Below are 56,669 nucleotides of genomic sequence, written 5' to 3'. Positions count from 1 at the left end.
CGCCCCCGGTGTCCCTTCATAGGTTTTCGCCACCTGTCGTGATAAATATCAGCACCCCAGGTATTCGCTACGAGTGCAGCAGCGTCGAAGATGCAGCCGATCAGCTGCTCCAGTGGACTAAGCACGGTCCCAGATGGAACGAGGCCGTACGCGTCTGTTTGTCCGCCTTGGCCGGAGAACTGACGCCTGACGATGCCCGCATCGCCTTCAAGGCAGCCGCCAGAGAGGAAGGCCTGCTTGTCTAGCAATCTCTATCATGGATCGAGCGGAGGCCCGGAGAGCGCCCGAGAAATTCGAGGCCGGCGCCGGTCCGATCTGAAACCGTTCTCGGCAAAGGGAAGGTCGGCACGCGCCATGACGGCACGTCATTACCCGTAACCCATTCGATCACTGGCACGTCCGCGCGAAGCCGATCTGCAGCGGCCGAGCCGGCACGCCGCACCAGATTGGTGCAGTGCACATACCACTGTCACACATCAGCCCCAATGTGCTGTCGCGGGCGGGAAACCATCTTCAAGCGGAGGTTCAAGAAATGTCCAAACCCACTGACAAGTCCAGCGCAACCGAAGCCACCGAATTTGCGGCATTCAATCCCGACAAGGCTACCGATCAACTTCGCGCCGTCGCTGACAAGGGCATGGAGCAAACGAACGAGGTGCTTCAAAAATTCAAATCAGGCGCTGAAGAGACCCAGAAGGCGCTCGAGTCGAGCGCCGAAACCGTGAAGTCGGCCGGCAACGAGTTATCGCTGAAGATGATCGCGGCATTGCGCGCGAACGCCGAAGCTGACTTCTCGCACCTTGAGGCTCTGGTCCGTGTGAAGTCGCTGTCCGAAGTTTTTGAGTTGCAAAGGATCTTTCTGCGCAAGCGCGTTGAAATGGGTGTCGAGCAAGTCAAGGACATCCAGGCGCTCACCGCCAGGGCGGCGGCCGACGTTTCCAAGCCGGTCAAGGACGCCTTCGCGAAGGCCCTGAAGGGCCTCGAGGCCGCCTAGTTTTCTAGATGATCCAATCAATGCGGGAGCACTCCTCGATTTCAGGCTACCCGTCATTTGCCGGTCAGGGGCCTGTCGTGCAACGCGGGTTTCTGGCCGGAGCCCGATTTGGAATGGTGGTCCATCATGGTCGACCACTCCCCCCGCAACCGGGACTTGCCAAACAGTCGCTCGCCTGGACCGGCAACGTCCAGCGCCGGAACTCGACGGCGCGATGTGCTCATCTGCCGGCGGGACACCGAAACAGTCGCGACGGTCATCAAGCGCCCGAGGTCCGCTCGTGGCCGGATCGGGTGGCAAGGCCGCGGCCTCGTCGACCGTGACCCACATCGACGACCTGGTCGGCACACCAGCTCCTTGTCGAGGCGGCGCCGAACGGCCGTCCCAGAGCGTAGACCAGGGACAAGGTGGATCTTGTCTGTGCCCAAGAGAGTCCGAACCCTGTTTCTTCTTCGGCCAAGTGGTCAAAGGCCTTGCGATTTGGCGATCTTGCTGCGTTATCTCCTGGCGCAATGTAAACCGGCCTGGCTTTTGGCCAGGCCATTCTGCAGTTGTTATGAAGGAATAAGAAGATGGCGACTGGAACCGTGAAGTGGTTCAACAGCACCAAGGGCTTCGGCTTCATCCAGCCCGATGGCGGCGGTCAGGACGTGTTCGTCCACATTTCGGCTGTCGAGCGTGCCGGTCTTTCGACCCTCGTCGATGGTCAGAAGATCAAATATGAAATCGAGAAGGACCGCCGCACCGGCAAGTCTTCAGCTGGCAGTCTGAGCAAGGCAGGCTGACTGTCTTGCGCGCCGCGCAAACGTGACGGAGCCAAAAGGCCAGGGCAGCTTTTTCTCAGCCTTCACGAATTACAGGCCAAGCCAGACAATTTGCAAGGAAAGGCGGGGTGTTTCCCGCCTTTCTCAAAATACCGGCCGGAAGGTGCGTCTGAAGGCGCCGTTCGCCACCTGCCTCATCCAAAGCCTGGTGGTTTATCCCACACACCGACAAGCTGATGCCCCTGGTGAGAATACCGGCGAAAAGTTCGGAGAGGCGGCCCGCAGCTATCTGGCCCCGCGCCACCGAGACTCGCACAGCGCCTACAGGCTGACACTCACACCGTCGGCCGTCGCCAGCAGTCTGCTGCCGACGGCTCCTTGTCATTGATTCCACATAGGCGCGCAGCAGCACGTTTGGGTCAGCGGCCCCCGGCCGCAGCGCTATCCTCGATGGCGGCTGGCACCTTTTGTGGCGCCGCTCCAGCCGGCGGATCGTCCTCGGTCCTCAAGTCCAACTGCCCCCAGATCGACGTCTTCCGTGGGCCGGATTTCGGCTTCCGTGAGGGTTTGACCTCGATGATGAACGGTTTTGTCTGCTTGCGCATTGATCCTCCAGCCGATTCGCGGCGCAACGATACTTCGCTTATCGGCAAAGGCAACTGTGCCGGGCATTGGGAAGTGCTCAGGAGACATACCCAGCAAGGTCCGGTGGCTCAGGTGCCGCGACCCTATTGCCCGGTGTGTATATCCGCGAGTGCGGAGCGCCCGGCGAGAGCCGCCAATCACATTGCCATTCCTTTTGGAGGACATTGACTTTTTTATTCACAAGGCCGCTTCGTGGTAAAAAAGATCTCCCTCGATATAAACAACGCGCTCTGCCGTCACTTTGCGGCGCGGCGCCAATGCCAACGACATGCCTATGTGATTTTCGTCCCGCCAATCCCTGTGAATGTCATTCGGGCTTGGCGACGCAAGGATCCGGGCGGTGTTGTCAATCGGATGGCACCAAGTTTTCGCGAGCGCCGGCTGCGCAAGCAGTAGCGACAACGCCGCAAGCACAAGTTGGCGATGGAGCCTGAGCATCGTGCCGGGCCATCGCCCGATATTGAAAGGCGACAGTTGCCTTCTTCTAAGCTCGTGCCTTTCGCTTGTCAGGCGCCTTCGCAGCAACCTTGCGGCCGAGACCGCTCGCTTTCGCCAATTGCGATCGCGAGGCCGAAGAGTTCGGGGCGACCATCGGATAGTCGGCGGGCAGGCCCCATTTGGATCGGTATTCGTCCGGTGTCAGCCCATAATGGACGTTTAGATGGCGCTTCAGCGATTTGAACTTCTTCCCGTCCTCCAGGCAAATGATGTGGTCCGGGAACACCGACCGCTTCGGGTTGACTGCGGGAGCCTGCGCCGGCTTCTCGGGTTCGGCGGGCTGTCCGAGTTTCGACAGCGATTGATTCACGCTGTGAATAAGATCCGGCAGAGAGGAAATCGGCGGCGCGTTCTTGCTGACGTAAGCGGAAACAATGTCAGTTGTTTCAGCCCGAGCATGTTAGTCATGTCCTCAGCCAAAGCAGGTTCTCCTTTCGAAACATTCATCTTTCTAACTTCCAAACACAATCAACGGGAAAATAGCATGTTCATCCGTAACTCAACGCGTCAGCGGTGACTGCAGGATTCCACATAGTGGATTTGCCGACGGGACTTTCGGAACACCGGCAAGCGTCGCTGCATTTCCCCAGGGTAATCTACCAATCAGGTGATTCGCGCGGCTCGCCGTTCGGCCAATACGGTCCGAAACGTCTCCGGATCCAACGGAAGCAACATCTCCACTTCACTAGTACCTCTGCACAGAGGTTATGACTCTTTGGAAGTCGGCTTGGGATAGGCTTTGGCCATCTTAAGGCGTGCGTTTTCGGTAGAGAACATCCAGTTGATGCGAGCGCCACTGGTGTTTGGCAGGTGCTCCCAGGCAGCGGTCTCCGCGACGAGGCGATCATAGCTATTGATGCGACGATCGAGGCACTGGCCGCGCAGGACGCCGATTTCGATCTCGACCATGTTGAGCCAGCTGGCGTGTTTGGGCGTGTAGTGGAATTCCAGCCGTCGAAGGACGCGTCGCGCCTCTGAAGCAGGCAGAGCCTGGTAGAGCGCGGCGGCCGAGTGGGTTGACAGATTGTCGAGCACCACCCTGACGCGTTCGGCCTGCGGGTAATGGATATCGACGAGGTCGCGCATGCAATGGGCAAAGTCTTCCGCGGCGCGCCGCTCGGTGACCTTGACTTTGCGCCAGGAGCGGTGTGCGTCGAGGAAGACGAACAGGTTGGCGGTGCCGTTGCGCTTGTACTCGCAGTCATACCGCTCAAGCCGGCCCGGTTCGGCCGGGATCGGCTGTCGCACCTCGCCGATGAGTTGGGTCGGGCTTTCGTCGAAGCACACCACCGGTCGCTTCGGGTCCGGTGCCTCGGCATAGAGGTCGAGCACGTCCTCCATGCGCGCGACATACTCGGCGTCGACCTTGGGGATGCACCACATGTCCTTGCGCCAGGGCTTGAGATCGTTGTCTGCCAAGCGTCGGCGCACCGTCTCGCGCGACAGTTCCTGGTGATCGGTCAGCTTGACGAACTCACCGGCCAGCAGTTCCAGGGTCCAGCGGGCGCGGCCCGGCGGCGGACTGGAACAGGCGGTGGCCACCAGCAGGGCTTCTTCCTTGCCCGTCAGCTTGCGTTGCGCGCCTGCGCGTGGCTCTTCGCTGAGCGCCGCCTCCAGACCCATCTCCACGAAGCGGCGCTTGGTGCGATAGACAGTGGAGCCGCCGACCACCACCGTCGCGGCAATGGTCTCGTCACCCAAGCCCGCGTCGACGGCGAGCAGGATCTGCGCCCGCTTGAGCTTGCGAGCCGGCTGCTTGCCGCCTGCCAGCATCGCTGTGAGTTCATCGCGTTCGGGTTGGTCGAGATCGACACGATAGCGTAGATTCATCCAGAAAGCCTCCTCGGTTGCCAAGGGTTCCGGATGAATCGAAAATTGAATCAATTACTTGACGGGCAAACGCCTGCGGGTCCCAGCTTCACCGAAAAACAGGGCCAGTACCTCGCCTTCATCTGGGCTTATATGCAGATCAACCGCCAGCCGCCGGCCAAACGCGACATGCAACGCTATTTCGGCGTCACCCCGCCGTCCGTCCACCAGATGGTGCTAACCCTCGAACGCTCCGGCCTCATCCGCAGGCAACCAGGTGTCGCGCGCAGCATCCAACTGCTCGTCGACCACGACATCCTACCCAAACTTCAGCCGGTTCAACCCGTCATAACCTCTGTGCAGAGCTACTAGAGTAATATCAGCGCCAGCGGTTAGCTACACGCGACAGCGAAGCTGGTGTTCCATCGTGCGGACCAGCATTACAATTGGCGCCCATCAAGACGGGGCCTGTCTGATGGCGTCCCGCCATGTCGGCGCTACCCAGCCGCTCGCCGATTGCGGGGACTGCTACGGCCGAGCCGGTCCCTGAATATGATTGATCGACGCGGTTGGCGGCGAACCCATCGGGCCGCACCCGCTGTCGCGGTTCGGATCGCGGCGGCAATAGCTTACATGAAACAAAAGGGCCGCCCGAAGGCGGCAAAATCGGGAGTGCCCGAATCTGCAATGGGATTGACGATCCAGGACGGGCCAAGCTTACCCCACGTCAGCGCAATTGCAATCGGTGCGTCGCCAGCCTTCCTGTTTACGGAATATTAGGCCTGTTTTCGCATCATCGATCCGGGCGGCTGAGTAGTGCGTTCCGCCCGCACCCCATTTCAGTCATGGGGCTGCCAAGCCGCCGGGGCGGTTTACTGCTTCGCAGAAGCGCCGTTTTTCGACCGATCTGTGACGCCAAGACCTTTCAGTGATCTCAGTGATCTCGGTCTCGAGCTGACCGGCAGCTACGGGCTCGCCGAACGATGGCCACTGCTGGGCGCTGCGGTCGCCTCGGCGGCAATAGGACAGCCGGCCAAATCATCATACCGGCTGTCTGCAATCGCCTCACGAGCGTCTTGACTCTCCTATGCCAGGAGCCTATCCCCCGCGGTGTTAGCACTCGCCATTGATGAGTGCTAACTAATGTCCGGAACCGCCGGGCGTACTGGTTTGTCCGGCTTCGCCGGATAGAGGGACAGTTCTCACCGTTCTCATCGAGGAAGAAAAAATGGCAAAGTCGAAGTTCCGCCCGCTTCATGACCGCGTGGTCGTTCGCCGGGTCGAATCCGAATCCAAGACCGCCGGCGGGATCATCATCCCCGACACGGCAAAGGAAAAGCCGCAGGAAGGCGAGATCATCGCTGTCGGCTCCGGCGCTCGTGACGAAGCCGGCAAGCTCGTTCCGCTGGACGTCAAGGCCGGCGACCGCATCCTGTTCGGCAAGTGGTCGGGCACTGAAGTCAAGCTCAATGGCGAAGACCTTCTGATCATGAAGGAATCCGACATCATGGGCATCATCGGCTGAATATCGGCCTCTCTTTCACCTGAATCTTCATCTTCGGGCTCTCTGCGAGCCCCTGCCAGGAGCTAAACATGGCTGCCAAGGACGTAAAATTCTCCCGTGATGCCCGCGAGCGCATGCTGCGCGGCGTCAACATCCTCGCCGACGCGGTGAAGGTCACGCTCGGCCCCAAGGGCCGCAACGTCGTCATCGACAAGTCGTTCGGCGCCCCGCGCATCACCAAGGACGGCGTCACCGTCGCCAAGGAAATCGAGCTCGAGGACAAGTTCGAAAACATGGGCGCGCAGATGGTCCGCGAAGTTGCTTCGAAGACCAATGACATCGCCGGCGACGGCACCACGACCGCGACCGTTCTGGCGCAGTCGATCGTCCAGGAAGGCCACAAGGCGGTTGCCGCCGGCATGAACCCGATGGACCTGAAGCGCGGCATCGATCTCGCCGTCACCGAAGTCGTCGCCCACCTCACCAAGAACGCCAAGAAGATCAAGAGCTCCGAGGAAGTCGCCCAGGTCGGCACCATCGCCGGCAATGGCGACGAGTCGGTCGGCAAGATGATCGCCGAAGCGATGAAGAAGGTCGGCAACGAGGGCGTCATCACCGTCGAGGAAGCCAAGACCGCCGAGACCGAACTCGAAGTCGTCGAAGGCATGCAGTTCGACCGCGGCTATCTCTCGCCCTACTTCGTCACCAACGCCGAAAAGATGGTTGCGGATCTGGAAGACGCCTACATCCTGCTGCACGAGAAGAAGCTGTCCAACCTTCAGGCCATGCTGCCGGTTCTCGAAGCCGTCGTGCAGACCTCGAAGCCGCTGGTCATCATTTCGGAAGACGTCGAAGGCGAGGCCCTGGCCACGCTGGTCGTCAACAAGCTGCGTGGCGGCCTGAAGATCGCCGCCGTCAAGGCGCCGGGCTTCGGTGATCGCCGCAAGGCCATGCTGGAAGACATCGCCATCCTCACCGGTGGCCAGGTCATCTCGGAAGACCTCGGCATCAAGCTCGAGAACGTCGGCCTCAACATGCTCGGCCGCGCCAAGAAGGTGTCGATCTCCAAGGAGAACACCACCATCGTCGACGGTGCCGGCAAGAAGGCCGAGATCCAGGGCCGCGTCGCCCAGATCAAGCAGCAGATCGAGGAGACCACCTCGGACTACGACAAGGAGAAGCTGCAGGAACGTCTCGCGAAGCTCGCGGGCGGCGTTGCGGTGATCCGCGTCGGCGGTGCGACGGAAGTCGAAGTCAAGGAAAAGAAGGACCGCGTCGATGACGCCCTCAACGCGACCCGCGCGGCCGTGGAAGAAGGCATCGTTGCTGGCGGCGGCGTCGCCCTGCTGCGCGCTTCGCTGAGCATCAAGGCGGTCGGCGCCAACTCCGACCAGACCGCTGGCATCGCCATCGTGCGCCGTGCGCTGCAGGCTCCGGCCCGCCAGATCGCGGCCAACGCCGGAGCTGAAGCCTCGATCGTTGCCGGCAAGATCCTCGAGAACAAGGACGCGACCTTCGGCTACAACGCCCAGACCGGCGAATACGGCGACATGATCGCCATGGGCATCGTCGATCCGATGAAGGTCGTGCGCACCGCTCTCCAGGACGCGGCCTCGGTCGCCGGCCTGCTCGTCACCACCGAAGCCATGATCGCGGAGGCTCCGAAGAAGGAGTCGGCTGGCGGCGGCATGCCTGGCGGCATGGGCGGCGGCGGCATGGGTGGCATGGGTGGCATGGACTTCTAATTGACGAATGATCCCGAAAAGTTGCAGACTTTTCGGATAAGATCATTCGCAATGAGAACTCCATAAAGCACGCCATCAACTGACAATGCTCAACCCGCAAGCGGGTTTGAGGGGCAGCCTGGATTTCTAATCGAACCCATTCAGCCTTCAGATACGAAAAAGGGCGGCAGCGATGCCGCCCTTTTTCGTTCTGCAAGGCCCATGCCGCGCGATGCTTGCGTCGAGCGCCCCTGTCAGCCAGCGCCAGCTGGCACCGAAGCGTGACGAAATGCGCCGAACACGCCGTGAATGACGAAACCGAGAGCGGATTTCCTTCATGCAGGATTTCTGCCCACGCGACCGCGCTCCAAGGCGCCTCAACTGATCGAACCAGGCCTTGTCCGTAACACCGACGAAGAGACGGGCCATGGCCTAACCTCTCAGCTCCGCCCTGTTCTGAAGCGCCGACCCCTGGCACTCCACATGGCCAGCTCCGCAGTCTGCGAACCAACCACTGCGGAGCACAATTCCATGTCGTCGCCCTCGCCCCGCTCCGTTCACTTCGACGTCCCTACGCATCCCACTTCTGTCATTTCGCGAGCGCCCGCTCGAGATCTGATAGCAGCTTTTCGCGCCGGCCCTTGGAAAGTTTGGCCAAGTTGTCGACCTTCCAGCGCACTGCCGGCAGTTCCGCGGCTCCGGGCACACCAAACAAGCTCCAGTCAGGTTCGCCGGCCTTGAAGGATAGGAGAAGACGCCGGTGCTCGGCAGGCATCTTGCCAACGACCTCGGCGATTAGAGCTTCACGAGCATCGTACAACGCTTCCAGGGTCACGGGCTCTTCCGTCATGCCAGCAAATCCAGCGTCAAACTCCCGGCGCAGGTCTTTGCGCGTCGGCGCCAAAACCTCCGCCAGCGGCCTGTTGTGGCTCAGCATGTACACAATGAAGGCGCGCCGCAGCTCATCGGACACGCCCTCATTCGCGAGCAGATCCCTGACGTCAAACAGATCTCGCGGATGCTGCCGATCCAAGGCCGCGACTATCTTGCCGGCATAGAGGTCCGGGAAGGACACAACAGGCACCTCGGCATAGCCGAAGAGCTCTTCAACTCGGTCGCAAACCGCCCGCGTTTCGGGCGCGTAAACGCAGCCACGAATGACAGGCGTCACCTCGATCTTGATCTGTACACTGTCGGAGGCAATCAGCACCTTTGTGGCAGCGCCATCACTGTGCAGCGGCACTACCTGGGTGCGGCTACGCGGCACATTCTTCCCTATTCGAGCAGCAATGCGTCGTATCGCAGCGTCGATATTGGCGAGGGAAGTCGCGCGATCCTCGACCGGCAGATAGGCCAGATCGATATCGACCGACAGGCGCGGAAGGTTTCTGACGAAGAGATTAATGGCCGTGCCACCCTTCAATGCAAAGACAGCCTCCTCAGCAACGAGTGGCAGGACCCGAACGAGGAGGCTGACTTGCGCGCGGTAAGCCTCAGACGCCGGCATCGAGTGTCTCCGGCACAGTGATCTGATACTTGCTGTCCAGCCGACCCCCGACCACGATCTGGCGCTTGCCACGACCAAGGTCGATACGTTTGAGATCGAGCCGGCCGAACCACGGATGGGCGTGCCGCTCGGCGAACCAGAGAAACAGTCTCTTCACCTTCACGGAGCCGCATGCTTCCAGCACTGCCTGAACCCGCTTCGGGCTCAGAGTGCGAACCGACTCCATTAGAACGTCAGCTTGATGGAAGGTCTCCCGGAATGGGAGAAGGTCAAGAAGCTCGCAAAGTGCTCGCTCCGGCGCGGAGACATCGAGCTCCCATCCCCAATGTCCCCATACAATGCGCGTCCTTCCAGGTGCGTCGGCATCGAAGAGCTTGTCTGCCTTGTGTTCGACGAACTGAGCGTCGGTCTGTATCCGCTGGACCCAGCCAGGCAGGCTGCCATAGGCATAGAGGTGGATTTTAGGCTTGCCCGAAAAGCGGTGGTAGTGGGTCAGGCCCTGCAGTTCGAGGGCGCTGCGGCCGCCGACATGCACGGCTTTGTCGAGAAGTCGCTGGAGCGAGATCATCACGCGCTGCCAGGCCATGGTCTGCTCGACGTTGCCGATCGGTCGCTGATAGACGCCGCGGACGACACCTTCGAGCCAACCCTGCGCCACGTATTTTTCACGCCACTGCCGACGGTAGCCGTATTCATCCAGCCAAGCAGTATCGACCACTAGCCCCTCGGGGAGCAGGCGATGAAGCTGGTTTATTTTTTCGTTTTTTCGACCTATCATTGGTAGGGGAAAATAACACGAGTCCAAACCGCCAGGCAAGTTCGGAGGTTCGTATTTTCGACCCATCAACGGTAGGCATAAAGGCGCAATATTCAAACCACCAGGGCAAAACGCATCTGGAGGAGGAAATGCCGACCTTTGAACATGATGCGATCCAGCAAAGACGGAGACGACCTATTGACGCGACCGGCCTGTCGTTCCACCGCCTTAAAGCTCATCGGCGGCCAGGTCGCTGATTGGAGGGGAGCCCAGCCACTGAAACGTCTGCCACACACCCGGATCCTGCAGGCCGACAAGCGTTATGATTCGGACGCGACCCGCCGCCTGATCGAAGCCCCGCGGCCATCGCGCCAAAGGCGGCCGGCGCTTGGAAGAACTGCCTCTCGCCTGTCCTCTACCACGACCGAAACGCCGTCGAACGCATGTTCTGCCGGCTCATTGCGATACGATGCGAGCCTCTTGCCGTCAAATTACCCAGCGGCGGTCTGCACCGCTGCGATCGTCGGCCTTGGTTATGAGTCCGGGCCCTGGATCTAGGCCCTGAAACCCGTCTGAACCTATCAGGGGAGTGAATGACGACCATAATTACAATCAATTTTACCTCTGTCGCGCTATGGCGAAGCTTGCTCGGCGATCCCAACGTTCCGAGGAACGGCAGGCGCGGCCAGCGGCGGAATGGTGTTGATCTGTTTGGCGTACGCTATGGCGATCCGTCGCATCATGTTGGAATTCAGTGCAAGCTCAGGGCGATGGACAAGTTCTCACGGAGGATGAGGTCCGCGACGGCATTCGCAAGCCACGTGGGGGTTGTCGGGACACCCTTTCTGCCCCTTTCGCACGTTTTGCATCTTGAATGTCAGAAAAAGATAGCCTATTTTCTGACGCATGAAAACGGCCATGACATCAGTTCCCGATCGGGTCATGCGCCGCGCCCGCGCCGGCGGGCGTGGCGGTGTTTTCACGCCCAGCGACTTCCTCGACGTCGCGGGGCGCGCTGCTCTCGATCAGGCCCTCTCCCGCTTGGTCAAGAGTGGAAAGCTGCGCCGCCTGGCGCGTGGCCTCTATGACTATCCGAAGGTCCATCCGAAGCTGGGCCAGCTTTCACCGGCTCCCGACGATGTCGCGCGTGCGCTCGCGCGGGAGACTGGTTCAAAGGCGCAGATCGCCGGCGCGCACGCCGCCAATGCGCTCGGCCTCTCGACGCAGGTTCCCGCAAAGAGCCTTTATTTGACGGACGGGCCCTCGCGCCGGATCGTGCTGGGTAAGCGCGTGGTCGATTTGCGTCACGCTTCGCCCAAGCATCTGATCGCACCGGGCAGTCCTGCCGGAACAGTCGTCCAAGCACTTCGCCACGTCGGGCCGGTGCGGGCCGCCGATGTGGCTCAGCTCGCCGCGCGCCGGCTGTCGGCCAGCGACAAGAGGCTACTCGCGTCCAACGCAGTTCAGGCTCCCGCCTGGATGCGTCCGACACTGATCTCGATCGGCAACACAGCGTCGAACGCAGCGAATGGATAAGGTCGCCCTTCTACCGCCGAGTGATCGGGCAGCGCTTTTTGGCGAAACTGGTGCCGGGCGCGGCGTCGCCAACACGATCATCGAGAAGGACTTCTGGGTCTGCTGGACCTTGAAACGATTGTTCGGTCTTCCGGAGGACGCCGCAGCCAGCCTAGTCTTCAAAGGCGGAACGTCCCTGTCCAAGGCCTTTGGCATCATCCGCCGTTTCTCCGAGGACATCGATTTGTCCTTCGACCGGGCCGATCCCGGCTACACAGGTGATCGCGATCCAGAAAAGGAGGGCATCAGCCGGAAGAAATCAGGTCAACTCATCGACGACCTGGTGGGAGATGTTGAGAAGCATATAGCCGACAAGCTGCTTCTTGCCCTTCGTTCCGCGATCGTCCAAGAACTCGGCGAACCGCAGCACGACGAGTGGTCGTTAGCGATCGATGAAGCCGACGCGCAGACACTGAACTTCCACTACCCAGTAGTGCTTCCGACGGCCGAGTATCAAGGCATGGCGTACATCACGCCACGGGTTAAGCTTGAGCTCGGCGCCCGCGGCGATCCATGGCCCGCCGAGAAGAAGGTCATTCGCCCCTACGCGGCCGACGATTTTCCCGATTTCTTCGAACATCCGGATACGACCGTCACGGTCCTGTCTGCATGGCGCACCTTCTGGGAAAAAGCCACTGCCTTGCACGCGGAAGCCCATCGTCCGGCAGAGTGGGCGACCCCGCAATATTTCTCGCGCCACTACTATGACCTCGCCATGATGCTCGACTCCGACGAGGGCAAGGCTGCCGCCGCTGATCTCGAGCTGCTGGCAACCGTGGCAAAGCACAAGGCGACATTCTTTCGCTCGGGCTGGGCCAATTACGATACGGCGCGCCCAGGCACTTTGCGGCTGATGCCAAGCGAAGCCCGGATCAACCGTCTCAGAGCGGATTATCGGGCAATGGCGCCGATGATGTTCGATGACACCTCGCCGTCATTCGACGACATTCTTTCCAGAATTGAGAAATTCCAGGGGACCATCAACAGGTAGGCGCACGATTTGCCGAGAACTCCAAACTGACTGCGCGCGAGAAACCATTCAGCCGACACGATCATCGCTGCCAACGAGCTCATCAGGCCTGGAGCGTCGCCTGTTAGCCGCAATATGGAAAACCGAAGACGAAGATCCTGCTAGCGTGGAATCTGCGCTCGCGGCCTTCCTCACGATGTATGGGCTTCTGCCCTGACTCGAAGACATCACCTGGAAAGCAAGCTATGTACAATCTTTTTGTCTCGGGATGGTCAGACCAGTGGAAAGGCGATCCCTGTGTGCTTGATGCCAGCCGCTGCGTCCGCCACCATGAATATACGGACGAGCAGATCGCCGATCAGTATGGCTCGCTCGACCAAGTGGCGCTGAAGGAGCTGAAGCGCCTGCCCTCTATCTTCGCCTACGAGGCTGGCTGTAAGCTCGACCCGAAATTTGGCCTCATTCGCGAGGTCACCGTGCGCCGCGGCCAGGTGCGGATCGAATACGAGATCATCCCGGTCGATCCGTTCCTCGCGGCGGCCGATTTCGATTCCCTTAGTTTTGAGCTGGACATCGGCAACTGGGAAATGACCCGCACCCATTGGGCAGTCAAGGACGTGAACCTGCCCAAGGAACTGCACGCCGCACGCGGGATCATGCTGCCGTCATGGACCCGGCAGGCAGGGCGGGACGTGGACATTACCCGGCACAATTTCGATGTCGGCCTCTCCTTCCCCGGTGAGGCGCGTCGGCTGGTCGAAGAGGTCGCCCGCGAGCTTGAGGCGCGCATCGGCCCCAACGCCTATTTCTACGACAACAATTACGTGTCCCAGCTCGCGCGGCCCTCGCTCGACACCCTGCTCCAGGACATCTACCGCAACCGGTCCAAACTGATCGTCGTCTTCCTCGGTGAGGACTATCAGCGCAAGGATTGGTGCGGCGTCGAGTTCAGGGCCATCCGCGAGATCATCATGGCGCGCGAGGATCAGCGCGTCATGTTCGTGCGCGTCGACGACGGCGCCGTCGACGGCGTGTTCCGCACCGACGGCTATGTCGATGCGCGCCGCTTTTCGCCCGCCCAGATCGCCCAGTTCATCGCCGAACGCGCGGCCCTCATTGCCTAGCCGTCCAGCGCGGTCGGCGGCAGCGCGACGCAGCAGCGGTCAACCAGGACATGGCGGCGCTTGGGCGCGCCGGGATCGGTGAGCCGCGGCGTCGCCGAGATAATGGCCACCTTCCAGCCCGACAGTCCCGGCTGCGGCGCCTGCATGACGACCGACAATACGGTGAGCCCGCGACGCTCGAGCTCGGCCACGCACTTCAGAATGTCGTTGTAGAGATCGCGCCGCCCGCGATCCGATCGAGCGCCTCGTCGCTGACCTTGTCACCGCGTTCGACACGTTCGAATGTGGACAGGGACACGCGCGCGAAGTCGGCCAGCGTCGTGGCCTTCCACTGCTTGAGATGCCGACCCCAGCGCATCATCATCGCGACGAGTTCGATGGCCGGGGCCGTGGGAACAGAGCTGGCTCCGCAAAATCGGACAGTGGCATAAGTGGATTTTCTGCCTGAGATTGGCGAGGATTCTCGCCGGGAATCAGGAGTTGAGGTGACGAAGAGAAGCCGCCGGACGCATTCACCCGCATTCAAGGCGAAGGTGGCGTTGGGCGCGGTAAAGGGGGAGAAGACGCTTTCGGAGCTGGCGCAGCAGTTCGACGTCGAACCAGGTTACGACCTGGAAGAACCAATTGCTCGAAGGCGCCGCGGGCGTGTTCGGGCAGGACAAGGCGGCTTCGAGCGAGGCGCCGGTCGATTTGAAGGCGTTGCACGCCAAGATCGGTGAGCTGGCGCTGGAGAACGTTTTTTTGTCCGGCGCGCTCGGCAACGCCGGCCTGCTGAGCGCAAAGCGATGATCGACCGCGACCCCACTCTGCCTGTGGTGCGTCAGGCGAAGGTGCTGAAGCTGGCCTGCAGCACGGTCCACTACAAGCCTCGGCCGGTTTCGGCCGAGGACCTGGCGCGGATGCGTCGGCTCGACGAACTGCATCTCGATTACCCGTTCGCGGGAGCGCGGATGCTTCGATCGCTGCTACGGCGCGAAGGCGTTTCGGTCGGCCGCCGCCATGTGACGACGCTGATGAAACGCATGGGGATTTCGGCGATCTATCGTCGCCCGAACACGAGCAAGCCCGCGCCGGGTCACAAGGTCTATCCGTATCTGTTGCGGAGGCTGAAGATCGAGCGGCCGAACCATGTCTGGGCCATGGACATCAGCTACGTTCCGATGCGACGGGGCTTCGTCTATCTGGCGGCGGTCGTCGACGTCTTCAGCCGGCGCGTGCTCGCCCATCGCGTCTCGATCACGATGGAGGCGGCCTTTTGCGTCGACGCGCTCGAGGCGGCTCTGGCGAGATACGGCAGGCCACAGATCTTCAACACGGATCAGGGCAGCCAATTCACCAGCCTCGACTTCACGGGTGTGCTGCTGGACGCGAAGATCGCCATCAGCATGGACGGCAAAGGCGCCTGGCGCGACAATGTCTTTGTCGAGCGGCTCTGGCGGACGGTCAAGTACGAGGAGGTCTATCTGCGCGCCTACGACGGCGTGTCAGAAGCGCGTGCGTCGATCTCCAGATACTTGACCTTCTACAATGGAGGACGCCCACATTCGAGCCTTGACGGGCACACGCCCGACGAGGCTTCCTTCGGCGGGCACGCGATGGCGACGGTCGCATGATCGTCGCCGCGCGATTTTGCTGCAGCTCTGGTCGGGCTTCGCCCTTCCGACGCCGCAGCAAAATCGCAAAGCGCTGCGTTCACGTAACCCGGCAGGAAACCACTTAAATTCCGCAGGGCGCTGTCCAAACAAACGAAGCCAGCTCTGTATTATGCAGTGATCCCGCACACTGATTTGGTTTGGCGATGCATCGATCTCTAGGTTGTCGTTTGGTGCGACTGCTATGCGGAACTGGAGATCTGCACGGCCCCGACGGCCATGAAGCGGTTTGTTGGAAACCCAATCAAGGGCAGATAGGCATTGCCTGAAAAGCCCAGCACGTTCGAGCGCAGGCCAAGCCACTCCGCTACGAAACTTAGGGTCGCGCTAACAACACCGGCATCGCGCCAAGCCAAGCTTTCTCCATTCACATAGGCTGCATCGATTTTGGAAAGGTCTGCTATCAACCGAAGTGTGCAGCCTGATGCGATCCCCAATACCGCTTTCACCTGCTCTCTGTTGAGCTCGGCTGCCTGGGATGAGACGCAGAGTAAAGCCGCAGCGTGTCTCGTGGGCAGGTAAGCGCGTGCCGCACGATCGCTGTTCGACATCTGACAGATGATCTGGATGGCGTGCAATCCACCTGCGGAGGGTGAAATACGGTGTTCTAAAGGCACGCCGGCACGCCCGATCCCGCGAAATTCGCGAGTCCTGCACGCGTACCAAAGCAATGCTTCAATCTCTTGCCAGCTTACCGGCCCCCCAGTGGCAGACCGCCGCGACTCCATTACGTCTATAAATGACCGATCGCGCTGCTCTTCCGGCTTGGGAAGCTCACGTATCAACGCGCCTGCCGGCAACCAGGCAGACCAGTCACCTGGCTGCTCCCGGGGAGCAGCTTCTTCAGTGAGGCGTCCAGCCAAGAGCCGACCACGTGTTGTAATGCTTAACGCAACCCCTGCATTTGCCGCAGGCGTAATTCCCGACGTGACACGAGTGCGCCCAGGCGAGGGTCGCTTGGTCGATCTCGGATGTTCGCACCAGTTCGACCGCATCCAGCTCGATCGCCGGAGCTTCTACAGTGATGCCGCCTTCCTGGAGCGCCAGCAGCTTCGAGATATGCTCGACAAAATCGGGACGCCCGTCGGCGTGGACGCCGTCGGTGGCGAGGGCGCCGATAAGGAGGCGTTTAATCCCACTCTTCACCGCGGCCATGCCGGCGAGCGTAATCAGCAGCTGATTGCGGAATGGCCACCATTCCGACACTGGCGCGACCTCAGACGGCGCACGGCCCGCCATGTCCCCAGATCCTAGAGCCGAGCAATCGACGCGAATGACTTCGTGGGGGGTATTGAGGAGTCGCGCGACTTGGCCGGCGGCGACGATTTCAGCCTCAGCCGGCTTCTGCCCATAGTCGATGGTGATGGCAACGTCCGGGCGCTTCCACCAAGCGATGCTGACCGAGTCCATGCCTCCAGAGAGAAGCAATGCCGTCCTCATTTAGGCAGGCTCCATATCGCCTTGTAGATCGCGGTCACGAAGTCCTGAGCCACGATCGTCCCCGAGCCCACGAACATCTTTAGGTCTTCCTCCTTCTCGTTCTCCGCCAATGCCACGATCGGGATGCCTTTTTTTCTCGCGTACCCGACTTCGAATACGGTTCCGGGGTCCATGCCATTAAGTATTGCGAAGATGACGTCGCAGCCGTCCAAACCGATCAGATCCGCAGGAGCGACGACGTCGGCCTTGCCGGGTCCGATTTCATGTACGGGCGAGAAAACGTCTGCGCCGGCATCAATGAGTGCGAGCCTCGCCTCTTCGACCAGCCAGCGTTGTCCAAGGTCAAAGAAAGGTGCGGCAAGGTATATGCGTCCGGAGCCAGGCTTGATCGGTGTTGCCCTGGCGGACATCAAACCATCTGGAGTGGGAGGCGGAAGGGTTCGCGAGTTGCAGTACCAAGCGGTTGCGCGCGACGCCAAATCCGCGGCTTCGACCGGGTCCCTCCCCTCTATCGCCCACAAACCGGCAAACGTTGAGGAAAACACGTCGCCTGACCCGAGCTTCCAGACTGAATCCGATTCGTAGAGCGGAATCTGTTGTTGGTGGTCAGGCGTGAGGACCAATGCTCCCAGTGCGCCCATCTTCAAGACAACGACTTCGGCGCCGTCATTGTGAAACAGCCAATTGGCGCCGTCGCGCGGATTGTCGGTGCCGGTGATGGACCGCATCTCCAACCGGTTGAGAACCACACCGAGCCTAGCTGCCGACGAACCGTTTCGTCTGAACGGTTGGGCGTCGAACGCGGATTGAGGGTCGTATACTGCGATGTTCGCGGACACGACGACGTCTGATTCGATCATCCCGTAGCGGATGACGATACTGTTCTCGACCTTGATGTCTGGTAGTCTCTTCAGCAATGCCGGTGGCGGCGAGATAAGCGGTATCGAGAGCGTATGGACATAATCGAAAGTGACTGCCTGCTCGGTCCCCAGAAGATCCAGTTGCACGTCAGCGAGTTCTGCCTCAACAGCAATCCGATCGCTGAGCCGGCTGTTGGCGTAACCTCGTAATTGCACGCGGCCACTTGCAAGCTGCGCGATCGAAAACGCGGCGCGTCCTGCCGACCCGAAGATATGATCCCATTCGGGTTGCAGGCAACGCTCATGGTAGACACCGCCTGCAACGGTTACGTCGCGGCTCACACCGGGTAGACCCTGACCGTATAGACGCCGCCGGAGATCGACAGAATCTCAGCTTTATAGGGCACCGCCTGCTGGACGATGCAGTTGATCACCTGCAGATAGCCAACGAACGTGAGCGACCCGCCGAGGTTTCCGCGGGCATCCCGTACGACAAGCGTTGAAGAACTGCCTATGGCGACAACATCGACATCCAGAACGTCGCCGACGTTAAGCGGCCCAAGAACCGAAGGCTTCGGACTGTTCACGGGGGTCTGGTATTCGCGGCTGCATTGATCAAATCCGCCTCCGACAGCGGGACCGAGATCATTCCGTCCACTGCCTCCGCCGCCACCGCTCATGTCCAGTCCTCCTCGCTTAGTGCGGGAGGACTAGAGCCTGATTCGATACATTCATCAACGTTTGTAGGAGGCGCGGATGCACGCTTCGCATGATTTTCCACATTACGGCGTCAAGCATCGATGCTCGGACTCCAATTGCAGAGCTGAAATCCAGATATTTCTTCTCCAGTCCGAAATAATCGGTAGCTGGATTAGCATTTGCCGGGAAAACGCCTATTTGGCGGCAGGCGCGGATGATATGAACGTCGAGTATAGCAACGTCGTCGCTGCGTCGACGATTGCGAACTACCCATGATGCGGTCTTCGGACCGATCCCAGGCAGGGAACAAAGACTATCGCGCAGCTCTCTGTCATTCAACTGGGCCTCGTCAATCATCGGAACGCCTTCAAGGCATCCGTGCAGATAGCCGGCACGTTGCTTTGCGAAGCGGTATCGCACGGATCGTCCGAGGACTGATAGCGGTTCTGATAGCAATGCTTCCGCCTGGGCTAGAGACAGGCGAGGGCCGTTCGCGCGCATATAGGAGCGGACGCGATCATAGGCAGCAAGGCCAACCTCAGCAGGGGCGCCGTGCCCGCCAAGAAGGCACGCGACCACTTCCTCCGCGAGCGTTTCGCCAAGTCCGCTCTCGTCGGGCACGTCAAGCGCGTCCATCCAAACTTGAGTTGCCCAGAAAGCCGGGGTGAACACTGCTGTGAAATTCCCCCAGGGGACCGACGGCATGACCTCAGCATCGGCATCCGGCAGGTGCAGGAAGATCGGCTGCCCTTCCTTCAGCGAGATAACCTGTTGCATCTCTCGATTCCAATCTCTATTCATATAATTCATAGACAATTTTGATCAAAATGACAACGGAAAACACCACGCTGCTGAACGAGGTACGAGAGGCTATGGACCGGCTCGGTATAGGCCAGGTGCAGCTGGCATTGTCTTGTGGTTACACGCAATCGTACATCAGTAAAGTTTTGAATTTTCGTGTTAAAATGACCGTTAAGCTGGAGCGGAGGCTGACATCCTGGCTTTCAGTCCATTCCATGAAGGAAGCGGTTTCGAGTTCGGAGATCGATGCAATCGTTCGACGCCTCGCTGAGACAAGGCCGGAAAGAAGAATACATATAATGAATATTCTTCGCGGTCTGGCCGACATGTCGTGAGGGGCGTGGAGTCTATAGTCGCCGCCGTCGCATTGTGGCAACTTAGCCCCCAGCGACGTCAAGAAGCACTCTTTCCACACGATAGAGCCGTCGCTGCTGGTCCAGTTCGTACAAAAGGCGCTAAGGTGGCGGCCTCACATCTTCTCGTCGTGTCCATTTCCGAGCCAGCACAATGAACCGACTGCCATGCCTGATCGATCGAGCTACATGAGCGACCGCCCCTCTGCCTTCCGCAAGGATGCTGTGCTGGCGCGACTGGCTGAACAATTCAATGTCGCGCAATTCGTGAGTTTCGCACCGAAAGCCGGGGCTCCGATACAGCAGTTTGCCCGGCTCGCTGGGCTGCCGGCCGATCAGCACTTCGATACGCCGGCGGAGGCGATCGGGGCTCTCTATTTGAGGAGCGTCGAAGGCACACTCAACGTCCGGAGCTTCAACGAACACCGGCCTCAGAGTGCCGAGTTTCTTTACGGACTTTCCTCGCCACTTGATGTCGTGGCTGCGGTTGAGCGTCTCTCTGCCGCAGGCTGGTTCACGATTGTCAACGAGACTATTGATGTCAGCGATGGCGGAGTTTCGGGGGTGATCCTTGATGACATCGTTGAATTTGGTCCCGATGTTACGCCACGCGGGGTCGAGAAAGCGGGTTTCGCGACGCTACGCTCTGACTGGGCGCGCCGGCTGTTCGACATAGTCTACGGATTTGGTCCCGACTTCGCGTCAGCAAAATCTGCGCGCCTTGAGTTCAGCCTTCACCCCAAGCCGCGCGGCTATCGTCAATCCCATGTCATATATTGGGAATTCGGTGAGAACGAAGCCATGCATGCCGCTGACGTGGAGCCGAGATGGCCAAATGGCTTCTCCCGCCTGCTTGGAGACAAGGCGTACGGGTTGCTGATCGGTCATCTTGCCGGCGTGCCCGTGCCGCGGACGACAGTTATTTCTCGCCGGGTCGCTCCATTCTCGTTCGGCGAGAGCACGGGAACCCGCGAAATTTGGACACGGACATGTCCGACCGAACAGGTGCCGGGCCATTTCACGACTGTTCGAGGTTGGACTGACCCGTTCAAGCTCCTGAATGCGGAAGACCCTGATCATCGCGCAATTGCGTCAGTCATTGCGCAGGAAGGCGTCCCCGCGACCTGGTCGGGTGCTGCGATTTGCGACGCTGAGGGAAACCTCCACGTCGAGGGAGTTCTTGGCGCCGGCGACGCCTTCATGCTCGGCAAGAAGGCGCCTCAAGAACTTCCACCTGAAGTTCTGAGTGCAGTTGAAACTCTCTATCAACGAACTTCCGCTCAACTTGGTGCAGTGAGATTCGAATGGGCATATGACGGTCGCACCGCGTGGCTGCTGCAACTGCATAAGGGGCGCAGCGTTTCATCCGGTGCAACAATTGTCCCGGGAGAGGCTGCGGAATGGAAAAGTTTCGATGTTCGAGATGGCCTGGAAGCGCTACGAGTAGCTCTCACAATGATTCCGTTCGGCCATGGCCTGATACTGGAGGGGGAGGTCGGCCTGACAAGTCACATCGCGGATGTCGTCCGACAGGCCAGTGTGCCGACACGAATGCGTCTGGTTGCTGACCAAGACTCTAATTGACGCTTGCGTGAAATCGGAACATAATGAGAACACAATAAAAATATAAAGTATCCACAATGGTAAACAAAGGGAAACGAAGATGCTTTTGACCGCTATCGCAAACGCTCGTAAAGATGCTGAGTCGCAGCTCGGAACCTTGGATAGGGCTCTTCGCATGCGCTTCGAACGCCGCATGAGGGAAGAGACAGAGAACGATGGCAAAACCGCCAAAGAGCCCGTCAAAAACAGCGCCGAAAAGCAAGATTAAGCTCTACACGAGCAACGATGAAACCAGGGAAGTGGTCCGCGGCGGCGCGGACCCCCAAAATAAGGACTACCGGCACAATTACTCCCGAGATCACGGTCGGATCATTCACAGCGCCAGCTTCCGCCGTCAGCAGGGAAAGACACAGGTATTCCCCAGCCGCGAGTCCGATTTTTTCAGGAGCCGTCTGACACATTCGCTTGAAGTGGCCCAGATAGCCCAGGGAATAGCCGAGTTCATCAACTACACATACAAGACTACTTTGCCTGAACCGATTGACGTCAGGTTGTGTTTCGCCGCTGGTCTGGTTCACGACATTGGCCATCCGCCATTCGGTCACAACGGTGAAGGGGCGCTCGACAATGCGATGCTTGAATATGGCGGGTTTGAGGGCAATGCCCAAACCTTGCGAATTCTGACCAGGCTGGAGAAGAAGGTCAAATACGCCAAACCTCTCGATGGCGATGGAGATATAAGGGCCGGTCTAAATCTCTGCCATCGGACGCTGGCTTCTATCCTGAAGTACGACAACATGATCAAAGCCGTGCGCCCTGAAGGCTCAAAGGTCGAGAAGGGCTACTACGCTACGGAAAAAACGATCGTCGAGAACATCAAAAGCTCGGTAGTGGGCGACTTCAAACTGAAGCGCGGAAAAGAGTTCAAGTCGCTCGAATGCTCGATAATGGATCTGGCAGACGACATTGCATATTCCGTCTACGATCTTGAAGACTGCCTGAAGGTGGGGTTCCTCAGCCCTGCGAAGATCCTAGCGACCAAGGATGCGCTGTTGGACAAGGTGGCAGCGAGCGTATCGAAGCAGATCAAGGAGGACGTCAGCAAGGAAGATGTGCTCGACGTATTCTTCGATATCTTTGCCGGACTGTTCCAGGGCGAGCCCGATAACGATGAAAGTGGCGCGGGGGTAGATGTGACTGGGAGTCCGGATGGCGCTGGAATGCGCGACCACGAGGATCGCGACAGTCTGCAGCCAGCCGAGGCGGCCAGAAGACAGAAGCTGGAGGCCGAGCGGGAAGGATTCAAGCGATTTACCGCTGTTTATAAGACGTCCAGACTGATCAGTGATGACGGATACAACCGCACAGAGTTGTCGTCGCAGCTGGTGCACGAATTCATCTCGTCAGTGGAGCTGGATTACAACGAGCAATGTCCGCCTCTGAGCCAAGTGAAGCTGTCCAAAGGGCGATTGCGCCGGAAGGAAGTCTTGAAACAGTACACCTATGAGGCCGCTATCTATGCCCCGCGCGTGAAGCTGGGCGAATATCGAGGTTACGATGTTGTGACCGATCTTTTCGAAGCGCTGATGGCTGACAAGGGCGATATTCTGATGCCAGAGGACGTCAGAGAGCGTTTCAACAAGGCAGACAACATCACTGGTCGGGCCCGCGAAGTGTGCGATTTCGTGGCGGGGATGACGGATCGGTATGCCATTGAGTTCTGGGCGCGTTTGAAATCCGACTCAGCGGAAAGCATGTTCAAGCCGATCTGACAGAGACCGGCGAATTTCAGGACGAGCGGCTTTGACTTGCGCCGCCGAATAGGATTGACCGGCGTGCTTGGCGCTGGCCAACTTCATGGCCCACGTTCCGGCATCGAACTGGCTGATCGCTCACGTAGCAAACGACCTGGTACCGGACGGCCCCTGCCTCGTTCCGGTCTGGCCTGGGATTCTGGCGCCGTCTGAAGTTTTGATGGCCGGCGTTGCGTTGGTGCTTCTCGATCTTTTCATTAGCAGGTCGGATGGATGTTGATGGCTTTTCAAAAGCGCGTCTAAACGACGACAAGCGTTTGGTGCTTGTGGACGGAACAAAAAGGCGGCCTTTGCAGGCCGCCGAGTGTGGAGGATGTGTGCTTTAGAGCGAGGACGGGGCTTTTTCGATATCGCTGTGATCGGTCGGTGTTCGTTGCTGCTCCTGGATAAGTTCCTGGAGTTGGACGCCGTAGTGAGACCAGATGCTATCGGCGAGATCGTTGAGGAGCTCGAAGACAGCGAGCGCCTGTTCGGGTGTCCATTCGGGATTGATGAGGAAGTGGATACCACGACTGAGGCCGGACGGTTGAGGATCTGGTTTCATGCTGCGGGCACCTTTTCGCCGGAGGAGCGGCTGGTGCGTTTTTCGCGCTGTGCCTTTGATCGCTCGGCCGCTTCCTTGAAGCGGTAGGAATCGCCTTCGATGGAGATCACCTCGGATCGGTGCATGAGGCGGTCGACGAGGCTGACGACGCAGGCGGCATTGGGAAAGACCTCCGACCAATCAGCGAAGGGTCTGTTGGTGGTGATGATGGTTGAGCGTTTTTCGTAGCGCCGGCTGATGAGTTCGAACAGCAGGTCCGCATGACGGTTCGAGTAGGACAGATACCCGACCTCGTCGATCGCAAGAACGTCGGCGGCGGCGTAGTGGTGAAGGCGTCGGCGCAAGGCTGCGTCGCTGTCGAGGGCGGCGAGTTCGCCGAGCATCTCGCTGGCGGTTCGGAAGACGACGGTGTGACCGCAGATGAGCGCCTGGTGAGCGACATTGCGAGCAAGTGTCGATTTCCCGACGCCGTTGGGGCCGATAAAGACGATGTTGGCGGCATCGTTCATGAAGGACAGGGTCATCAGATCCTCGACGGCGGCGCGGTCGATGCGGCGAGGCCAGTGCCAGTCATAATCGGACAGTTGCTTGAAGTGGCCGAGCCTGGCGGCACGCGTGCGTCGCCGCATCGAACGGTCGGAGCGCTCCTCTTCTTCCCATTGAAGCACGGCGGCCAGCCAGTCCGCGTCAGCGATTTCGTCCCAATGGGTGATCAGGCCATTGAGGCGCAACGCCTTGGCCCGGTTGAGCAGGATGTCGGGATTATTCATCATCTTTGCCTCCAAGGGTCAGTTGGTCGTAGCTGTCGAGGCGATGCGGCCGTACCGTCGTATCCTTGCGCCGCACGTGTTCGGGCAGGCTCGTTTCGACCGGCGGCGGAGCACCGCGGGCGACCCGGCGGCGTTCCAGTACGTCGCGAACCGACCTCGAATGGGAGGCGCCGGCATGCAAAGCTTCCTCGACGGCGGCCTGCAGTTCCTGCGCGCCGTACAGGTCAAGCAGTTTCAGCAACGCGTTTGTGATCGCACCGATATTGGAGCCACGCTCGGCGGCCCGGATCATCAGGGTCTGGCAGGCCGGCACGGCGCGGGTCAGGCTGTTGAGGCCGCGATGCTGGCGCGCCTCGCGCTTGATTGCGACGAGTGCCTTGAGGTGCTGAGGGTCCTCGATCTGCTGGTCGCGATCATAGCTGCGACGGTGACTGGCGATCATCTTTGCGCCGTCGAAGACGCGGACCAGGCCGAGATCGGCGCGCACGCTGAGCGTGCGCCGGACATGAGCATGCGGTACCGAGTAATCGTTGAGGTCGAAGCGCACATAGGGCGTTTTGCCAACCTTGGCGGCGACCTGCTCCTCGACGGGGTATGGGTTGGCGGGCAGCGGCAGAAGCAGTGGCTGCTCTTGCGCAAACGCCTGGCGGACCGTCATCGTCCGGTCCTCGGGGCATGGCCGGTCGGCTGCCTGGTTGCGGCACCACTGTTCGGCCTGGGCGTTCAGATCGTCGAGATCGGTGAACTTGCGGGCGATGAAGAATGCTTCCCTTATATGCCGTATGGCGCGCTCGACGCGGCCTTTTTCGTTGCCCCGGGCAACCGCGACAGGACGTGGCTCGAACCGATAGAAGCCGGCGAAGGCAAGCAGCGTCGGATGGAAGCGGATCGCATCGCCCTGGCGCTCGAGCACCGCACTCTTGAGATTGTCGTAGAGCAGGACCCTGGGCAGCCCGCACCATGTGTTGAACGCGCCGACGTGACCGCGCAGGAAGTTTTCCATGCGCGCGTCGAGGAAGAAGCGCAGGTAGATGTCGCGTGAGTAAGAAAGCACCATCACGAACGCCATGAGCGGCCGGCGGGCGTTGCCGATCTCGATGTGACCGAAGTGGGCCCAGTCGACCTGTCCCTGCTCGCCCGGCAATGTGCGCAGCCGCAGGAACGCCTCGGCCGGCTTGCGGGGACGGTGCAGGGCGACCAGGTGCCGAAAGTGCGTCGGCAAGCCCCGGTAGCCGCGCTCGCGCACCATCGCATAAAGGCGGCTGGCGGTCAGCGAGGGGAACTTTTCCAGCGTCTGCTCAATGAATGGAAGATACGGGTCAATGATTGAGGCTCTCTGCAGCGGCTTGTGCCGGGGCAATCCCGCCTGGGCCAGAACGCGATGCACCGTCGTGTGATGGACATGCAATTGCCTGGCGATGGTGCCGCAGCGCCACTTCTCGGCGTGATACAGGCGCAGGATCTGCGCTTCCAGTTCGGGGCTGATGGTCATGATACGGGCTCTCCGTCTGCGTAGTCAGCTTCACGGGCATAACGAGGCCCCCGGCGACGCACGAAGCCGGTGCGAACGAACGGCGACAGTCGACAGTCGCAGCGCCGACAGCACGGCGTGGGCATGACCGATGTCGTCGCCCGCCCGGCGACGTCAGCAAAAGCAGCGACGACATCGTTCGAGGGACTGACCAGTAGTGAACCGGCAGGAGATGCAGGTGGAGAATGATGCGTCACTTTATTGTGCCGAGCCCGATATCGTCGGGCCCGGACCGCATGAGCCAGGCGTCCCCGGCGGCTGCGCTGATAACGTCGCCCCGCCTCGCGCACACTCTCGCGGCGGGCAGCACGGGCGCAGTCCTGGCCGCAGTAGCGCTGTCCCCGGTCGCAGCTGCGGCAGATCGTTACCTGCGAACGGCAGCGGCCGCACAGAAAGAAGCGGCCCGTGAGCATCCGCGACGATCCTTTCGGAGCGCCGCTGGGAGTTCGGGGAAAAGGTCGACGGAATGCGCTGACAATGCGATAATGCAGTCGCGCACCGTCAGTGGAGCGTGACACCGAGCCCGGACTTGCCAGTTGAGATCGGTGTTACGCCGGATTGTTTCTGCGGCGCTGATTACCCGCAGATCTACCACAAGGCACGCGCATGGCGGGGTACGTCGAAAGCCGCCTCAGGGCGGCTGGAGACGTGCCCCGCGTCTATCCCTTCAACCTCCCATGATCAGCACCGCGCCGCAAAGGCGGCCGCCCGCTACAGCGCTAGTTGAAGAGCGCGCGGGCGGCCGCCTTTGCTCTTCCAGCGCTTCAGATCTTGTCGTCGTTTATCAGCGGGTTTCGACCGTCTTCGACAGATGGATCTGGGCGCTCCCCGCGCGATCGTCGTCGGAGCGGATGGCGGAGAAAAAACGGCCGGCTTTGCTTCCTTAGGACACCTGCAGCGATAAGCGCTACGATTTTAGCGACCGCCCCGGTTTGATTGAGTAGTTCCATTCAGGATGGAACTGATCGCTTGTGATGTCGAGGCGCTTCATCTCGGCATTGCTGACCTTGATACCCTTCTGGTAGCTGCGCGTGTCGAGTGCGCTCTCGACTTTGAGACCGGCCTTTGTCGAGGTGGCGCCGATCAGTTCGACCACTGCTATGCGATCCGTGAGTGGCCGGCCGCGCCAGTTCTGCGTGATGTGGCAGAACAGCGAACAGCCGATGCTCAACCTTGTTCCACTTCGATGTGACCGGCGGATAGTGGTGGACGCGGATCACCAGCACCGTCTCGTCGGCAAGCCTTTGCAGCTCGACCTTCCAGAGCCGCACGCGCGCACCGTTCGAGCCAGCAACGGATCGATTGCACGGCGAACTCGGCCATATCGCTCGTGATCCCGATGCTGACGAAGCCGGCGTTGGCGCTCACGTCGTCCTTGCCGAGCTTCTTGTCCTCGAAGTCGTGCACGTTCACGCGGTGCGGGTCGCCTTTCGGGCGATAATCGGTTCCGCCATTCTTGAAGTTGCCGACGAGCTCATTCTTCTTGGTTTCGACCGAGATGACGGGCTGGCCCGCCGCTTGCGCCGCGATGACCTTGGCGTTGATGTGCTCGAACTGGGCGTTGCAGTGGGGATGCTTGGAGCCTTCTTCCGCCTTGCGGTTGGACTGGCGCGAGAAACCGAGCTCGGTGAGCAGTTTGCGCACGCTGTTGGGGCTGATCGCGTGGCCCATGTCAACGAGCGCCGACGCCAGCTTGTCGCGGCTCTTCGACACCCACAGCAGCGGACGCTCCGGATCGCCCTGCGTCGCGGGGCTCGACGAGGCGCGCGAGGTCGGCGAGCAACGTCACATCACGCTCGCTCAGCGGCCGCGGGCCGCCGCCTTGCCGATCGACAAACCTATCCCCTTGGCCCAGCCAGAAGTACTCGTGTGGAAAGGCGATTACCGGTTTCGTTCAAAACAGAAGACCCCAGCTGCTGCCGGCAATGGCTCAACTCACGTCGTCAGCGCGGACCGCGGCATCCATTGTTTCGCCTTGAGCGGAGGAACGCTCCCTTCTAATCGCGTCACAGGATTCGGTGAAGGCGACGTCCAGTAGAAAACTGAGTGTTTCCAGCCCGTGGGAGGCCGCCATCTGGCGCAGTTCGTCGAGCCGGCATATGATAGAGCCAAGTACGTCCACGCAGTCTTTTGTTTGCTCCTGGCCCGTCACTCCCGCCTCGCCGGTTGAACTGTGTGGTCGTGCAGCTAGCAGGCTTGCGTCGACGGTCGGTGGAACTGGGGACGTGCTGGCGCAAGTTAGTCTGCGGCCAAAGGAGTTCCTGCGGTTCCGGTTCATGTCCTCTCCCTCAGTTCAGATGCCTGCTACAATTCCGGTTGGCTGGCATGTCCAGGCCAATGTCGAGGATGGGAGCGCTGTGGGTAAGCCAGCCGACCGAGATAAGGTCGACGCCGGTCGCCGCAATTGCCGAAGCCGTTTTCGGTGTCACCCGACCCGACGCCTCGGTGATAGCCCGGCCGCCGACCATCGCCACGGCCTGGCCAAGATCCTCGAGGGACATGTTATCGAGCAGTACGGCGTCGACGCTCGCCTGAAGCGCCATCTCGAGTTGGTCAAGCGTGTCGACCTCGACCTCGATCTTCACCATGTGGCCAATCGCGCCGCGCGCGCGCTCGATTGCGGTGCGGATGTCGCCGGCAACGGCGATGTGGTTGTCCTTGATGAGCACGGCGTCGTCGAGTGCGAAGCGGTGATTGGCGCCGCCGCCAGCGCGCACCGCATATTTTTCCAGAGCACGTAGGCCGGGTGTCGTCTTTCGTGTGCACACGATCTTTGCGTTATGACCGCGTACCGCATCCACCAGCGCGGCGGTAGCCGTCGCAATGCCGCTCAGCCTGGAGAGGAAATTGAGCGCCGTCCGCTCGGCCGTTAGCAGGCTGCGCGCCGGCCCGTTTACCATCGCGATGGTTTCTCCGGCCGACACTTTGCCACCCTCGGGACACCGCAACTGTATGCTGATCCCAGGATCGACCAGCAGGAAGGCAAACATGACCAGATCGAGCCCGGCAACAACGCCAGCCTGCCTGGCATTCAACGCAAACGTCGCCTTGCAATCGGCTGGGATGATTGCGTCGCTCGTAATGTCGCCAGCTCTGCCCAGATCTTCCAGGAGGGCACTGCGCACGATGGGTTCCATGATGATCTGGGGAAGCGGTGCAAGTGAAGTCATATCAACAGCTCCGTTCGGATGCTTGCCAGCTGAGCGCGACGGCATTCTCAAAGGCTGTGCAGAGCGTCAGTCGCGAGGGGAGGGCGGCAGCACCGCGCCCGGGGAAATCGGATCGGTGGTGCGAGCCGCGGCTCTCCTCACGTCGAAGCGCCGCAATCGAGATCAACATCGCCACCAGTCCCGGGTCGGCCGCCGCCGTCTCGCCAACGGCGATCGGCAGCAGAGCCGCCACGGCCTGGCGTAGCCCCTTGCCATTGCGGATGATACCAAGCGCATTCGAGACGACTTGGCGTAGGGGTGAAGGGTCAGGTCGCAAGGGACCGGCTGAAGGAAGCCTGGGCCACTGCCAGCCGGCGCAAGTGCCACCGACGCTTGCCGCTACCCACGCGGCTGTTGCGACCGCCTCGGCAAGCGAGTTGCTGGCCAGCCGGTTGGCGCCGTGCAGCCCGGTGCATGTAACTTCGCCGCATGCCCACAGGCCGGAGACGGAACTGCGCCCTTCAGCGTCAACGGCCACGCCACCCATGTGATAGTGCGCGGCCGGGCGTACCGGGATCGGCTCGATGGCGGGATCGATGCCGGCCTGCCGGCAAGCCGCGTCGATCGCCGGAAAGCGTCTGGCGAATTTCTGGCCGAGGCATTGCCGGGCGTCGAGATAGACACGACGTCCCACGGTGAGCTGACAGGAGATGGCCCGCGCGACCACGTCACGCGAGGCGAGCTCGGCGCCGGGCGTATTGGCAAGGAAGCGCTGACCGTGTTCGTCGACGAGCACTGCACCTTCGCCGCGTACGGCTTCGCTTACAAGCGGCATTGGTCGGCGGGGGCTGTCGAGGGCGGTCGGATGGAACTGCACGAATTCAAGATCGGCAAGCTCGGCGCCTGCGCAGGCAGCCAGCGCCAGACCATGCCCGAATGAGCCAAGTGGGTTCGTTGTATCGTTGAATAGGCCGCCGATGCCGCCGGTCGCAAGCACCACGCGTCGCGTCGGCAGTGCGAAGGTACCGCTATGTCGGGCCGCCAACACGCCCACAATGCCGCCCTCCGCAACCACGAGGCGAAGGGCTGTCACGCCTTCCAGGATCGTGATCGAACGTGTCCGCCGGATCGCGGCGAGGAGCGTGCGGAACAACTCGCGGCCGGTGGCGTCGCCGGCGGCGTGCACGATCCGGCGGCGCGAATGCGCCGCCTCGAGGCCGAGCCGCAGTTTCCCATCCAACGCACGGTCGAAAGGAGCACCCAGACGAATGAGATGGTCGATTGCGTTAGGTAGGGCCTCGACCACCCGCCTGGCCATCGTTTCGTCGCAAAGCCCATCGCCGGCGGCAAGCGTATCGGTGAGGTGCAGTTCGGGGCTGTCGTCTTCGCCGACGCTCGCCGCGAGCCCGCCCTGGGCCAGCGTGCTGGAGGCGTCCGTTCCAAGCGGGGTCGTGGAGAGAAGGACGACTGGTTGCGGCGCCAGATGAAGCGCCGTCACCAGGCCGGCAACGCCCGCGCCGATGATTACTGGCGCCCCGCCAATGTCACGCATCTCTTGCGTCATACGAAGAGCATGCGCTCCACAGCCCAACGGGCCCGCTCAGCAACATGGGGATCGATCGTGACGACGTGACGGTTTTCTTCGAGCGCGCTGCGGATGTTGGCGAGCGTGATGCGCTTCATGTGCGGGCACAGGTTGCAGGGGCGTACAAACTCGATTTCCGGATGTTCGACGGCAATGTTGTCACTCATCGAGCACTCCGTCATGAGCATCACACGCGCTGGCTTGTGCTGTCCGACGTAGTCCGACATCGCCGCCGTCGAGCCAGCGAAGTCTGCCTCCGCCACGACCTCCGGTGGACATTCAGGGTGAGCAAGCACCGTTACGCCGGGATAGGCCTCGCGCAGCTCTTGAATGTCGGACGCTGCGAAGCGCTCATGCACCTCGCACCGTCCCTTCCAGGCAATGATCTCGACTTTTGTCTGCGCGGCGATGTTTCTCGCCAGATATTCGTCGGGCAACATGATCACGCGAGGCGCGCCGAGCGACTTCACCACCGCCAGCGCATTCCCCGAGGTGCAGCAAATGTCGGACTCAGCCTTCACGGCGGCGGACGTATTTACATAGGTGACAACCGGAACTCCCGGATAACGCTCACGCATCAACCGCACGTCCCATGCCGTGATCGAGTCGGCCAGCGAGCAGCCGGCGCCGAGATCCGGGATGAGTACTGTCTTGTCGGGATTGAGCAGCTTGGCCGTCTCAGCCATGAAATGCACGCCTGCGAGCACGATGACTTGCGCCTCGACCGTCATTGCCTTGCGGGCGAGAGCCAGGCTGTCGCCGACGATGTCGGCCACGCAATGAAAGATCTCCGGCGTCTGATAGTTGTGGGCCAGGATGACGGCGTTGCGTTGGCGCTTCAGCCCCAGGATTGCGTCGATGTCGTCGCTGAAGGCCGACCATTCGATTGACGGAATCACGCGGCTGACGCGATCGTATAGGGAGGTGGCCGTAGGTAACGCCCGCGTCATCGGCGCCTCCAATTATAGTCAATCTGGTTATAAGGGGGATATTTCTACACCGACTATAAGGATGTCAAGACCGCGCCAGCGGCAATTTTGTCCCAGCTATGACCGTCTCGTCGAGAATGGCATGACGGAAGCGATAAAGCTTGGCGGGCCGCCCGCCGGTTTCCGTGGTGGTCTCGCCTGTTTCCTCGACTAGCTCCTGCTGCTCGATCAGGCGGCGGAAATTCGGCTTGTTAACGAGCCTGCCGGCGAGCGCCTCCACGGTTCGCTGCAGCTGTAGAAGCGTGAAAACCGGCGCCATCAGCTCGAACACGACGGGCCTGTATTTGATTTTGGAGCGCAACCGCGCAATACCTGTTGCCAGGATGCGGCGATGATCGGCGACCATCGATCTGCCCGGCATCGGGGCGAGGGCACCCGCATGCTGCCCGCCGCGAGCCGCCTCTTCAATCAACGCAGCCTCATAGAGCAGCTCATAGCGTTGAAGAACGAGCTCCTCGTTCCAGCCCAGATCGTCGAAGCCGAAAGCGACTGCTGCCCGCCGCTGGCGCTCGCGACGCGCCTCGACCTCTGGCGCGCCTTGCGCCCATTCGATCAGACGGGGGCGCAGAACATCCAGCACCACCGGCGGCGTGCCGGAGCGATGGTCCTCCCACGGGAAGTAATCGTACCAGCTCCCCCAGCAGGGCTTGGCCGAGTCTCTGGCATATTCTTGCCGGGTGAGTGCGAGATAGCTGATCGAAATCACACGTTGCGGGTTTTCGGCGCCGATCCTGTCGCGGTCGGCGAATGTGTAGAGCTGCTCGATGTAACCAAGCGGCTGACCGGTTTGCTGTTCGACCCATGCCCGAAGGCCCGATTGTAGCGAGCGGTGATCGAACTCGAACGGGTCCGACGGAAGTGCATTGGCCTGCCCGATGGTGAGAACGCAAGGGTGCCCATCGGTGACCGCGACCACGACAGCGATCAGATCCGCCTTGACGTCGTTGGCCTTGCGTCCGGCGCGGGCTTTTCTGGTGTCTTTTGCGTCCATGTTCCCCAAAATGGTCGCAACCCCGCCGCGAAGGAACTCAATCGATTTAATCAATCTTTATCATGCCTGCCGGAGCGTCAACACCACCAATTGCGTGATTTTAGCTCTTCCCAGCTGCACCAATGGGCTTCAAACGCGACACCGGCCGGCGGTAACGTGAGGGAAGGCACCTTCGAGCGCGGTCGGGACGCAATGCCATCACGCCTCCGGATATTCGTTCCCGCAGGCGCGGAACGCCACTGGTTGGCCTGCGGGCAGGGCGAGCGCGAAGCTGGTTGATTGCGCGCCGCGAGACATCGTTCTTGTCGGTGACAGCGTCGGCATCGTGCTGCTTGGCCCGCCAGCCACCCTCGGCGTTACGCCGTAACATGATGATCATGCATGCTTGGCGCCGGGAGCAGGCTAAAAACGAGCACTGACGGCAGTCGACTTGCCTTTCGACCCCCAGCACGAGGTGCCAAGCATGCTTTCCATAATGCTGCCCGGCTGATGGCGGGGACCGGCTGCGCGGCCGTCCAGCTCGAGCGCTGGCGAGCCGATGGCCCATCCGCTTGCTCGGTGCGCGGAAAACTGCACGGCGATGCCGGCTTGACGTTGGTCAACGCGCTCTGGTCGCTTTCCGCGCGCCGACCCGGACGGTTCGCTTCGCCTCAACCACCAGCTCCCGAACAGCCGACCGCTGCGGTGTGACCATTGCGATTGTCGAACGCCGGGGCGGTGTCGCGGCCGTGACCTTTGCCGCTGACGAACCCAATCGCTCGTTCCTGCTCGCCGCCGAGCGCTATGAACAGGCGCTTCAACTCATGGCGACCTGTTTCCATATTCACATTCGTCGCAAGCTTGTTACCGATCGAGTGATAAGTGGTATTGCGCTGACGCTGCGGGAATATGAGTGCATGCAATGGGCGGCGCGCCGCAAGTCAGCGTGGGAGACCGGCCGTATCCTGGGCGTCAAGCGCCGTTCAGCCGCGTATCATCTGGACAATGCCAGGAAGAAGCTCGGCGTGCGCACAGTCATGCAAGCCGTGATGCAGCTTTCGGCTTCCAACAACGATCTTTTCTGACAAGCAGCTTTACCCTGTACAGTTGCACAGGATGCTTCGTGCCGAAGGTTCGCCTCCAATGCCAGGGTGATCCCTTTAAGGAGGCCCAGCGTGATTCAGCTTGTTACACCCGATTGCTATGGCGACTTTGTCGACGAACTTCATGAAATGCACCGCTTGCGTTACCGCGTCTTCAAGGAGCGGCTGGACTGGCAGGTGCCGACGAACGGCCGCTACGAGATCGATTGCTTCGATTCCTTGAAACCGAACTATCTCCTTTTGCGCGGTTTCGGCGGTGCTGTCGAGGGATGCGCGCGGCTGCTTCCGTCGACCGGACCCACCATGCTGGGCAACACTTTTGCCGAGCTGTTGGAAGGCAAGGCAGCGCCCAGCGAGCCGGATATCTGGGAAAGCAGCCGCTTTGCCCTCGATCTTCAGCCATCGACCCCCAAGGGCGCCGGCGGCGTGGCTGTCGCCACCTACGAACTCTTCGCCGGCATCATCGAATTCGGCCTGTCATGCAGTCTCGAGCGAATTGTCACGGTCACCGATCTGCGCATGGAGCGCATCCTGCGCCGCGCCGGCTGGCCGCTTGAGCGGATCGGCGAACCGCACGCGATCGGCCTAACCCGCGCGGTGGCCGGATATCTCGACGTCTCGGCCGAGACGCTTGGTTCCGTTCGGCGCAATGGCGGTTTCCATGGGCCGGTTCTGTGGGCGCCAATAGCCTGCGGCGCGATGTGATGCCTGGTCGGTTTGTCCGTGGGGCTTGTCCATGAGGTCGGTGGAGGACACCGGAGCCGACTGGCCGGACTGGTGCGATGATAGGGCGTACCAGCATACGTTTCGTCTGACGCGGCGAGAGTGGGCCTGGGAGTTCTTGCGGCGCAATCCGGCATTCCGCAACGATCTGGCCAAGGCACTGGAGGGGGCCGAATGGCTGGGCAGTCCAAGGTCGCTCGACATCATCGCGTCGCGCGCCGACCTGACGCGGTGGGGCGTTTTGTTTCGCGGACTCCTTGCGGCCTGATGCGCGTGTATTCTGGTGTCCACGCCAATGTCCCTACGTCTTGCCGATCACCGCCGAACCGGCATCTTCCTCGGCCGCGCCGCCCGCTTTCGATCTGACGGCGCCGCCATGTCGTGCCACGGTGCTTTTGGCAGGCAACGGCCGCCAGCACGTTCTGTTGCGCCCTGCTGAGCGACATCTTCAGCTCGCGGTTTCAGGTGCGACAGTCGCTCAGCGCGTGCGCCTGCAGGTCGACGCGATCTGGCCGGCCGGGCAGGCGAAGCATCGGCTATGGGCACTTGAATGCCTCAACAGCCTGGCGATGCGCGGACGGCTGCCGAATACCCTGTTTCGTGCGGAGGCGCGTGGCCGACGTCTCCGCTTCGTCCTTCGTGCGCTCGATGGGTCGCTGTCGGGGGCAACGCACCGGGTCATCGCCGAAGCCCTGCTTGGCCAAGCGCGCGTCAGGGCCGATTGGGCAGATCCGCGCGATCATCTGCGCGACCTGATCCGTCGCGCCATACGCCGCGGCCATGCCCTCATGAACGATGGATACAAGGACCTGCTCACTTGAAAATGCGGTGTGGCGCACCCGAGCAAATGGTCAGCTGCCGAACATTGCCTTGTAGCCCGTCCTCACCATCCAGTTTGCACGTCGCAGATGACTGTCAAGCGACTTTAGGGCTCGCTCCGGTTCGCATACCGGATCGAGGCCGAGAATGACTTGCGCCATCTCTTCCTTGCTTGCGTTGTCGGCCGATGCATCCAGCAGCCGCATGTAGATCGTGAAATGCTCCCTGTCGTAGGCCGTGAGACTGTCCGACCAGGGGACTTCGTCGATAACGGGTTCATTAGGCTCGAGGCGCGATCTGTTTCCCAATTCTCTCTCTCGGTTTGTACGATCGCGCGTCCGCCCTGACGCCCGGTCAATATCCTAAAACGGGATACTCCGAAACTGGGATTAGTCGGCGAGCCGGTTCCTTCATGGCCGGTTCGCAAAATGCCGAAATCCCTTCGATCATCTCGCCAGCGCCAGATGCTGAAACAGCTGATTGCGGCGCGAAAGAACAAGGGCCTGACCCAGCTCCAGGTTGCGCAGGCGCTGGGCCGCCCACAGTCCTTCGTCGCAAAGTATGAGGGCGGTGAACGTCGTTTGGACGTCATTGAGTTTTTAGAACTAGCGGAGATTCTGGAGGTCGATCCCTGCCAGCTGCTGGCACAGGTTCCTCGTTCTCGCCACCGATAGGTCACGATAAGGGGAGCTTCAGCGAGAAACGTCCTCAAGTCGAATCCTTCAACAAGGCGTCCGGCGGGCCGAGACCGCAGGATCTGCTTCGCGATGGACCGAGCCCGATCTGCTTTGCCGGCTCCGGGCGGTCTCGGCCGCCCACCTTCCCCTCGCGGCCATGAGCAGGACCTGACGCAAGAGGAACTGGCTGCGCGCGCGCTGAGTTTGACCCAGGTTGACGATCTGAGCCGTTCGCTCGTCCCGTTTGATCAAAATAGCAGCGTAATCGTCGTTGTTGAAATGAGTGAATCGAGTTGGTTGGCGGCGGGACAGGTTCCCGGCATTGAACGCTTGCCTCTGAAAAAGTTGGAGCCTGATCCTATTGCTTTGCTGCGGCTGGTGGAGCGGTGGCGTGACGAGGCGGTCAAGGTGGGCAATGCAATCGAACGGATTGCGCTGGCCTTCGAGGCCGGGCGCGATGGGTTCTGGCTGGCGCGGTGGCTGGAGAGGCGCGGCATCGAGGTGCACGTCGTCCATTCGACTAGCGTCGCGGTGTCGCGCGAACATCGTCGGGCGAAGACCGATCGGTTGGACACGGCGATGCTGATGCGCGTCTTCCTGGGCTGGCTACGCGGCGAGCGTGGGCATTGCGGGATGGTCGCAGTTCCGACGCTCGAGGAAGAGGATGCCAGGCGTCCAAGCCGTGAGCGGGAAAGTCTGGTCAGCGAGCGCACGCGGATCATCAACCGCATGAAGGCGATCCTGGCGTGGCTCGGGATCCGCAGCTTCAATCCCAAATTGCGAAAGGCAGTACAGCGCCTTGACGGGCTGCGGACACCGGACGGTCTGCCACTGCTACCCAATACGATCGATGAACTCCGGCGCGACATGGCCCGGCTCGCCATGGTCTGCGAGCAAATCAAAGCGATCGAGAAGGCCCGCCTTGCGCGTCTCGAACAGGAGCCGGCGGCGGGGCCGCACGCGATGGTGCGTCTCATCGCCAGCATTATCGGCATCGGCATCGAGACAGCAGACATGCTGGTTCAGGAGGTGCTCTCCCGCAATCTTCGCGACCGGCGGGCTGTGGCGCGCTATGCCGGCCTGACCGGCGCGCCCGACGAAAGTGGCTCTAAGCGGCGCCAGAAGGGACTGGCGAAGGCAGGTAACGCCCGCGTCCGTCGCGGCCTGATCCAGCTTGCTTGGCGCTTTCTGCGGTTCCAGAAGGATAGCGCTCTGGCCCAATGGTACCGGGCGCGAACGGAAGGTCCGACCGCCGCACGCAAAACGAAGATGATCGTAGCGCTCGCCCGCAAGTTGCTCATAGCCTTGTGTTTAGTCCCGGCATTTTGCTGGAGCGGATTTAGCTTGAAGCGTTGTTGTTCTGTGGCCCAAGCTTCGCAGATGAACTGGTAAGGCGTGAGGCCGTTGAGGGTCTTCAGCCTACGAGCGAAGTTGTAGGCGGAGACGAAGTCTGCAAGGTGCTGGCGAAGCTGATCGTGGCTCTCGTAGTAGGTGGCATCCTTGATAGTCCGGTTCATTCTTTCGACCTGGCCGTTATCCGGTATGTGATCTGCGGTGCCTATTCGTCCTGCTGTTTCTTTGTTTGGAACGGCCTTATGGTGAGCCCATCCGGGACCTGGGGCACCGGGAGCACGAAGGTGCGGGCAGGCCGTCTTTAGACCGTTGGCTGAGAGCCCGAGCTCGTTACATGGCCGCCCCTCGCGACTTTCCCGGATGCGCTGCGAGCGCGGATCAGTAGATGTCGTGTTGCCCGCCAGCTCCCGTTCTTGACCGAGCCAGAAAGGAGGCAACAGGCATGTGCATCATCGGACTGGATATCCACCGCGCCTTCGCCGAGGCGGTGGCGTGGGAGGACGGCAGGCTCAGGCGGCTGGGCCGTGTCGACATGCGGCGCGACTGCTAGAGGCGTTTGCCGCAAAGCTGGCGCCGAGCGACATCGTGGTGATAGAGGCCACTGCCAACGCGTCCTCGGCCGCCGCGGTTGTCGCGCCGCACGTACAGAAGTGGTGATCGCAAACCCGAAGCAGGTGCGCATCATTGCCTATGCCAAGATCAAGACGGATACGATCGATGCCGGCGTTCTGGCGACAGCAGGCTTCCTGCCAGAAGTCTGGATTCCGGACGAGCCGACACAGGCGCTGCGCCGGCAAGTGACGCGGCGCAATCAGATCGTCAGGCAAAGATCGCGGTTGAAGAATGTCATCCAGTCGATCCTTCATAGCCACCTCATCCCGTCCTGCCCGCATGCCGACCTGTGAGGCGCCAGTGGCGGTTGCCGCGCAAAGCAATAAATCTCTCGCCAGGTTATTGCGATACTCGTCCAACATGAGGTCTAGTCAGGCTTCCGTCAGATACCACGAGTATGATGATACCCTCAGCGTGCAATGCGACAGGAATGACCGTGCGCAATTGTATTTTCATTTGCACTCGGGGTTGGCTATGACGGGTATTGGTCGACGTGGTGGCTTGTACAGTGGGCAAGTCAGAGCTGGGGGCGCGCAGGACATAGGGGGGGCCCGCGGTCCTGCCTCTGGACAAGGTGGCCAACAGTTCAATTCACTCATGGAGCGGATGCGTTCCGACCATGAAAATCCAGAGGGCGGACCCGTCCGCACCAGTGATATCCTGCGGGACGCGTCTCCTCATCCATCAGTTGGCGCACGCGGGAGGCGGCGCGGGTTGGATAGGGAGGAAGGCTGGTCGCATTTCGAGGATGAACCCTGGCGCGGCGATCAGGTGGCGGAGGGCTCGCAAAGGGGCGAGCGCCCGCCTCAGCGACAGGATCGTGGCGCATTCAATCGGGAAGAAGGCCCCTCGCGTTTCGGGGATGAGCCCTGGCGCCGCGAGCGCCCGCCCCAGCGACAGGATCGTGGCGCACCCTATCGGGAAGAAAGCTCTTCCCGCTCTGATGGCGAGCATTGGCGCGGCGATCGGGCGGCCGGAGACTCGCAAAGGGGCGAGCTCCCGCCCCAGCGACAGGATCGTGGCGCACCCTATCGGGAAGAAAGCTCTTCCCGCTCTGATAGCGAGCATTGGCGCGGCGATCGGGCGGCCGAGGGCTCGCAAAGGGGCGAGCGCCCGCCTCAGCGACAGGATCGTGGCGCATTCAATCGGGAAGAAGGCCCCTCGCGTTTCGGGGATGAACCCTGGCGCCGCGAGCGCCCGCCCCAGCGACAGGATCGTGGCGCACCCTATCGGGAAGAAAGCTCTTCCCGCTCTGATGGCGAGCATTGGCGCGGCGATCGGGCGGCCGGAGACTCGCAAAGGGGCGAGCTCCCGCCCCAGCGACAGGATCGTGGCGCACCCTATCGGGAAGAAAGCTCTTCCCGCTCTGATAGCGAGCATTGGCGCGGCGATCGGGCGGCCGAGGGCTCGCAAAGGGGCGAGCTCCCGCCTCAGCGACAGGATCGTGGCGCATTCAATCGGGAAGAAGGCCCCTCGCGTTTCGGGGATGAACCCTGGCGCCGCGAGCGCCCGCCTCAGCGACAGGATCGTGGCGCACCCTATCGGGAAGAAAGCTCTTCCCGCTCTGATGGCGAGCATTGGCGCGGCGATCGGGCGGCCGAGGGCTCGCAAAGGGGCGAGCGCCCGCCTCAGCGACAGGATCGTGGCGCACCCTATCGGGAAGAAAGCTCCTCCCGCTCTGGTGGCGAGCATTGGCGCGGCGATCGGGCGGCCGAGGGCTCGCAATGGGCTGAGCGCCCGCCTCAGCGACAGGATCGTCGCGCACTCTATCGGGAAGAAGGCTCCTCGCGCTCTGATAGCGAGCATTGGCGCGGCGATCGGGCGGCCGGAGACTCGCAAGCAAGCATGCGCCAGCGCAATCAGGCGGCCGAGAGCTCGCAATCGGGCGCGCTTCCGCAGCCAAGGCAATCCGCAAGCGACCTGGGTCCTGGACTTGGAAAGCGGCGCGTAGACGACGTAGCCGCGCAGAGCCACGCCAGCTTTGAGCGACCTGATCCACAGTATTCAGGCGAGTTGCATGCAGCACTAAGAGGAATTGCTAACGCGCGTGACATCGGGGGGTTCTCAAGAGAGGTGGTGAAGCATTCCAAGCGCCTGCGGATGCCGGATCAAGCAACGTTCATGCAAAAGGCCTCCGTCGATTTTGAACGCAAATTTGTCCCGCGCTTGGAGGAAGATATCGACGCCCGGCAATCATGGGGGTACGCCACTACGTGCAATGCGGTGAGCCGGTATGCGGGAGGGCAGGCAGGGATAGAAGCTTGCAGGGCTGTCGCAGCTCGGCTGTCGCAGCTTGATCTCGCGTTAATGAAGAAGATTGAACCGAGAGCGCTTTCGCTCTTCGCATCATCATTCGGTCGGGACCCATTGTCGACGAAATGTCGCGATGGAGCGATGAGAATCGCCCGAATTTGTCAGGATCAAAGGGGCGTACTAGGTGAGCTGGGCAGCCAAAATCTCTCGTTGCTGGCCAATGGTTTCAGCAAGTGGCCGGAAGCACCGGACTGTCGCAAGGCCACAGCCGCGATCGCCGATGAGGTCCTTCGCCGCGCCGAAAGCGAGGTCGGGCTCTCTGACTTTATGCAGGAGCATCTGACGTGCCTGGTAAATGGTTTCAGTAAGTGGGCGGAAGTGCCGGACTGCCGCGAAGCCACAGTGGCGATCGCCAGTGAGGTCCTTCGCCGCGCTAAACGCGACGTCCGGCTCTTTGACTTTACTCAGCAGGGGCTGGCGACCCTGGTGAACGGTTTCAGCAAGTGGCCGGAAGCACCGGACTGTCGCAAGGCCACAGTCGCTATCGCCGAGGCGGTCCTTCGTCGCTCCGGAAGCGGCGCCTTGATCTCTGATTTTACTCCGCAGGACCTGGCGAACCTGGTGAATGGTTTCAGCAAGTGGCCGCAAGCGCCTGGCTGCCGCGAGGCCACAGTCGCGATCGCCAGCCAGGTCTCTCGCTTTGCCAAACGCGAAGCCCAGCTCTCTGACGTTACTCCGCAGCACCTGGCGAACCTGGTGAACGGTTTCAGCAAGTGGCCGGAAGCGCCGCACTGCCGCGAGGCCATAGTCGCGATCGCCAGCGAGGTCTCTCGCCGCGCCAAACGCGACGTCCGGCTCTTTGACTTTACCCAGCAGGGGCTGGCGAATCTGGTGAACGGTTTCAGCAAGTGGCCGGAAGCGCCGGACTGCCGCGAGGCCACAGTCACGATCGCCGGCGAGGTCTCTCGCCTTGCCAAACGCGAAGCCCAGCTCTCTGACTTTAATGCGCAGGACGTGGCAAACCTGGCGAACGGTTTCAGCAAGTGGCCGGAAGCGCCGGACTGCCGCGAGGCAACAGTCGCGATCGCCGGCGAGGTCTCTCGCCTTGCCAAACGCGAAGCCCAGCTCTCTGATTTTAATGCGCAGGACGTGGCAAACCTGGTGAACGGTTTCAGCAAGTGGTCGGAAGCGCCGGACTGCCGCGAGGCAACAGTCGCGATCGCCGGCGAGGTCTCTCGCCTTGCCAAACGCGAAGCCCAGCTCTCTGATTTTAATGCGCAGGACGTGGCAAACCTGGCGAACGGTTTTAGCAAGTGGCCGGACGGAGGGGCCTGTCGCGAGGCCACAGTCGCTATTGCCGAGGCGGTCCTTCGTCGCTCCGAAAGCGCCTTGATCTCTGATTTTACTCCCCAGAACCTGGCCAACCTGGTCAACGGTTTCAGCAAGTGGCCGGACGAGACGGGCTGCAGCAAGGCCACGGTCGCGATCGCCGGTGAGGTGCTTCGCCGTGACAACCGGCTCTCTGATTTTAGTCCGCAGGGATTGGCGAACCTTGTGAACGGCTTCAGCAAGTGGCCGGAAGCAGCGGCGTGCCACCAGGCAGTCCTGGACATCGTGCGCAAACTGGGCTCCGGAGGCCAACGATTCGGAACGTTCACCACACTTGAGCTCGGCATGATGGCCAATGCTCTGGGGCGAAGTGTCACCAGGGGAGAGGACACAGGAGAGATCATAGAGACCGCTCTGCTGAAGGATCGGCTACACCAGCTGGCCCGCTACCTTCACTATGCCAGTGATCGTCTGGAGCAGACCCACGTTCTGAACATCGCCGTGATTTTCAAGGCGCTGGCCAAGGCTCGATTGTTTGACGATCTCGGTTTGCTCGCACGGCCGGCGTTGGATCGGCTTACGGAATTGCATCGTGCCCCTGGTTTTGCCGCTGAGAACAACCTCGAAACCATGGGCAATCTCTGCCTCGCCGTGCTGCCGCTGGCGCGCAGCCCGCGCAAGAGCCTGCGCTGGCATCGGAGGCAGGCTCTGAATTTGCTGAACGACATTCAACCGATCGTCGAGCATAAGATTGAGGCGCATCTCAAAGCAGGCGATGGCGAGCGGACCCGTGGCCCGTACTCGAGCCGTCGCCCCGCCTTGTCGATCTATCAAGTGCTCAAGACCCGCACGGTTCTGGCGACATTGTTCCGCCGGCCGTATGTCGAGGGCAAGAAGTCCGATTTGCGGGTGAGGCAAGAAGAGCTGCAGTTCAAGACCAAGGAGATTTTGGAGAAAACGGCCGGCCTCATCGAAGGCGACCTTTCCACCATGAGTTGGAACCTGATCGCGGAGATCGCGGCAGAGACCCCGCTTGATGGGCTGGACACGTTCATGGCGCAGAATGTGGCGACGGTCCAGGCCCAACATCCAGCGTCGGTGTTCGACGTCCATCAGGTGTTGCGAGCAATGGACCACGAGCCCAGACCGCCGCAAGGTGAGGCGGGACTGATGCAGTTGCCGGTGGTGGACATGCAGGGCCGGCCAGTGGCCACGGAGCCCGAGACACGCTATTCGATTTTTCATCGCCTGACCTCGGGAGCTTTGCCAGTCGTCGCGGTGCAGCTGCCAGGAAAGCCCAGCCCCTTCATGCTGGCGCGTACGGTTACCGTCGAGGGTGTGCCATACCGCATGGACCTGTTCGGCGGAAGCAAGTTAAAACCACCGAAACCGACCCTCTCGCAGCTCGCCGCCCGCGCCCCGGACGCCGCGGCAGCCATGTCTCCTGGCGGAAAGCTGCTGGCCATTCCGTATGCCGATACCGCATCGGGCACGGCGTTCGAGCAGCTATTGCGCGCCTGGGCCCCTTTCAAGGAGGCATATTATTACATGCAGCGCAGGGGTTTTGCCGCGCCTCCAGCAATCAAGGGGCTGGGCCCTCACGACTACGCGCTGGAGGGCGCCTTCAAACTGTCGCTGCTGCCGGATCGCCCTGCGAACCAGGAACATCCCTTCAAGCTAACTGGGCCGGAAGGCCCGATCGCCTTGCGATCGCATGATGGCTGCGGTTTCATCAAGGCCTCGCTGGCCAACCGCATGCCGGCTGTTCATCGCGCCCGCCGGCAGGAAGGTCCTGATCGGGTGCCTGCCTTTGCTGAGGGACGCAGATCGTCCCTGCCTGCCTCGGCGCTGCAACATTATCCACGCAGCGAGTCGGTGGCCGATGAGGCGCAGGAGAAGGCCAAGACCTGGCTCGAGAGCCGACAGGGGCAAAGGCTGTCGGCCGAGGAGCTGTTTCGAACCGTGACTGGCGGACATATCGACGGTCCTGGCGCGGTTGCCATACCCTCCAGCGACGAGTGTCTCCATGTGCCGACGCTCAAGAGCGAGACGTTGACGGGGACGAGCGGCGTGCTGATCGGGCGCTCGCCCTATGACAAGCCCAACCTGCGCCCGTTTGCCCCAGAAGGAGTCAAGTCGGCCCTCGAGGGGGATCCGACCGCTGTGTTTCTCGACAACTGCACGGCCATCCAATACAGCTTCAACGTCGCCCAGAAGTCGGGGAGGGAACTGGCGGCCAACGATCCGACCTTTTTTGCCAAAGGCATTCTGATCGTTGTCCCGGATAAGATGTGGCCGGCCGCCTACGCCGACCGTGGGCTGGTGATGTCTGCCGAGGACGTCAAATGCCATGCGAGCTGGACCTCGAGCAAGGACCGCGTCAAGGTGGACACGCCGCTCGACTGCCTCGGCATCCTGCAGGCGACCGAGGTGTTTGCCCCGGGCTCGTTGGTGGCTGTCCCGACCGGTGAGCAGAAAAAACTTGACGGCGACTTCGACGGCGACACCGTCATCATCCTCGGCGACCGGCCGCAGCTTTATGAGCATTTGCGCGCGTTCGATCACCGGGAGCAAGCTCTGGGACTTCCGTCGCTGAAGCCGCCAAAGTCCCATACCCCGGCGCTTGAGGGCGACGATTACCAGTTCAGTCGCGCCCGCCAGATCCTCTCTGCCACGCAGAATGTTCTGGAAACTTATACCTGCCTGCAGCGAAGCTTTCTGGCTCAATCCCATGAAGCACGACGCTGGTTTGCCGAGCGTGCCGTCTTTGGCACCTATGAGGGCGTTCACAAGGAGCTCCGGCGAGATATCGGTCAGCTGTTGAACCAGGAAGAGGTGAGTGGCCAGGATATCCAGAACACGTTTGCGAGGGCGAGGCGCGAGATTGAGGTCGCCAAACATCCGGTTGCCCGCGAAATGGCCGAGTTGCTCGTCTCCGACCTTGTGGCATGGGCAGTCAAGCAGGGTGGACAACTCCTGCCCGAAACAATCGAAAGCGCGAACGCCGCAAACCCGAGCTTCAGCGCAAGGCTGTGCGAGCTTTTCCCGGGTCTGACCGAGACCTATCCGGCAACGCCTCAGCCACGAGACCGCATCCAGCTTTTGCTCGACCACTATCCTGCTCGCATCGATTCTCGCCCAGATGGTTACAATCCGGACGACCTCGTACAAAGCGCAACCAACTTGCTGAGCCTCGGCATCAAGGTCGGCACCGACGCCTATAAATCCGATACTGGCGCCAACCTTTTCTTCAAGAAGGGCAGCTACCTTCAGCGGCTCCTCCACCAGACACCGGGCTTGAAGTCCGTGCCCTATGTCAAGGGCGTTGCGGCGACCCTCGCCCAGGGAAGGTTTGACGTCGATGCGACCTTGGATGATCTGAAAGACAACCCCACGCTGGCCGCGGGCATCATGGAGGCCTCGATCAAATTCGCTGCGGAGCAAGGCATTCTGCCGAAACCTTCTGGCCTCCGGCCCACCGCCGAGGATGCCGACATGATGATTGCGCTGACCCGCGCGGAGGCTTCAGAGCGCGCCCAGATCGAGGCTGCCTGCGCTAGAGCCGAAGAGAGCAAAATCACCGAGGCCGCGCTCAGCGTCGCCGAAAGCCTCTGGAAAGCGGACTTCCAGGTGAAGATGCCCCATCTGGAGCGCCGCTTGAAATCGCATGCCTCCATAACAGATGAACTCACCGGCATGAGCGTCCCGCCCGGCAGCGCTCCACAGCTCCTCACCAATGCTGTACGCCATGTCTTCGAAATCCCTGACGAGCATTTTATAAACGCTTTCAAGAAAGCCATGCTGGCCTTCGATGACCGGGGCTACACCGAGGTCAGCGTGGTCAACTGGTTCAGTAAGCAGACTCGAAATTTCTTGGGCATCAAGGTAGTGCTCGCCACGCCCGAAGCCTATCGCTTCGAGGTCGAGTTTCACACGCCAGGCAGCTACAGGGCCAAACTGGCCAATCACGACACTTATAAGATCCTTGGCAAGCTTCGGCAGCAGCATTCAAGCGGGGATGCTCCGCAAGCCAAGGCCGAGGAACTGATGCAACGCGCCATCGAGGTCTGTGCCGAGGTTGCGATCCCCAAAGGCGCCCATAGCATACCAAACTGGAAAGCCGAAGAGGATCCTAGATGGAGCGCTGCTGCGGCATTTGGAATGCGAGTTGGCGAAAAATCAAGAATGTCCGAGATCGCCAGGTCGCCGGAAGCAAGCCAGATTGCGCCGGCCCTCGGCGTGCGGCCGATAGCGCTCGTCGGCATGTCGGGCGTCGGTAAATCCACCATTGGCGAGCGGCTTGCAAAAGGGTTGGGGTTGAAATTCATCGACTCCGATGCCGAGATCAGGAAAGAGGCCGGCATGTCGATAAAAAAACTTTGCGAAACCCATGGCGAGGAGCATTTCAGGGAGCTTGAGGCGAGAGTGATTGCGCGTGTGCTGAAGCAAGGACCGGCAGTGCTCGCGACCGGTGACAGTTCCTTCATCCATCAGCAGAGCCATGGGCTCATCCAGGACAAGGCGGTCTCGATCTGGCTCAAGGCCGATGCCGACCTGATAATGCGACGGCTCGGGAGACGACGCGGTCGCCGGCTGCAGCAGGCCTCGGACCTGCTCGGCACTATCACGCAACAGATCGCTGAGCGTGAGCCGATCTATCAAAATGCTCATCTCACGATCGCTTCGCGCAATGTGTCGCATGAGAGGCAGATGGATGAATGCGTCAGGGCGCTGCACGCCTATCTGCGTCCCGAGCCGGCCGCCGCTCAGCCGGGCGTCTAATAAATCCCGTTAATGAGTTTCCCGCTCCCGACGCGGATAAGAACCCAGGAGCATGCTCGCCCCAGTATTTCATACAAAGTGAACGAGAACCCAAGCAGCCCTCCCAGGAGTATTTGCGCCATGAAGAAAGCTGAGGCTCAGCCAGACCGGAGAGCCTGACGACACCCGAACGACGTCTCGGGTTCGCCCCGTTGTCCCAGCTGCTCCATGAACTTCGATGTAGTCGGCATCCAGCTTCTCCGCGATCATTTAATCTAGCCTTTGCATTTTGTAATCTCTCCCGTGACTCCGCCGCTTTGTCGAGAATACTCCGTGGTGAAATGCTCGATAAGAAGCTGGCCTCTCATGCATTGAGATTCGAAAGGTCTTTGCCCGCAATCTTCGCCGGCACCGACACAAAAAGAAACTGTCCCAGGAGGCGCTGGCGCATGAGGCCGGCGTCGACCGCACCTACATCAGCGCCCAGGAACGCGGCGTTTACGGTGCCAGTATCGATATGGTCCAGAAGCTCGCCAAGGTGCTTGAGGTTGATCCGGCAGCCTTGCTGGATCCTCGATCGGAATAGAGTTGTTCAACAAGGGGTCGGGCGGGTCCGGCACTACAGGATCTGCTTCCCGATGATCCTGTTGCAAATCGTTCCGAGCCTGGCGCGCAAGGGTTCTCGCGGACCGAGCCCGATCTGCTTTGCCGGCCCCAGGCGGTCTCGGCCGTCCATTTTTCCTCGCGGTCACGAGCAGCACTTGACGCAAGAGGAACTGGCGGCGCGCGCTGAGCTTGATCATGCGCTAGGTGGGCGCGATCGAACGCGCCAGCGTGAATGTGCTGGGGCGATTGGCGATCGCTTTGATCCCTGCGATTTGATCAGGCCGTCGAAGAAATAGGGTTTGAGCTTGGCGACTTGATCTCCCAAACCTGGGCGCCAGCGCGCCTTTGGCGCGCACCGGGTGCTCGTGAACCGAGCCCGCTTTTCTTCGGCAGGCTCAGGCGGTCTCGGCCATCCGGCTTCGCCCCCTGGCGCAAAAGCAGCCTTGCGGCTGCCGATGGTCGCCGTCCTTTGGCCGGCGCGGTCTTGGGTTAGCTGCCTTTCCCGGCGGCGCGGGGTGGGCGGCACTCCCTTCTAGGCCCGCCGCGGCAATCCGCAACCCTTCGCTGTCGCTCCGGGTCCTCCACTTCGTTCCGGTCCTTCGGATGCGGTTCGCCTCCGACGGCGGGCCTTTCCGGTCGCGTTTCGCCGCCCACCCCGCTTCCGGGGAAAGGCGTGCGATTGAAGAGCGGAGGATAAAACGATGCGTTCAAACAGTAAGCGTTGCGCCAACGCAAGGGCAGGCGGGCGCCCGGGCGCCAGCCTTTATCAGGAGATCACCGACCGCATTGTCGCCGAGCTGGAACGCGGCACCGTGCCATGGGTCAAGCCTTGGGGCAGGGCCAATGCCGGGCTCGGCCTGCCCAAGAACGCCGCCACCGGGCGCTGCTATTCCGGCATCAACATCCTGATCCTGTGGGGCGCCGTCATCGAGCGCGGCTATCCCTGCCAGAACTGGCTGACCTTCCGGCAGGCGCTGATCCTTGGCGGCAATGTCCGAAAGGGCGAGCGCGGCACGACCATCGTGCATGCCGACCGCTTTGTTCCCAAAGACGAAAAAGAACGCGCCAGCGACGATGGCGAGGAGCCGCGGGCAATTGCCTATCTCAAGCGCTTCACCGTCTTCAATGTCGCTCAGTGCGACGGCCTGCCCGAGCATGTTCGCGCCGCCGCCGAGCCGCTACCCGAACGCGAAATCATCCCGCAGGCCGAAGCGCTCATCCGCTCCAGCGGCGCCGATTTGCGCATCGGCGGCGAACGCGCCTTCTACATGCCCGGTAGCGACTGCATTCAGGTCCCGCCGCAGCCGGCATTTTTCAAGCAGATCGACTATTACAGGACCTGCTTTCACGAGCTTGGCCACTGGACCGGCCACCCCTCGCGCCTTGCCCGCGATCTCTCCGGCTCGTTCGGCTCCAAGGTCTATGCTCGCGAGGAACTGGTCGCCGAAATCGCCGCAGCCTTTGTCTGCAGCAGTCTCGGCATCGAGCCGACCGTGCGCCACGCCGGCTATATCGCCTCATGGCTGAAGGTGCTGCGCGAGGACAATCGCGCCATCTTCAGCGCTGCCAGCCGCGCCTCGAAAGCCGCCGATTTGCTGCTCGCTTTCCACCACGATGAAGCCGAGCCGCCGCAGGAGGGGATCGCGGCATGAGCGCCGTGCGCTTCCCATCCCCTCCAGAGCGAGACGACGCCGCAAGACGAGCAAACGCTCGTCCCCGGTGTCCGCCCGATCACCGCGCGACTGGCTCGACCGCCTCATGGAGGCGGCCGCGTGCCGCGCAAAAGCCGCTCGATATCGGCCTCTGGTGAGGAGGATCAGGGAAAGGTCCAGCGAACCTTTCTCCCGCCGAATGCCCGCAATCAACTCGACCTGTTCTGAAAAAGGAGTTTTTGCCATGATCCTGATCACCGACGACCTTTGCGCCCGGCTTCTCGCCAACGGCGCGGCGCAAGTTGAAACCGACCATCAGCCGGTCGTGAAGCTGTTTGATCCGGCAGGCGCGGCGACCTGGCTGTTGACCGAACTCGACCCCGACGGCGACACGCTGTTCGGCCTTTGCGACCTCGGGTTCGGGTACCCGAACTCGGCAGCGTCAGCCTTGCCGAGCTTCAAACCGTCAAAGGTCCGCTTGGCCTCGGCATCGAGCGCGACCTCCATTTCGAGGGCCGCTTCCCGCTCTCGGTCCATGCGCAGGCCGCGCGCCTCGCCGGCCATATCACCGAGGCCGAACAGCTGCTTCGACAGGCAGCAAGCGTACTCTCGAAGCGCCATTTTGAGCTTTCGCTCGACGTGGCGAGAGAGCGCCGCTAGGCGCCAAACCGTCCCTGCCGCGCCGCTTGTCGCGCCTCGCGTCAGGACAATCCCAACCGAAGAAAAGGAGAAAAACCATGCAGCTTGCCCACATTGCAATCGACCGGCTCAACATTTCCGCCGTCAACATGCGCCATGCCAGACGCGCCCCGGACGTGTCCGGCATTCTGCCCTCGGTTCGCGCGCGCGGCGTTCTCGTGCCGCTTCTGATGCGGCCCAACGGCGCGCCCGACATGTTCGAAATCGTCGCCGGACGCCGGCGTTACTTCGCCGCGAAATCCATTGCCAACGAGCGTGGCGAAGCCGAACCGTTGCCCTGCGCCATCATGGAAGACGGCGACGACGCCGATGCTCGAAGCCTCGCTGATCGAAAACATCGCCCGCCTCGACCCGGATGAAGTATCGCAGTGGGAGACGTTTTCGCGGCTGATCAAGCAGGGCCGCACCGTTCCAGACATCGCCGCCACCTTCGGCATCACCGAGCTTGCCGTGAAACGCATCCTGGCGCTTGGCGACCTGCTGCCGAAACTCCGCGAGGCCTATAGGCGCGACGAAATCGACGCCGAGACCGCGCGCCATCTCACCATGGCCTCGAAGGCGCAGCAACAGGATTGGCTGGCGCTTCTTGCCGATCCCGAGCAATACCCGCCGCGCGGCTTCCAGCTGAAGCAGTGGCTGTTCGGCGGCAGTCGATTTCCACCAAGGTGGCGCTCTTTCCAATCGAGGATTACCCCGGTCTGATGGTGTGCGACCTGTTCGGCGAGGATAGCTATTTCGCCGATGCCGATCTGTTCTGGGAAAAGCAGAACGCGACAATTGCCGCCAGACGCGACGCCTATCTGGAAGCCGGCTGGGCCGAAGTGGTGGTGCTGGAACCCGGCCAGTATTTCCACTCATGGGACCACGAAAAGACGCCGAAGAAAAAAGGCGGCAAGGTCGTCATCACCGTCTCGCATCGCGGCGAAGTCGAGTGTCACGAAGGCTGGCTGTCGCACAAAGAAGCCCGCCGCGCTCGCGGGAAAGCCGATGCCGGTGAGGAAGCAGACACGCCCGCCAAGCCGTCACGCCCCGAGCTTTCTGGCCCAATGCAGAACTATGTCGATCTGCATCGCCACGCCGCCGTGCGCGCCGCCATGCTCGATCATGCGGGCACAGCACTGCGCCTGATGGTGGCCCATGCCATCACCGGTTCGGGTCTCTGGCACGTGCGGCCCGGACCGCAACGCGCCGCCAACGAAGCGGTGGCCGCGAGCCTCGCGAACGGCAAGGCCGAAGCCGCCTTCGCCGAAAAACGCCGCGCGGTCCTGGCCCTGCTGAACATGGCCGATGAGAACAGAACCGTCGCCGGGGGAAAAAGCGACGATCATGCCACGGCGAGCGTCTTTGCCCGCCTCCTGGCGCTTCCCGACGAAGACGTGATGCGCGCGCTCACCATCGTCATGGGCGAGACTTTGCAGGCAGGAAGTGTTGTGGTCGAGGCGCTCGGCAACCATCTGAATGTCGATATCGGCGCCTGCTGGCAGCCGGACGAGGCCTTCTTCGACCTCATTCGCGACAGGGAAATCGCCAACGCCATGCTGGCCGATATAGCCGGCAAGCACGTCGCGGACGGCAATGTTTCGGAGAAGGTCAAGACGCAAAAGAAGATCATCCGCGACTTCCTTTGCGGCGAGAACGGCCGCCACAAGGTCGACCAATGGCTGCCGCGCCGGATGAAAGTCCCTGCCGAAACCTATACCGGTCGCGGCGGCTTCCGCACCGCCGATCAGTGGGCGAAAGTCCGCGCGTTGTTCGGCTCCGAATGACCCCTCTCGCTCGGGCGGCGGCACCTCCCTTTACCGCCGCCCACGCGACGTTCCGGTCGGGTGGATTTCGGCATTCAGCCGTCCCTGGCGGTTCGCAACCGCAGTAAGATCCGACCGCCAAACTCCTCGCCATCGGCCAATGATCACCACACCCGCATGGCTGGCAGAGCGCCAGCGCTGATCGGCCCCAGCTGTCGTCGGCACGGCCTCCGAGCGTCCACGGCCCCACCTTGCCGTCGTCTGCTTGTTGCATGCAGCGCGGTCAGCGCGACCTGTCTCCATGTGTCTTCAGGGACCATCTCCCTGCTGCTGGCTTGTCGACCTATGGGCGATCCGGCCCGCCCGAAACCCTCGCCGCCAGCTTTTTTCCCCGCCGCCTGCGGCGGCTTCCTCGCGCCGCTTCGCTTCAAAAAAAGCCGTCCGCTCGGGTCCTTCGCTGTCGCTGCGGCCCTGAAGGGTTCAGGCGTTCCTGACGCGCCCATCACGGTCCGCCATCGCAGGGGAATGGTCCCCGGCGAACAGCAAAAGGAGACTAACATGACCGCGATCGGCTACGTCACCAAGCAGGACAACGGCGGCTACAAGGGCCAGCTCAAGACGCTCAGCGTCCGCGCCGACATCGACATCGTGCCCAACCAGGCCAAGGGTGCCGAAAACCATCCCGACTTCCGGGTGCTGACGCAGGGCGTCGAGGTCGGCGCGGGCTGGATCCGCACCGGCGAGACCTCCGGCAAGGACTATGTGAGCCTGTCAATCGCCGCCCCTGAGTTCGGCCCGCGCAAGCTCTACGCCAATCTCGGCCGCGCCGCCGGGCAGGATGACGACGAAACCTACGCCATCATCTGGAACCCGGTCGACTGATCGGCAAGCCCCAGGCCCTCGCGCCCCAGCCGGCGCGGGGGCTCCTCTCAAGGGGCGGCGAAAACCCATGGTCCGACTCTTCGCCCGTCCCTGAAGCGCCCTCACGCGATCATCCTCCTCGCTTCTCCCACGCGAACGAGGATGATCATGGACGACGAAAACGAGCGCGCGGCCCGCGCCAAGAAGGGCAGCCCGTTCCTCAATACAGCGCAGGCTGCTTTCTATATCGGGCTGTCCCAGCGCACCCTGGAAAAGATGCGGCTCACCGGCGGTGGCCCGAAATTCCGCAAGCACGGCCGCTATGTCCGCTACCACATCGACGAACTCGATGAGTGGTCAAAAGGACGCCAGCAGGACTCCGACGCTCAGCATGGAGGCCGGTCATGAGTCGTCCCCCCATCCGTCTGATCGGCAGCCGTTTGCGGCGAATTCGGGTCCGTAAGGCAATCGCCATAGCTGCGATTGGCGTCGGCCTCATCGGCTTCACCGCCTTCGAAAAACCATCGCCCTGGCTGGTCTGGAACGCCTCGGCCAGCGCGCCGCTAGGCCTTTATTTGGTCGCTTCGGCAGCACCGGCGCGCGGCGATCTGGTGCTTGTACGGACCGCGCAAGCGGTCGCCGATCTCGCCGAAAAACGCGGCTATCTGCCCCGCAACGTGCCGCTGGTCAAGCGCATCGCTGCACTGCCGCACGAGCATGTCTGTACCTTCAACGAACCCATAATCATCGGCGGCGCGATCGTCGCGCGCCGCCTCGCAACCGACATTCAAGGCCGCGCGCTGCCATGGTGGAACGCGTGTCGAAAGCTCGTCGATGACGAGGTCTTCCTGCTCAATGGCGAGACGCCCCGCTCCTTCGACAGCCGCTATTTCGGGCCGGTCCCGGCCTCGAATGTCATCGGGAGGCTGGTGCCGCTATGGACCGACTGACCCTCCTGATGCTGGGCATGATCGCCCTTGCGCCATGCGCCTGTTCCGCCTCGACCGGCGCTGAGCCGGTCGCCATCTCCCATAGTCCGCAGCTTCAAAAGTGGCAGAAGTTCGTATCGGAAGCAAGCAGGCGCTTCCGTATTCCTGAAACCTGGATCTACGCCGTCGTCGATGCCGAGAGCGACGGCAAGACCAGGCTCGATGGCCGTCCCATCACTTCGCGCGCCGGCGCCATGGGCCTCATGCAGGTCATGCCTGGCACCTATCAGGACATGCGGGCCGCGCACGGTCTGGGCACCGATCCGCACGATCAGCACGACAATATCCTGGCCGGCACCGCCTATCTGCGCGCCATGTATGACCGCTTCGGCTTCCCCGGCCTGTTCGCCGCCTACAACGCTGGACCGGTACGCTATGCGGCGCATTTGAAACGCGGAACACCGCTTCCAAATGAGACGGTTGCTTATCTGAAAGGGCTAACGGCGGCCGGGGTTTCGGCCGCCGACATGGATCAGTTCAAGGGCAAATCACCGCGTGCAAAGGCACCAGAAGCTCCCTCCGGAGGATCGCTGTTTTTTCTGCGGAACGGCGAGCTGGCGCGCAAATCGAACGGCAAAATTCTGGTGCCGCTCGGGAAGGATCACCTTGGGACAAGCAAGCCGGACAGCCGGTGAGGGCTGGCGGCTGCGGGTCGGTGAGGGCGGCTGGGCGGGGGCAGAAGCAGGGTCGGCGGAAGGCAAGATAAAGGTACCGCCTCCAGGCGGCAGTCAAGTCTTTGTCTGCACATCGTTTTTCCAAGAGGCTGCTACCGACCGCAGGAGGCTGGGGCGCATAAGCGCTTGATCTCACTCTTGATTAGCTGGAGGCCGGCATGCAGGACGATGAGTTCACGCCGAAGCTAGGCAAAATCCGGTCTAACGGCTCGAAGGCAGGCAAAGGCTACGCTGGACAGGTCAGGGCGGCGATCAACAGAGCAGGCGGCAAGCCCATGCGCGGCGGCCGCTTTACCGGAAGCCGGGCAGGGCGAGGCGGGGCGGCTGCTGCATTACTCAGATCGCGCGATCGATACGCTGCCTTCCGCCAGCGCCGGGTGATGGTCAAGGCGCGCATCGTCAGGCTAGCCGGCAAGGGGCAGGACGGGGCGCGTGCTCATCTGCGTTACATCCAGCGCGACGGTGTCACCCGCGAGGGTGAGCCGGGCGAGCTCTACGGCGCAGACAAGGATCGCGTTGACGGAAAAGAGTTCCTCGATCGCGCGGATGGAGACCGCCATCAGTTTCGCTTTATCGTGGCGCCCGAAGACGGCATTGAGTACGACGACCTGAAGCCGCTCACGCGGCGGCTCATGGCGCAGATGGAAAAGGACCTCGGCACTAGGCTCGATTGGGTCGCCGTCGATCATTTCAACACCGGCCATCCGCACACCCACATCATCGTTCGCGGGAAGGATGACCGCGACGAAAACCTCGTCATCGCGCGGGAATATGTTTCGAGCGGAATCCGCGAGCGGGCGGCCGAGCTGGTCAGCCTCGATCTTGGTCCCCGCACCGACCGCGAGATCGAGCAGCGCTTGCGCCAGGAAATGGACCAGGAACGCTTCACCAGCATCGACCGGCAGCTGCTGCGCATGCGCGACGATGACGGTTTCGTCTCGGCGGCCGGCCGCGACGCGTTTCGCCAAACGTTGCACCAGGGCCGCCTGCGCAAACTGGAGCGCATGGGACTTGCCCAGGAGACCCCTCCGGGCCGTTGGCGCCTGGACGATGAGCTTGAAGTGACGCTGCGCCGCATCGGCGAGCGCGGCGATATCATCAAGACCATGCATCGCGAGCTGACCGGAAAGGGGCTCGCCCGCAGTGCCGCAGACTATGTCGTCCACGATGCGGAACCGAAGACCGAGCCTGTGGTCGGCCGTGTTGTCGCTCGCGGCCTGGCCGACGAAATCAACGACCGGCACTACTTGATCCTCGATGGGATGGAGGGCAAAAGCCATTACATCGATATCGGCAAAGGCGAGGCGACGGAACCGACGCCCGACGGGTACATCGTGCGTGTCACGCCGAGGAACACCGAACCTAGGCAGGTCGACCGCACCGTTGCCGATATCGCCGCGACCAGTGGCGGGCGCTACAGTATTGATATCCATCTCAAGCATGATAGATCGGCCACCGAGCGTTTCGCCGAAACGCATGTCCGTCGACTGGAGGCGATCCGGCGTGCTACCGGCGGCGTGGAGCGTGAGCCGGATGGCACTTGGATCATCGCGCCGGACCATCTGGACCGTGTCGCGGATTACGAGCGCCAGCGGGCCAGAGCCGAGCCTGTGATCGTTGAAAAGCTGTCATCGATCCCGTTGGCGCGACAGGTTAGCTTCGACGGCGCCACCTGGCTCGACCGCGAGCTGGTTTCGGATGCGCCGGAGCCCTTGCGCAATACCGGCTTCGGCCACGAGGTCGGGGAGGCGCAGGCCCGCCGGCGGCAGTGGCTGATCGCTCAAGCGCTCGCGGACGGAGAGCAAGGGCGTATCGTCTACCGCGCCAACATGATTTCGGTCTTGCGTCAGCGAGAGTTGAACCGTGTTGCCGGTCAACTGTCGGGCGAGCTCGGTCTGCCCTATGTCGAAGCCCGGGCAGGAGATCGGATAGAGGGCACATTGCGCCGATCAGTTGAGTTAGCCAGCGGCAAATATGCCGTCGTGGAGAAATCGCGCGAATTCACCCTCGTACCGTGGCGGCCGGTGCTCGAACGATACTTCGGCAAGGAGGTTTCCGGTATCGTGCGCGGGGAGGGGATTTCCTGGACCATCGGCCGGCAGAGGAGCGGGCCGAGCGTTTCGTGACATGGCGGCACGGATTCATTGCCTGTGCGCCAGAATGGGTGCCCTGTCGGAAGGAGTACGCCAGTCGTTGGTGGCGGCATAGATGCCGCAGCATCTAAAAGACTGATAATGCAACATTATCATTCGTTATTTACTGACGACAGGCTGTGCGCTTTGGCGCGAAAATCATGGCGGAAAGCGCACGGGTGCTTTACCCTGCAAAACCATGACTCGGCTCGATCCCACGACTGCCAGCCCCGCCCCAGAGCCGACCGTTCCGGCCTGGGCGCTCGCCCGGGGCGGCGCGCCGAGCAACGCTGACGCCGCCTTCCAGGCCGGAGCCGCCTTGGGCGCGCTCGACACGCTTTGCCGGGCGCAGCCTTCCTGGTCCGGTGCCTGGCGCCAGCGGCTGGCGCTCAAATGCGCCGCCGCCAGCATGCGGCTAGCCAGCCGCGCCGAGGACGAAGCCGCCTTGCGCGATGCCTGGCAGCTTTGCCCGGCCGGCGCCGATCCCGGCCCCGCCGGCGCTGTCCTTGGCGCCTGGCGGCAACTGGCGCTGCGGCCGCCGGCAGCCAGCCCCGATCGGCTAGCCAAGATTGTCGAAATGCTCGGGGTCGCCTGGGACGGCGCCGCGCTCGCCGCGCTTTGCGTGCAAATCGAGGAATTGGCGCGGTCGCGGCGGCCGGCGCCGTTCGCGGCCGCGGCGATCGCCGCTCATACCGTTACCCTGCGCCCCGATGCCGAGCTTTTGGCCTGGTAGCTGGCCGACCTGGTGCTGGCGCAAAGCCTGCGCTGGCCGCGGCCGCTGCCGCTCCTGATGGCGCAGGTTTTGGGTCCGGCATTTCGGTCGACGGAGGCGCGCGACAAAAGAATCCGGCCGGGACAAGAGGGGTTTGAGGCTGCGGTCTGCCTGGCGCTTGCCCAGGCGGCGGCGGAGGCCTGCCAGCTGGCCGCCGAGCTGTCGCGCCGCGCCGAAAAACTTCTGGCGATCGGGCCAAAACTGCGCGCCAAGGGCGCCGGTGATGTGATTTTTCTGCTGCTCAACGAAGACGCCGTTTCGGGCTCGCTGACGACCAAAAACCTGTTGCGTTTTGCGGCGCGCCGCCTGTTCGAGCGG

Annotated in this window: 48 protein-coding genes and 9 pseudogenes (2 of these 57 only partly in view); 33 read left to right on the top strand and 24 right to left on the bottom strand. The window is 61.7% G+C overall.

Annotated features, from left to right (window positions below; translation table 11 throughout):
• The 3 genes from ACFSQT_RS08940 to ACFSQT_RS08930 all read left to right on the top strand — a co-directional run.
• Positions 1–245, top strand: the 3' portion of a protein-coding gene (locus tag ACFSQT_RS08940; RefSeq protein ID WP_378926232.1) for a DUF982 domain-containing protein. It extends 4 nt beyond the left edge of the window; 245 of the gene's 249 nt are visible here — the last part of the coding sequence; the start codon falls outside the window, past its left edge; its stop codon occupies positions 243–245.
• A 287-nt stretch (positions 246–532) separates the two neighbouring features.
• Positions 533–994, top strand: coding sequence for a phasin (locus tag ACFSQT_RS08935; RefSeq protein WP_379018108.1), 462 nt, complete (start codon positions 533–535; stop codon positions 992–994).
• Between the two features lie 572 nt (positions 995–1,566).
• Entirely contained in the window at positions 1,567–1,779 is a 213-nt protein-coding gene (locus ACFSQT_RS08930) for a cold-shock protein (RefSeq protein WP_379018039.1), read from the top strand.
• A 398-nt stretch (positions 1,780–2,177) separates the two neighbouring features.
• Here ACFSQT_RS08930 and ACFSQT_RS08925 read toward each other — a convergent pair whose 3' ends face one another.
• The 4 genes and pseudogenes from ACFSQT_RS08925 to ACFSQT_RS08910 all read right to left on the bottom strand — a co-directional run bounded on the left by ACFSQT_RS08925 (position 2,178) and on the right by ACFSQT_RS08910 (position 4,731).
• Complete coding sequence (locus tag ACFSQT_RS08925) at positions 2,178–2,363, bottom strand: hypothetical protein (RefSeq protein ID WP_095090288.1); 186 nt, start codon at positions 2,361–2,363, stop codon at positions 2,178–2,180.
• A 217-nt stretch (positions 2,364–2,580) separates the two neighbouring features.
• A complete protein-coding gene (locus ACFSQT_RS08920) occupies positions 2,581–2,841 on the bottom strand; it encodes a hypothetical protein (protein WP_095090287.1) in 261 nt (86 codons plus the stop codon).
• A 46-nt stretch (positions 2,842–2,887) separates the two neighbouring features.
• Positions 2,888–3,286 (bottom strand): annotated as a pseudogene (locus ACFSQT_RS08915) (Ros/MucR family transcriptional regulator); the annotation flags it as partial.
• 320 nt (positions 3,287–3,606) lie between these two features.
• A complete protein-coding gene (locus ACFSQT_RS08910; RefSeq protein WP_379018038.1) occupies positions 3,607–4,731 on the bottom strand; it encodes an IS630 family transposase in 1,125 nt (374 codons plus the stop codon).
• Between the two features lie 33 nt (positions 4,732–4,764).
• On the opposite strand from ACFSQT_RS08910, the gene ACFSQT_RS08905 reads away from it, so the two are divergent.
• The 3 genes from ACFSQT_RS08905 to groL all read left to right on the top strand — a co-directional run bounded on the left by ACFSQT_RS08905 (position 4,765) and on the right by groL (position 7,959).
• Positions 4,765–5,082 carry a LexA family protein gene (locus tag ACFSQT_RS08905; RefSeq protein ID WP_379018037.1) on the top strand — a complete coding sequence of 106 codons (318 nt, stop codon included), beginning with the start codon at positions 4,765–4,767 and terminating at the stop codon, positions 5,080–5,082.
• Positions 5,083–5,938: 856 nt separating this feature from the next.
• A complete protein-coding gene (groES, locus tag ACFSQT_RS08900) occupies positions 5,939–6,235 on the top strand; it encodes a co-chaperone GroES (protein ID WP_006203049.1) in 297 nt (98 codons plus the stop codon).
• Positions 6,236–6,303: 68 nt separating this feature from the next.
• Positions 6,304–7,959 carry a chaperonin GroEL gene (groL, locus tag ACFSQT_RS08895; RefSeq protein ID WP_379018036.1) on the top strand — a complete coding sequence of 552 codons (1,656 nt, stop codon included), beginning with the start codon at positions 6,304–6,306 and terminating at the stop codon, positions 7,957–7,959.
• 568 nt (positions 7,960–8,527) lie between these two features.
• Here groL and ACFSQT_RS08890 read toward each other — a convergent pair.
• Positions 8,528–9,445 carry a nucleotidyl transferase AbiEii/AbiGii toxin family protein gene (locus ACFSQT_RS08890; RefSeq protein WP_095090284.1) on the bottom strand — a complete coding sequence of 306 codons (918 nt, stop codon included), beginning with the start codon at positions 9,443–9,445 and terminating at the stop codon, positions 8,528–8,530.
• Entirely contained in the window at positions 9,432–10,262 is an 831-nt protein-coding gene (locus tag ACFSQT_RS08885; protein ID WP_379018035.1) for a type IV toxin-antitoxin system AbiEi family antitoxin domain-containing protein, read from the bottom strand. The genes ACFSQT_RS08890 and ACFSQT_RS08885 overlap by 14 nt, the downstream gene beginning before the upstream one ends.
• A 138-nt stretch (positions 10,263–10,400) precedes the next feature.
• Between ACFSQT_RS08885 and ACFSQT_RS08880 the strand changes: the two are divergent.
• The 4 genes and pseudogenes from ACFSQT_RS08880 to ACFSQT_RS08865 all read left to right on the top strand — a co-directional run.
• Positions 10,401–10,760: pseudogene (locus ACFSQT_RS08880) on the top strand (transposase family protein); the annotation flags it as partial.
• Between the two features lie 384 nt (positions 10,761–11,144).
• Complete coding sequence (locus tag ACFSQT_RS08875; protein WP_095090522.1) at positions 11,145–11,738, top strand: DUF6088 family protein; 594 nt, start codon at positions 11,145–11,147, stop codon at positions 11,736–11,738.
• A complete protein-coding gene (locus ACFSQT_RS08870) occupies positions 11,731–12,768 on the top strand; it encodes a nucleotidyl transferase AbiEii/AbiGii toxin family protein (protein WP_095090282.1) in 1,038 nt (345 codons plus the stop codon). Before ACFSQT_RS08875 ends, ACFSQT_RS08870 begins: the two co-directional genes overlap by 8 nt.
• A gap of 224 nt (positions 12,769–12,992) precedes the next feature.
• On the top strand, positions 12,993–13,871 hold the full coding sequence (locus tag ACFSQT_RS08865; RefSeq protein ID WP_095090281.1) for a toll/interleukin-1 receptor domain-containing protein: 879 nt from the start codon (positions 12,993–12,995) through the stop codon (positions 13,869–13,871).
• Here ACFSQT_RS08865 and ACFSQT_RS08860 read toward each other — a convergent pair.
• Both ACFSQT_RS08860 and ACFSQT_RS08855 read right to left on the bottom strand, forming a co-directional pair.
• Positions 13,868–14,062 (bottom strand): hypothetical protein, encoded by a 195-nt coding sequence (locus tag ACFSQT_RS08860; protein WP_095090280.1) that lies wholly within the window; start codon positions 14,060–14,062, stop codon positions 13,868–13,870. The two genes, ACFSQT_RS08865 and ACFSQT_RS08860, sit on opposite strands and share 4 nt — an antisense overlap.
• 5 nt (positions 14,063–14,067) lie before the next feature.
• Positions 14,068–14,235, bottom strand: a complete 168-nt coding sequence (locus ACFSQT_RS08855; RefSeq protein WP_167392293.1) for a hypothetical protein — start codon at positions 14,233–14,235, stop codon at positions 14,068–14,070.
• 121 nt (positions 14,236–14,356) lie between these two features.
• Here ACFSQT_RS08855 and ACFSQT_RS08850 point away from each other — a divergent pair.
• Positions 14,357–15,484 (top strand): annotated as a pseudogene (locus ACFSQT_RS08850) (IS3 family transposase).
• A gap of 221 nt (positions 15,485–15,705) precedes the next feature.
• On the opposite strand, the gene ACFSQT_RS08845 reads toward ACFSQT_RS08850, so the two are convergent.
• Genes ACFSQT_RS08845 through ACFSQT_RS08825 form a run of 5 tightly spaced genes read right to left on the bottom strand, consistent with a single transcriptional unit; the run spans position 15,706 to position 19,299 of the window.
• Positions 15,706–16,308, bottom strand: a complete 603-nt coding sequence (locus tag ACFSQT_RS08845) for a nitroreductase family protein (protein WP_379018034.1) — start codon at positions 16,306–16,308, stop codon at positions 15,706–15,708.
• A 58-nt stretch (positions 16,309–16,366) separates the two neighbouring features.
• Positions 16,367–16,963: a 7-cyano-7-deazaguanine synthase gene (locus tag ACFSQT_RS08840; RefSeq protein WP_095090276.1), complete on the bottom strand. Its 597-nt coding sequence runs from the start codon at positions 16,961–16,963 to the stop codon at positions 16,367–16,369.
• Positions 16,960–18,165 (bottom strand): PfkB family carbohydrate kinase, encoded by a 1,206-nt coding sequence (locus ACFSQT_RS08835; RefSeq protein ID WP_095090275.1) that lies wholly within the window; start codon positions 18,163–18,165, stop codon positions 16,960–16,962. The genes ACFSQT_RS08840 and ACFSQT_RS08835 overlap by 4 nt, the downstream gene beginning before the upstream one ends.
• Positions 18,162–18,503 (bottom strand): hypothetical protein, encoded by a 342-nt coding sequence (locus ACFSQT_RS08830; protein ID WP_143748887.1) that lies wholly within the window; start codon positions 18,501–18,503, stop codon positions 18,162–18,164. Before ACFSQT_RS08830 ends, ACFSQT_RS08835 begins: the two co-directional genes overlap by 4 nt.
• A 16-nt stretch (positions 18,504–18,519) precedes the next feature.
• The gene (locus ACFSQT_RS08825) at positions 18,520–19,299 is read right to left on the bottom strand and encodes an endonuclease III domain-containing protein (protein WP_245331281.1); all 780 of its coding nucleotides are present in this window, start codon (positions 19,297–19,299) and stop codon (positions 18,520–18,522) included.
• A gap of 566 nt (positions 19,300–19,865) precedes the next feature.
• On the opposite strand from ACFSQT_RS08825, the gene ACFSQT_RS08820 reads away from it, so the two are divergent.
• Both ACFSQT_RS08820 and dgt read left to right on the top strand, forming a co-directional pair.
• The gene (locus ACFSQT_RS08820; protein ID WP_167392320.1) at positions 19,866–21,260 is read left to right on the top strand and encodes a hypothetical protein; all 1,395 of its coding nucleotides are present in this window, start codon (positions 19,866–19,868) and stop codon (positions 21,258–21,260) included.
• Between the two features lie 194 nt (positions 21,261–21,454).
• Positions 21,455–23,011: a dGTP triphosphohydrolase gene (gene dgt, locus ACFSQT_RS08815; protein WP_095090270.1), complete on the top strand. Its 1,557-nt coding sequence runs from the start codon at positions 21,455–21,457 to the stop codon at positions 23,009–23,011.
• A gap of 364 nt (positions 23,012–23,375) precedes the next feature.
• Here the strand turns inward: dgt and ACFSQT_RS08810 are convergent, their stop codons facing one another.
• The 8 genes and pseudogenes from ACFSQT_RS08810 to ACFSQT_RS08765 form a co-directional block, all read right to left on the bottom strand.
• Positions 23,376–23,597: a hypothetical protein gene (locus ACFSQT_RS08810; RefSeq protein WP_095085189.1), complete on the bottom strand. Its 222-nt coding sequence runs from the start codon at positions 23,595–23,597 to the stop codon at positions 23,376–23,378.
• The gene (gene istB / locus ACFSQT_RS08805; RefSeq protein ID WP_206073656.1) at positions 23,594–24,370 is read right to left on the bottom strand and encodes an IS21-like element helper ATPase IstB; all 777 of its coding nucleotides are present in this window, start codon (positions 24,368–24,370) and stop codon (positions 23,594–23,596) included. The genes ACFSQT_RS08810 and istB overlap by 4 nt, the downstream gene beginning before the upstream one ends.
• On the bottom strand, positions 24,360–25,859 hold the full coding sequence (gene istA / locus ACFSQT_RS08800; protein WP_095085188.1) for an IS21 family transposase: 1,500 nt from the start codon (positions 25,857–25,859) through the stop codon (positions 24,360–24,362). Before istA ends, istB begins: the two co-directional genes overlap by 11 nt.
• A gap of 946 nt (positions 25,860–26,805) precedes the next feature.
• A pseudogene (locus tag ACFSQT_RS39785) lies at positions 26,806–27,732 on the bottom strand (ISAzo13-like element transposase-related protein); the annotation flags it as partial.
• A 454-nt stretch (positions 27,733–28,186) separates the two neighbouring features.
• The gene (gene nadC, locus ACFSQT_RS08780; protein ID WP_095090266.1) at positions 28,187–29,068 is read right to left on the bottom strand and encodes a carboxylating nicotinate-nucleotide diphosphorylase; all 882 of its coding nucleotides are present in this window, start codon (positions 29,066–29,068) and stop codon (positions 28,187–28,189) included.
• Position 29,069: 1 nt separating this feature from the next.
• On the bottom strand, positions 29,070–30,611 hold the full coding sequence (locus ACFSQT_RS08775; protein WP_095090265.1) for an L-aspartate oxidase: 1,542 nt from the start codon (positions 30,609–30,611) through the stop codon (positions 29,070–29,072).
• Positions 30,608–31,582 (bottom strand): quinolinate synthase NadA, encoded by a 975-nt coding sequence (gene nadA, locus ACFSQT_RS08770; RefSeq protein ID WP_095090264.1) that lies wholly within the window; start codon positions 31,580–31,582, stop codon positions 30,608–30,610. Before nadA ends, ACFSQT_RS08775 begins: the two co-directional genes overlap by 4 nt.
• 64 nt (positions 31,583–31,646) lie before the next feature.
• Complete coding sequence (locus ACFSQT_RS08765; protein WP_095090263.1) at positions 31,647–32,612, bottom strand: NUDIX hydrolase; 966 nt, start codon at positions 32,610–32,612, stop codon at positions 31,647–31,649.
• 680 nt (positions 32,613–33,292) lie between these two features.
• Between ACFSQT_RS08765 and ACFSQT_RS08760 the strand changes: the two are divergent.
• The 4 genes and pseudogenes from ACFSQT_RS08760 to ACFSQT_RS08745 form a co-directional block, all read left to right on the top strand.
• A pseudogene (locus ACFSQT_RS08760) lies at positions 33,293–33,676 on the top strand (helix-turn-helix transcriptional regulator); the annotation flags it as partial.
• 90 nt (positions 33,677–33,766) lie between these two features.
• Positions 33,767–34,399: an acyl-homoserine-lactone synthase gene (locus ACFSQT_RS08755; protein ID WP_378924216.1), complete on the top strand. Its 633-nt coding sequence runs from the start codon at positions 33,767–33,769 to the stop codon at positions 34,397–34,399.
• Between the two features lie 31 nt (positions 34,400–34,430).
• On the top strand, positions 34,431–34,685 hold the full coding sequence (locus ACFSQT_RS08750) for a transcriptional regulator domain-containing protein (RefSeq protein WP_143748885.1): 255 nt from the start codon (positions 34,431–34,433) through the stop codon (positions 34,683–34,685).
• Between the two features lie 40 nt (positions 34,686–34,725).
• Complete coding sequence (locus ACFSQT_RS08745; RefSeq protein WP_245331279.1) at positions 34,726–35,238, top strand: DUF2285 domain-containing protein; 513 nt, start codon at positions 34,726–34,728, stop codon at positions 35,236–35,238.
• Positions 35,239–35,268: 30 nt separating this feature from the next.
• On the opposite strand, the gene ACFSQT_RS08740 is transcribed toward ACFSQT_RS08745, so the two are convergent.
• Positions 35,269–35,544 (bottom strand): DNA -binding domain-containing protein, encoded by a 276-nt coding sequence (locus ACFSQT_RS08740; protein ID WP_095090259.1) that lies wholly within the window; start codon positions 35,542–35,544, stop codon positions 35,269–35,271.
• Between the two features lie 120 nt (positions 35,545–35,664).
• Between ACFSQT_RS08740 and ACFSQT_RS08735 the strand changes: the two genes are divergently transcribed.
• Together ACFSQT_RS08735 and ACFSQT_RS08730 are read left to right on the top strand one after the other, a co-directional pair.
• Entirely contained in the window at positions 35,665–35,910 is a 246-nt protein-coding gene (locus ACFSQT_RS08735) for a helix-turn-helix domain-containing protein (RefSeq protein WP_095090258.1), read from the top strand.
• Between the two features lie 207 nt (positions 35,911–36,117).
• A complete protein-coding gene (locus ACFSQT_RS08730) occupies positions 36,118–37,305 on the top strand; it encodes an IS110 family RNA-guided transposase (RefSeq protein ID WP_245331278.1) in 1,188 nt (395 codons plus the stop codon).
• Here the strand turns inward: ACFSQT_RS08730 and ACFSQT_RS08725 are convergent.
• Positions 37,248–37,478, bottom strand: a pseudogene (locus ACFSQT_RS08725) (integrase core domain-containing protein); the annotation flags it as partial. The gene ACFSQT_RS08730 and the pseudogene ACFSQT_RS08725 sit on opposite strands and share 58 nt — an antisense overlap.
• 230 nt (positions 37,479–37,708) lie before the next feature.
• On the opposite strand from ACFSQT_RS08725, the pseudogene ACFSQT_RS08720 reads away from it, so the two are divergent.
• Positions 37,709–38,168 (top strand): annotated as a pseudogene (locus ACFSQT_RS08720) (IS110 family transposase); the annotation flags it as partial.
• Positions 38,169–38,562: 394 nt separating this feature from the next.
• On the opposite strand, the gene ACFSQT_RS08715 reads toward ACFSQT_RS08720, so the two are convergent.
• Positions 38,563–39,684 (bottom strand): hypothetical protein, encoded by a 1,122-nt coding sequence (locus ACFSQT_RS08715; RefSeq protein WP_379018033.1) that lies wholly within the window; start codon positions 39,682–39,684, stop codon positions 38,563–38,565.
• Between the two features lie 270 nt (positions 39,685–39,954).
• On the opposite strand from ACFSQT_RS08715, the gene ACFSQT_RS08710 reads away from it, so the two are divergent.
• From ACFSQT_RS08710 to ACFSQT_RS08650, 13 genes and pseudogenes are all read left to right on the top strand, one after another.
• Positions 39,955–46,242 carry a shikimate kinase gene (locus ACFSQT_RS08710; protein ID WP_379018032.1) on the top strand — a complete coding sequence of 2,096 codons (6,288 nt, stop codon included), beginning with the start codon at positions 39,955–39,957 and terminating at the stop codon, positions 46,240–46,242.
• 349 nt (positions 46,243–46,591) lie between these two features.
• Positions 46,592–46,807, top strand: a complete 216-nt coding sequence (locus ACFSQT_RS08705; protein ID WP_095090521.1) for a helix-turn-helix domain-containing protein — start codon at positions 46,592–46,594, stop codon at positions 46,805–46,807.
• A 721-nt stretch (positions 46,808–47,528) separates the two neighbouring features.
• On the top strand, positions 47,529–48,479 hold the full coding sequence (locus ACFSQT_RS08700; protein WP_379018031.1) for an ArdC family protein: 951 nt from the start codon (positions 47,529–47,531) through the stop codon (positions 48,477–48,479).
• Positions 48,442–49,139 (top strand): annotated as a pseudogene (locus ACFSQT_RS08695) (DUF2958 domain-containing protein). Before ACFSQT_RS08700 ends, ACFSQT_RS08695 begins: the two are co-directional and overlap by 38 nt.
• Positions 49,140–49,216: 77 nt before the next feature.
• Positions 49,217–49,537, top strand: a complete 321-nt coding sequence (locus ACFSQT_RS08690; protein WP_379018030.1) for a ParB/RepB/Spo0J family partition protein — start codon at positions 49,217–49,219, stop codon at positions 49,535–49,537.
• The gene (locus ACFSQT_RS08685; RefSeq protein WP_245331274.1) at positions 49,488–49,880 is read left to right on the top strand and encodes a ParB/RepB/Spo0J family partition protein; all 393 of its coding nucleotides are present in this window, start codon (positions 49,488–49,490) and stop codon (positions 49,878–49,880) included. The genes ACFSQT_RS08690 and ACFSQT_RS08685 overlap by 50 nt, the downstream gene beginning before the upstream one ends.
• The gene (locus ACFSQT_RS08680) at positions 49,844–50,944 is read left to right on the top strand and encodes a hypothetical protein (protein ID WP_245331273.1); all 1,101 of its coding nucleotides are present in this window, start codon (positions 49,844–49,846) and stop codon (positions 50,942–50,944) included. The genes ACFSQT_RS08685 and ACFSQT_RS08680 overlap by 37 nt, the downstream gene beginning before the upstream one ends.
• A 537-nt stretch (positions 50,945–51,481) precedes the next feature.
• Positions 51,482–51,805, top strand: coding sequence for a DUF736 domain-containing protein (locus ACFSQT_RS08675; protein WP_095090520.1), 324 nt, complete (start codon positions 51,482–51,484; stop codon positions 51,803–51,805).
• A 147-nt stretch (positions 51,806–51,952) separates the two neighbouring features.
• Entirely contained in the window at positions 51,953–52,192 is a 240-nt protein-coding gene (locus tag ACFSQT_RS08670) for a helix-turn-helix transcriptional regulator (RefSeq protein WP_095090519.1), read from the top strand.
• A complete protein-coding gene (locus ACFSQT_RS08665; protein ID WP_379018029.1) occupies positions 52,189–52,734 on the top strand; it encodes a S26 family signal peptidase in 546 nt (181 codons plus the stop codon). Before ACFSQT_RS08670 ends, ACFSQT_RS08665 begins: the two co-directional genes overlap by 4 nt.
• Positions 52,722–53,408, top strand: coding sequence for a lytic transglycosylase domain-containing protein (locus tag ACFSQT_RS08660; protein WP_095090252.1), 687 nt, complete (start codon positions 52,722–52,724; stop codon positions 53,406–53,408). The genes ACFSQT_RS08665 and ACFSQT_RS08660 overlap by 13 nt, the downstream gene beginning before the upstream one ends.
• 197 nt (positions 53,409–53,605) lie before the next feature.
• Complete coding sequence (gene rlxS / locus ACFSQT_RS08655) at positions 53,606–55,573, top strand: relaxase/mobilization nuclease RlxS (protein ID WP_379018028.1); 1,968 nt, start codon at positions 53,606–53,608, stop codon at positions 55,571–55,573.
• 205 nt (positions 55,574–55,778) lie between these two features.
• Positions 55,779–56,669 (top strand): annotated as a pseudogene (locus tag ACFSQT_RS08650) (DUF1403 family protein) (it continues 63 nt past the right edge of the window).

It is taken from the genome of Mesorhizobium calcicola (assembly GCF_042682105.1).
Classification (GTDB): Bacteria; Pseudomonadota; Alphaproteobacteria; order Rhizobiales; family Rhizobiaceae; genus Mesorhizobium; species Mesorhizobium calcicola.
This window is presented reverse-complemented; position numbering and strand designations above follow the sequence as displayed.

Coding starts and splice junctions, on each gene's coding strand:
- groL (WP_379018036.1), top strand. CDS start 6,304: ATGGCTGCCAAGGACGTAAAATTCTCCCGTGATGCCCGCGAGCGCATG.
- istA (WP_095085188.1), bottom strand. CDS start 25,859: ATGACCATCAGCCCCGAACTGGAAGCGCAGATCCTGCGCCTGTATCAC.
- ACFSQT_RS08870 (WP_095090282.1), top strand. CDS start 11,731: ATGGATAAGGTCGCCCTTCTACCGCCGAGTGATCGGGCAGCGCTTTTT.
- ACFSQT_RS08670 (WP_095090519.1), top strand. CDS start 51,953: ATGGACGACGAAAACGAGCGCGCGGCCCGCGCCAAGAAGGGCAGCCCG.
- ACFSQT_RS08750 (WP_143748885.1), top strand. CDS start 34,431: ATGAGGTCGGTGGAGGACACCGGAGCCGACTGGCCGGACTGGTGCGAT.
- ACFSQT_RS08830 (WP_143748887.1), bottom strand. CDS start 18,503: ATGAGCGGTGGCGGCGGAGGCAGTGGACGGAATGATCTCGGTCCCGCT.
- ACFSQT_RS08715 (WP_379018033.1), bottom strand. CDS start 39,684: ATGCTCGCTATCAGAGCGCGAGGAGCCTTCTTCCCGATAGAGTGCGCG.
- ACFSQT_RS08910 (WP_379018038.1), bottom strand. CDS start 4,731: ATGAATCTACGCTATCGTGTCGATCTCGACCAACCCGAACGCGATGAA.
- ACFSQT_RS08930 (WP_379018039.1), top strand. CDS start 1,567: ATGGCGACTGGAACCGTGAAGTGGTTCAACAGCACCAAGGGCTTCGGC.
- ACFSQT_RS08685 (WP_245331274.1), top strand. CDS start 49,488: ATGCTCGAAGCCTCGCTGATCGAAAACATCGCCCGCCTCGACCCGGAT.
- ACFSQT_RS08920 (WP_095090287.1), bottom strand. CDS start 2,841: ATGCTCAGGCTCCATCGCCAACTTGTGCTTGCGGCGTTGTCGCTACTG.
- groES (WP_006203049.1), top strand. CDS start 5,939: ATGGCAAAGTCGAAGTTCCGCCCGCTTCATGACCGCGTGGTCGTTCGC.
- ACFSQT_RS08855 (WP_167392293.1), bottom strand. CDS start 14,235: ATGATGATGCGCTGGGGTCGGCATCTCAAGCAGTGGAAGGCCACGACG.
- rlxS (WP_379018028.1), top strand. CDS start 53,606: ATGCAGGACGATGAGTTCACGCCGAAGCTAGGCAAAATCCGGTCTAAC.
- nadA (WP_095090264.1), bottom strand. CDS start 31,582: ATGACGCGGGCGTTACCTACGGCCACCTCCCTATACGATCGCGTCAGC.
- ACFSQT_RS08875 (WP_095090522.1), top strand. CDS start 11,145: ATGCGCCGCGCCCGCGCCGGCGGGCGTGGCGGTGTTTTCACGCCCAGC.
- ACFSQT_RS08700 (WP_379018031.1), top strand. CDS start 47,529: ATGCGTTCAAACAGTAAGCGTTGCGCCAACGCAAGGGCAGGCGGGCGC.
- ACFSQT_RS08865 (WP_095090281.1), top strand. CDS start 12,993: ATGTACAATCTTTTTGTCTCGGGATGGTCAGACCAGTGGAAAGGCGAT.
- ACFSQT_RS08660 (WP_095090252.1), top strand. CDS start 52,722: ATGGACCGACTGACCCTCCTGATGCTGGGCATGATCGCCCTTGCGCCA.
- ACFSQT_RS08890 (WP_095090284.1), bottom strand. CDS start 9,445: ATGCCGGCGTCTGAGGCTTACCGCGCGCAAGTCAGCCTCCTCGTTCGG.
- ACFSQT_RS08675 (WP_095090520.1), top strand. CDS start 51,482: ATGACCGCGATCGGCTACGTCACCAAGCAGGACAACGGCGGCTACAAG.
- ACFSQT_RS08775 (WP_095090265.1), bottom strand. CDS start 30,611: ATGACGCAAGAGATGCGTGACATTGGCGGGGCGCCAGTAATCATCGGC.
- dgt (WP_095090270.1), top strand. CDS start 21,455: ATGGCAAAACCGCCAAAGAGCCCGTCAAAAACAGCGCCGAAAAGCAAG.
- ACFSQT_RS08810 (WP_095085189.1), bottom strand. CDS start 23,597: ATGAAACCAGATCCTCAACCGTCCGGCCTCAGTCGTGGTATCCACTTC.
- ACFSQT_RS08905 (WP_379018037.1), top strand. CDS start 4,765: ATGAATCGAAAATTGAATCAATTACTTGACGGGCAAACGCCTGCGGGT.
- ACFSQT_RS08735 (WP_095090258.1), top strand. CDS start 35,665: ATGCCGAAATCCCTTCGATCATCTCGCCAGCGCCAGATGCTGAAACAG.
- nadC (WP_095090266.1), bottom strand. CDS start 29,068: ATGACTTCACTTGCACCGCTTCCCCAGATCATCATGGAACCCATCGTG.
- ACFSQT_RS08925 (WP_095090288.1), bottom strand. CDS start 2,363: ATGCGCAAGCAGACAAAACCGTTCATCATCGAGGTCAAACCCTCACGG.
- ACFSQT_RS08665 (WP_379018029.1), top strand. CDS start 52,189: ATGAGTCGTCCCCCCATCCGTCTGATCGGCAGCCGTTTGCGGCGAATT.
- ACFSQT_RS08825 (WP_245331281.1), bottom strand. CDS start 19,299: ATGCAACAGGTTATCTCGCTGAAGGAAGGGCAGCCGATCTTCCTGCAC.
- ACFSQT_RS08765 (WP_095090263.1), bottom strand. CDS start 32,612: ATGGACGCAAAAGACACCAGAAAAGCCCGCGCCGGACGCAAGGCCAAC.
- ACFSQT_RS08935 (WP_379018108.1), top strand. CDS start 533: ATGTCCAAACCCACTGACAAGTCCAGCGCAACCGAAGCCACCGAATTT.
- ACFSQT_RS08690 (WP_379018030.1), top strand. CDS start 49,217: ATGCAGCTTGCCCACATTGCAATCGACCGGCTCAACATTTCCGCCGTC.
- ACFSQT_RS08840 (WP_095090276.1), bottom strand. CDS start 16,963: ATGAGGACGGCATTGCTTCTCTCTGGAGGCATGGACTCGGTCAGCATC.
- ACFSQT_RS08820 (WP_167392320.1), top strand. CDS start 19,866: ATGAGCGACCGCCCCTCTGCCTTCCGCAAGGATGCTGTGCTGGCGCGA.
- istB (WP_206073656.1), bottom strand. CDS start 24,370: ATGATGAATAATCCCGACATCCTGCTCAACCGGGCCAAGGCGTTGCGC.